Origin of the sequence: Methanobrevibacter sp., assembly GCF_045646205.1 — an archaeon.
Taxonomy (GTDB): Archaea; Methanobacteriota; Methanobacteria; order Methanobacteriales; family Methanobacteriaceae; genus Methanocatella.
In genome coordinates this window covers 57,672-109,706 of sequence record NZ_JAZRKF010000017.1, presented here as the reverse complement: position 1 = coordinate 109,706, position 52,035 = coordinate 57,672, and the positions used below count along the sequence as shown (strand labels likewise).

The window sequence follows — 52,035 nt, the reverse complement described above, 5'->3', positions numbered from 1 at the left end:
TCTTCGGAATTTTTCATGGTATTTCCTATTTTCATTGATAATGCATGTCTGATACTGCTTGAAGCAAAATAATATTTCCATGGTTTTTTAAGTCTTCTTGAAGATCCTCCAAATGGTTCACAATGAAATATCAATTCTGTCTTTTCAAGCAAATCCAATATATTATTGACATTGGATACTGATGTCTTTAAGTAATTGGACAATTTATGCTGGCTTACCTCACCCGGTTTTTGAAGAGCCAATTGCCTGATTATTCTTTTAGCTATTGCCTGATTATCAGAAGTTATAGTTTTAATCTGCATAATGTCTTCTGTAATAATCTTGTTGGTCATTGTAACTATCTCTTCACGAACATCGGTTAATGGCTTATCTTCATCGACAGTTGGAAATCCACCATATTTCAAATAATAATCCCATTCACTAGAGGTGTATTCCACAATATTTGTCAATGCTTTATTTGCTTCAAATTCGTATTTTATAGCATTTTCAGGATTACCCGTGAAAATTAACTCACATAGACTGTCAGACAGATTATTAAATGATTGATTGTATTTTAAGTTCAGATGTTGGTTATAGTTTAGCGGAGTCAATACCCTTCTTTTAAGTCTTCTTGCGGCATCGGCATTATATTGCAAGTGTATTGCAGATGAACCTGTTATTATCATGAATATGTTATCTGATTTGTCAAAGATTATTTTATTGGATACTGCCCAATTTTTATCGTATTGAGCTTCATCAATCAAAAGAAATACTTTTTCATTAAGTGTGCGTATATTTTTGTTGAATTTATTTTTTAGATAGATTTCGACTAATTCTATTATGCTGCATTCCGTTATGTCATTTAATTCATCACAAGATATGTATAATATGTTATTTAATGGAATGTTTTTCTCTTTGAATAGGTATTCGTATGTTTGATATAATATTGTTGTTTTTCCAACCCCTCGAAGGCCAGGTATGACAATAAATCTATTAGAATATTTATCCTCAATAAAATTATCGATCTGTTTTTTAATTTCATTTAATTCCAATCTGGAATTTAGTTTGATTCCGTGATTGGTCAATTTTGAATTTATAGTGCTTGGAACAGATTCCAGTTCATCATTAACATAATTTAATATTAATTCGTTTCTATCCAACATTTTTTAACCTTAATTTTTACATCCTTTGTGTTCTGATATTTGTATACAACTTTATAAATGACTGTTCACATATTTGTACACTACCATATAAAAATTTTACCCCCGCGATATCCTCAACTTTTAAAGAAATAATATTTTTACAACCATATTCCCCAAAAAGACGAACAAATCGTATAAAACGTATGATATAGTTCGCAACCTTATCATTTTCACATCATTAAAACTCCAGTAAAAGATTTGTTCTGCAGTTCAAATTAAATTTTTTGAAAGCGTTGTTTAACACTGCAATATTGCTTTGACTTCATAAAATTGCTTTTATTTCAAACAATACCTATATTTACTTTCTGATTTAATAGAAAATATATGATTAATTCTTATAGTATAAAAAAAGTAAATTTAGAATGTAAAATATATACTAAAATTTATAGTACATTCAATATGTACTATAATTTATAATACATGCTAAAATTTATATTATACTTTTTTAGATTTCATTTTAATTTTTTTATATTTGTCAAAAACAACCTCATATCCTTTATTATAAAATGGACATGCTTTTATACATTCAGTGCAGCCTTCACTACATCCAATACATACATCTTCAATAAAACTCACAGTTTTAGTTTTTTTATCCAAAACTAAAGCATCATTTGGACATGCTCTAACACAGGAGTTACAATAATTGCAATAATCAGGAATCCATTCATAAGGATTAATTTTGGTTTTAGGCAAGTTTTTAATATTGACTAATATGGCCGATATTTTTTGATTGGGGCCTTTATTAGGACTGATCAGCAAACCACTTTTTCCAATGCCCCCCATTCCTGCTTTTTGAGCCAAATGTGAAAAATCTATTGTTTCTTCACGAGGATGGGCAACTAATGTTTCAAATCCCCTTAGTCTCAGGTAATCTGAAATCTTATATGTTAAATTTCCAAAATCCCGATATAACTCATCATTATATTCTTGAGCTTTAATACCTGCGCCGGCATCATGAATGCATTGGCTAATCTCATAAGAAAATAGAATGGCTGAGTTGAAATCAAAATCTAAACCATGCAAGAAATAATCTTTGATGCCCTCAACATAAGCTATTTCCACAACACCCAACTGTTTCAAATACACTTCAAAATCCTCTAAAAATTCTTTTGTAACAGAATTTATTGGATTTATAGGATTTTCAATTTTTGATGTGTTTGGAAATGAAATATCCCCGCAACAAGAATTATTACTGGATTTAACCAATACGTTCTGAATCAAACCATCAAAGTTCCAATTATCTGCCATTTAACAACACCCACAGCTACAACCAGAGCCTATTTGAAAACCGAACTTCTTTAAAAAATTTCTATAATCAAATCTGTTCAATGTGGCCTCATCAACAAAGGATAAAATACCAATATCATCCGCTAAAGTAAGATTTTTAAATGTTTTAAATGTAGAATCATTCAAAACGCTTTCTATAGTATTTTCACCAAATTTAAAAGCTATTTGTGCAAATGGGAACTCAAATGTATTCCTATCATCAATAACAACAGAGATTGTACCCCCTTTTTTAAGAACTATAAGATTATCCGTATCCGGCAATAACATAGCTATTTTAGCACCATCTTTAAGGGATTTGAATTCATCATAATTATTATTCGCCCAATTTTCCCAAACTTTATAATCAAAATAATCCATATTCATTCCTCTAAATATTTTTTAACTCATAGTTGATCTTATTTTTAATAATCTCAACACATTTTTCTCCATTGTCGTCCAATCTGAAAGGGTCAGTGGAAAAAATTTTATGCTTTTTTAAAACATCTCCAACACCAACAGTTTTAGAAACGTTGATTCCCTTGTTATTAAGAATTTTATTCACACATCCGTTATCGCAACCGTTGATTGCAATGATTGGATATTTTTTTAGCATATCATCGTTTAATCCTTCAATGTCAGCGGATGTGGAACCCATGCAAATTGATATTATATTATCGTTTTCCTTTTTACAATCCCCAACTGCTACGCGAGATACCAATCCATTAGCACTCATTCCATTGCAGGAAGCTAAAGCAATCTTTTCGACCATGTTATCAGCCTCATAATAGTTTTTCAAGACTTTGTATAATTTCTTCATTGGCCAGTTTATAATAAATCCATTTTCCCTGTTTTCGTGCAGACAACACTCCTTCTTTTTTCATCATGTTCAAATGATGAGAAACCGTTGATTGGGATTTATCAATAACTTCCAATATCTGACAAACACACAATTCACCATTTTTCAATAAGTATATTATTTTTAATCTTGTCGGATCAGCCAAAGACTTTAATATTGCCGCATGGTTTTCTAAAGTTTCATCTGAAGGCAATGTTTTAATTAAATCTTCAACAGAATAGGTTATCTCACAACATTCATCACTATTTTCAACTGCCATGTATAATAATATTATATTGATATATTTAAATGTATCGATATATTATCTTTATAATTATTAGTCAATCAGATAACATTAACGACAGAATTCTATCAATATACATTCATTTTAACTAATACATACAATTAGTTGTAATCCTATTCATACCAAATGTTAGTGATTATTATAGGAAAAATAAAAGAAAAAAAATTGAGAAAAATCATTAATAAATTACGAAAATATTCTCAAATACAAAATTTAATTAATTAGGCAAATTATTTTGAAAAAAAATACGAAATGTTCGTATAAAACTAGTAAAATAGTTCTTGTACTTATCGATTTTTCACAGTAATCACAAAAAAAGAAAAATAAAAAAAATTTAATTAATTTTTAATATTTCATCTAAGTCCAGTCTTGGGGATTAATATTCGCTGATAGATTATCTGATTCATATCCAAGTGCAATTCCCATGAGGATGTCTTCATATCCCGGAATAGGCAAGTTATTTCTAAAATATATGGATATTTAACAAGTTCATAAGCAGGAATTGAATCCGCCCAAATCCGTTACTGCAAGCATCAATATAGCCAAAATAATGGGGATGTGATATCTAAGGTTCACTGTTAATGTGAAACCAACTGAAAAAAATCAAATATGTAATAATCTGAATATCATATATTAATTTTCAAGATTCTATTTTAAAATTTCATATTTTTAGGCATTATATTATATTTTATAACATTATTTATATAATATTAATTAAATATATTTTATTGAAAAACTACCGACATTTATGAAAAATGTTAGATGGTAAAATTGTTATCATTACTTATGTTTCTGCCGATATTGACACTAAAATAGCAGAAATATTTGCAAAACATAATGCTATTGTAAACTGTGCAGTGATTACTGCAGATGCTGACTGGAAATAAAAATAAAACATTATTTGGTATAAATCTACTACCAGAACCTTTAATTAAAACATAATCTCGGGTGATAACATAGGCATTAAAGTGGTAATTCTTGATGATGAAATAGATGAAGAGGACTATTTGGAACTTTATAAATTAAGGGCAGAGTGTGATTCAAAAATTGAATACCTGAATAATAGTAATAATCCTGAAACCATAAATAAGATTAATGAGTTTAAAAAAGAATTAGGATTAGAAGTTCCGGAAGTTAATCTTACACAAGAAAATGAAGATGAAAACAATAAAAAAAGATTTGTTACTTTAAGAAAATTCCTATCAGATTTCCAAACGGATATTGATATAAGTCCCAGCAGGCTTTTAGATTTGGTAGATGGGATTTATGGGATGGACATGACTTTGCTTATGGTCGAAATTCTTATTCCGCAGGTAGATTTTACACTTGAAGGTAGTCTTCTAGATCTTCTTTGGACGCTTCTTCCAACTGTCGGAACTGCAATGATTAGTTTCATCATCCTTGCTACATTCTGGATTTATCATCATCAATTCCTTGAAGTTACAAGGGTTAATTTAGTGTATGTATGGTTAAGCATGATGTTTTTAGCTTTAATTACCTTTCTGCCAATTGCAACATTTATACTTGGTTCAAATTCAGTAATTGGATTAGCTAACTTCGTATTTGGTTTTACACTATCATTAACATTATTAATATTTACTTTAATGTTTAAATATGCCGACAATAGAGAATTCCTCAAATCAGAAATATCTGAAGAAGAAAGAAAATATACTTACCGTACATTTATCATGCTATTCTTAATGACTGTTTCCATAACTACCCTTGATTGTTTATATTCTGGAAACCTCATTTATTATTATGTGACACTTCCTTTTATTTCAATCATTAGAGACAGATTATTTAACATAAAAAATAAATATTAATTAGTTTAGGTGTTGAACTTGAATATATTCGGGAAAGAAATGACCAAATATCAGTCAATAGCTATTTTGATTAATATTTTAATAGTAGTTGACATCATACTGATAACTGTTGCGATTTTTTTAAAATTGCCTGCTAATGTTGAATCATACATTTATAACTTTGATTTTTTTACCTGTTTGATTCTTTTAACTCAATGGATTATAGAGTTATATAATTCTAAACCAAGAAGTAAGTTTTTAAAACAAAAAAGAAATTGGGTTGATTTAATCGCTTCAATTCCTTTTGATGCAATCTTACCAATAATAATTCCACAAATAAGTATCATAAGATATCTTAAACTATTAAAATTACTACGCATAATGGCATTGTTCACCCGCTTTTTCAATATCTTAAAGACATTCATCAAAACCACACATTTGGATAAGATTATTGGAGTAATAATCTTTACAATACTAATTTTTACTGTAGTTTTATGGCTTTGGGGACCAACCTATGATTTATTTGACGATTTTTATCTCGTAATAGTGACTTTAGCAACAGTAGGGTATGGAGATGTTACACCTAAAACATTTGATGAAAAATTAATTGCAATAGTCATGATAATTGTAGGCGTTTTTGTATTTTCCACAATCACAGCTGCAATATCATCATATTTCACAAATCGACTGCTTAAAAATGAAAACAAAGATGATAAAATAAATGAATTGAAAACGGAATTAGAATCAATACACGATGAAAATGCTGAATTAAAACGTGAAATAGTGGAACTAAAAAAATTGATTAAAAATAAATAATATTAACTATTTTCTTTATTCCTCTAAAAATTCTCTAAACAGATTGTAAATATCGAATTGTCCTCATATAGACACCCTAAAATACGAACATTTCGTATAAAACGTATGATATAGTTCGCATGATTATCAAATTCCAGAACTAAAACTAGGATAGGGAATTTATTTTTCTGTAATTATTAAATTTTTGAAAGTTAACCTACACCATAAATCTATAGGTAATTTTCAGTTATTTTAGTTGCAGATTCAATCATTTTTGGACAAAACTCCTTGAATATATTATTATCCAATGCGTATTTAACACCTTCTTCGGTTCTAATGTCACAATTAAGTAACTCTCTACAGATATATGATCTGTTTTCCTTTTCAAATTCATCTAAAAATTTTTCACACACTTCATTGCTTTTGGTTTTACTATCACCATATTTAAGGCCTAATGCCATTAGTGCACCTGTGCAAGCACCGCAAACTTCACCTTTACGCATACCTCTGCCAAAGCATGCGCCGATTTTCAAGGCTTGTTCTTCTGAAAGACCTAAATTCTGTGAAAATGTTGCAAATACCGCTTGTGAACACACATATCCGTTTTCAAATAATTGAATAGCATTTTCTATATTTTTCATATATTATAATTTAATTATTTTGACTTATCAATGTATAGCATTAACTGGATGGCACTACGGGCATTACCTACTAGGCATGTTTCATATGTTTCAAGGATTTAGAAATTTTCAGACAGAACATATAAAATAATTCCGATACTTATCGATTTTGCCTCTTAAAACTCTTTAATTTATATGAAGAACCCCTATAAAAATACGAACATTTCGTTTAAACAAAGTTAATTCTCAAAACTTTCATTTGGTGAGCTGCTGACATTTAACGCCAGAGATATTGAAAATCAAACTTGATTCAACTCATATAGCAGGGTTTTTCAAAGCAATTTTCAAATCTCAAATGGCTGATGTTAATGTCAAAATCAACTGTTAAATGAAAAGAAAAAATAGCTATTAATTATATATAACTTGAAACTTAAAATATTAATTAAGTATTATTTGGAGAGGTTAAAATATGAAAGGCGATGTATATTATGGAAAAGGTATTCGTGAACTTGAAGATCAATATCCCGAATTATATGAACTTGTTTCTGATTTGAACGAAACTGTATGGGATGGTAAAATCCTTGATTACAAAACTCAAAAATTAATTGCTATTGGAATTACCGCTTCACGTGCAGATCCAAGAGCAACCAAAAAACAAATAAAAAGTGCAATTGAAGTGTTAGGTATCAGTAAAGATGAAATCGTCGATGTTTTAAGAGTTGTTTTATTGACTTCAGGTATGCCTGCATTTTCAAAATCATTACAAATCTTAAATAGTGTTTTAGAAACTATGGATTGAACTTCAAATTAATTTTGAAGTTTTATTTACTTTTTTTTAATTATATTAGATTTAAAGATTTTATTATCTTAAAAATATGGAATATGATAAAGCAGATCATTCCTATATTTATCATTACTGTTGAAAAGGGTTTTTCAAGAAATATTTCTCGGGCCGAATCATTCAACTCAATTTTATTGTAATTTGTCAGTATTGCGATTAATCCGACAATCCATGCAACTGCCAATATTAGTGCATATCCTCCTATTATTGCAATGTCTCCTGTGTTGGCCATTGACATGCCTTTTACCAGGTTTTGTGCTGATGAGGTGACAAATACACTCACTACTGATCCTAAAAAGTTAACAAATCCGTGCAGTACTATTGAATACTTAATATTTCCGGTTTTTATGTAGACATATGCGAAAAATCCTCCTATGAAGAATGCATAGAAAAATTGATTTAAATTTCCGTGGAATAATGCAAATAATAATGCGGATAAAAGTATTGACAGTTTTGCACCATATTTTATAGTTCTGTCAATCAGAAGCTTTCTAAAGAATAATTCTTCAAATATTGGTGCAAGAAGAACTACTATTATGGCATTGACATAAATGTTCGTGTTTTGAATCAGGTGTTCTATCGGATTTATTATCTCGATTGTGGTTGCATGTCCGATTAATGCAGTGATTCCAAGCCCTATAAGGTTTCCAGCCCACATTAGGGTTAATGCAACACAGAAATATTTGGCTATTGTTTGGATGGAAAGCTTTTTCTTATCAATGTCTGTTGAATCTATTTTTCTCATCAGATATATGAAAATTGGAAGCACTAGGATATAGTTGCATGCTGATGAGATTATTATCTGGTTATTGCCGTTATGCAGCTGATTGATATCCCAAAGTGCAATAGTATTTGCTATTATTATTTGAAAAAATATTGGAATCATGGCCAAAAGCAGATAGTTAAAACCAATTTTTGAAAATACTTTTTTATATTCGTTCATATATACACCATTTCGAATAATGTAAATTATATTTGACTTCATATTTATTAAATTTTTTGGTTTTACTAAATTTTTTTTTGATGCACGTAAATTTAAATTAAGTTTAACCTAATAATTATTCTTTGTTTTACCTAAAAATTTATTAAATTCGAATATTTTATATATCGCTTATTATTTAATATTATACTATCCAATGTATTATTTAAACAAGAGAAAAAATTTACGTGTGCTTAAAAATGCTTTTTTTAGGCATACCTAATAATTTATATATTGGGGTCAACAAAAATATATGTGTTATTGGATTTTTTAAATTCCAATATGATTTTTTGAAAAAAAATTCGTGGGAGATAATAATATGAAAAATAATGAATATGTAGAAAGAGTAATGAAACATAAACATGCATTAATTTTTGCTGGCGGAATCGCAACAGCTATTATCGGTAAAAAAATATTAGAATCCGATGCTTTTAAAGAAACCTGTACCAAAAGTATGGCTGCTGTAATGTCTGCTAAAAAAGATGCAGAAGAATGTTTCCAAGATATGAAAGAAGACGCAGAAGACATTGTTGTTGATGCTAACGCTGAAGTAAAAAAAGAAATCTACGTTGAAGATGATGAATAGTTTTTCCGGTAGTGTAGAAAAATGAAATATCGAGTAATGTATGATAAGGGAACCCGTTTAAGGGTTCGTTCGGGCCAATGGGCTTTCACTAAAGAGGAAGGCTATGGTCTTGCTTCATTACTTTTGGAAAACGATTTTATCCATGAGGTTTACACATCCCATAGAAATGGAAGTATCTTAATTTACTATGATGATGTGAAAAATAAAAGTAAAATCTTCAATATTTTGAATTCAATCACGATGGATGATTTGGTTGAAGCAGAACCTAGTCAGCTTCAGGTTTCAAAAGAAATCACTGAAGAATTCATTTTCAAATTATTTAAAATGATTGGAAACCGGATTTTTGGAAGAATATTTTTACCGATCAGGATTAAAAATATTTTAACTCTTATACGTGCTTCAAAATATATTTGGGCAGGTTTGGACAGTTTAACCAGTTTCCGTATTGATGTTGCACTTCTTGATGGGGCCGCTGTTGCCGGAGCCTTATATATGAGGGACCTTGCACCGGCCAGTTCAATGATGTTCCTATTGTCTATTTCAGATGAATTGGAGGAATACACTGTACAAAAAGCTAAAAGTACTTTAAAAGACAGTTTGGCTTTAAACATTGATACATTATGGGTAGTAACTGAAGATGGAAGTGAAGAACAACGTCCTGCTCTTGAAGTCAAAAAAGGAGATAAAATCAAAATCCACATGGGAGATGTAATTCCTGTGGACGGTAAGGTAATAGACGGCGAAGCTATGGTAAATGAGGCTTCAATGACTGGAGAACCATTGGCCGTACATAAAATGTCTGGTAAAACAGTACATGCAGGAACTGTAATCGAAGAGGGAAATCTCATTGTTGAAGTATTTTCAATCAACAAGGAGACAAGATTAAACAAGATTATTGATTTAATCGAAAACTCCGAAGATTTAAAGGCCGATGCACACAGCAAGGCTGAAAGATTGGCTGATTCAATTGTTCCTTACAGTTTACTTGCAACGGCATTAACCTATCTATTCACTGGAAATGCTACAAAGGCACTGTCCGTATTGATGGTTGACTTTTCTTGTGCTATCAAACTGACCACTCCTTTATCAATCATATCTGCAATGCGTGAAGCTTCAGATAATCGTATGATGGTAAAAGGAGGAAAATTCCTTGAAAAGTATGCAACTGCAGATACAATAGTCTTTGACAAAACCGGAACTTTAACGAATGCCTCTCCAAAGGTCGTTCATGTTTTCCCAATGACAAAAAGATACACTGCAGAAGAAATCCTGAGAATGGCCGCATGTATTGAGGAGCACTTTGCCCACAGTATTGCAACAGCTATTGTAAAGCATGCTGAAGAAGAGGGAATCAAGCATGAGGAAGACCACAGTGAAGTCGAATACATTGTAGCTCACGGTATTGCAACCACTTATGATGATAAGCGCGTTGTAATAGGTAGCAGACACTTCTTATTTGATGATGAAGGAATTAAAATCAATAAAAGACAGGAAAAGAAAATCAAAAAAGAAGTTGAAGACCATTCCGTAGTTTACATGGCTATTGACGGTAAACTTGAAGGTCTTATCTGTATAGATGATCCTGTTCGTGAAGAGGCAAAATATGTCATTGAAGAGCTTAAAAGTTTAGGCATTGAAAATGTCATAATGCTTACCGGAGACAGTGAGAGCGGTGCCAAATCCAGTGCTGAAGCTTTAGGAATCACTGAATACAAATCACAGGTTCTTCCTGAAGATAAATCCAGAATTGTTGAGGAACTGAAAGCTGAAGGCAAAACCGTTATAATGGTCGGTGACGGAATTAACGATTCACCTGCTCTTGCGGCTGCCGATGTATCAGTATCCATGAAGAACTCTTCTGATATAGCCCGTGAAGTTGCAGACATTTCACTTTTATCAGATGATTTGCATGATTTGGTAACCTTGAGAAAATTAAGTGTCGGTATGTTTGATAAAATCAATACAAATTACCACAGAATCATTGCAGTAAATGGTACCCTGCTTCTTTTAGGAGTATTCGGTGCAATTTCACCATCAACATCTTCAATGGTGCACAATTTATCTACAATGTTATTTGGTGCTTTAAGTACCAAATCCGTCCTTGATGATACTAAAAACGAAGATATTGAAGTTGAAGCTATAGAAGTGGCGGACGCAGTATAAATGTAGAATATTTTTCTACATTTTTTTCTATTTTTTCTTAACCTTTTAATATTATAAAATTCAAACTTATTTGTATAAAATTTTTAGTAAAGTGATGTGATGAATAAAAGAAAGATTTTACCATTTATTTTACCGATTGCAATTATAATTTTTTGGCACATTATTACTGATGGTCTTAATTTAGTTCAACCATATGTGTTGCCAAGTCCTCTTGATGTGTTAAACTCTGCAATTAATATTATAGAATCTGGAAAATTGGTTAAAAATACTATTGATACATTGTTTAAAGTATTTTCCGGTTTAATTTTAGCATCAGTTGTTGCTATTCCTTTAGGTATTCTTCTTGGATGGTATCAGACTTTGGAAGATTTGGCATCATTTGTAATCAGTGTTTTAAGGCCAATACCTCCTGTTGCATGGATTCCATTTTCAATTTTATGGTTTGGAATCGGAACCATTCCTGCAGTATTTATTATATTCATGGGTTGTGTATTCCCGATTCTGGTCTATACTCTTGACGGTGTGAAAAGAACGGATAAGGTACTGATTGAATCTGCTCAGACATTAGGTGCAAATGATTGGCATGTCCTTAGAAGAGTAATATTGCCTTCTGCTATCCCGTATGTTGTTTCTGGGCTTAAGGTAGGTGTTGGAATTGCTTTGATGTGTACAATTTCCGCAGAAATGATCGGTTCAAGCAGTGGTTTGGGATATATGATTTTGACCGCTACAAACTTGTTTGATACAGGTACAACTGTTGTGGGAATGTTAGTTATTGGATTAATAGGCTTAGTTCTTGATTATGTCTTTGGACTTGCACAAAAAAGGATTTTCTGGTAGGTGTTTTGAATGTCAATTGAAATTAAAAATATTAACAAATCCTTTGACGGAAGAGGAAAGAATTTATCTGTTTTGGAAGATATTAACTTAACGGTTAATGATGGCGAATTGGTATGTTTGCTCGGTCCCTCAGGTTGTGGAAAAACAACTCTTCTTCGTTTAATTGCAGGTCTTGACCACCCTACTTCCGGTGAAATCATCACTAATGGGGAGCTGGTTGAAAAGCCGTCTGGAGACAGGGCAGTTATTTTCCAGCAGTATTCATTATTCCCTTGGTTGACTGTTTTAAAAAATGTTACCTTTGGTCTTGAGATTTCAGGTGGTTCAAAAGAGGAAAATATTCAGGCTGCAGAAAGATATCTTCAAAGTGTAGGTTTACTTGAGTTTAAAGATAGCTATCCTCATGAACTTTCAGGAGGTATGAAACAAAGGGTCGCAATTATCAGATCTCTGTTAAACCATTCACCTATTTTGCTTATGGATGAGCCGTTTTCTGCATTGGATATGCAAAATAGACACAAGCTTCAGGAACAGCTGATAGGCGTCTGGAAAAGATTTGAAAATACAATCGTTTTTGTAACTCACGATGTCGATGAAGCGGTTTACCTTGCAGATAAAATAGTTTTGCTTGATAAGAATCCTGGAAAAATCGCTGAAGTTATTGAAGTTGGTCTTGAAAGGCCAAGAAAAAGAGATTCTCAGGAATTTTTAAAAATCCAGGAATCTATCGTCGAAAAACTTGATATGGAAGAATAGCTTTAAGCTATTTTTTTAACTTTTTTTACTATAATTTAGCTATTAGAGTACCGTAATCTCCATTTTCAATGCCTTCATAAACATAATCAAATGATTTAAGGCAGGATGTTTTTATATCAAAACCTTTTTCCAGGTTAGCAACAATTGCTGATGAGAGGTTACATCCTGTTCCGTGGAGATTATCACTTTTTAATAATTCCTGCTTTTCAATTGTGATTTTCCCGTCAATATTCATTGTGTTGATTCCGTCCAAATGCCCGCCGGTAATCAGGGAGTTGCAGGGAATCTTTTCCGTTGCTTTAATCGCATCTTCTTTAGAAGAAATTTTAAAATCAGTCAGCTTTTCAGCCTCTTCAACATTCGGTGTGGTTAAAATTGATTTTGGAAGCAGATACCTGTTCAATGCATCTGCCAAATCACTTTTGGTCAAGTCTCCGCCAGAGGTTGCAACCATAACCGGATCAACCACTGCTTTTAAGTCATATTCCGTTATCTTTTTAGCGATAAGCTTAATTATTTCCGGTGAGTATAACATGCCTGTTTTAATGTATGTAACGTCATATGCATCCAAAACGGCATCAATTTGTTCTTCCACATAACCGGCATCGATAGGTTTAACTGAAAACACTTTATAGGGATTCTGTGCAGTTAATGCAGTAACTACGCCGCATCCGTAAACGCCATGTGCCTGAAATGTTTTTAAATCAGCAAAAACTCCCGCTCCTGCTGAAGGGTCAACGCCCGCAATTGACATTACAACCATGATTCAGCCTCTTGTGACTTTTAAACGTTCGCTTCCACGGAAAGGCTCAACGTTAACTTTCAGTTCCTTCAGGTATTTTCTTGTATGGGTCTTTTCGCCATGAATCATTATTTCCCCTAAATCTTCGGCAGTGTTAACGTCCAGTGCCATAAAGAATGAATCATGAACCTGAGGATTCAGTTTTTTCCTCTCTGCAGCCTGTACATGCTCCTTATAGCTGAAACCCTCAAATCTTGTATGTATCGCCATAGGTTTCATGATTATCATGTTTGTTCCTCCTCCTTTTGAAGGAACAATAATAAAATCAAGACTTTTGGATGCATCAATCAGCATCTGAACATTGGTTTTGCCCATTAACGGCACGTCTGAAGGAACGATAATTATTTTTTTGGCTTTTCCTTTGCAGTATTTCATCGCCTGCTTTAGAGCCTTATTTAAATTTGAGTTTTCATCTTCAAGAATGGTGCCTAAATTTAACTTTTCAGCATATGCCAAAACGTCCTCGTCTCTGCTTATGATGTAAATCTTATCGACATATTTTTTCAATGTGTCTGTAACGTCATGAAGCATTGCCTTTAGAAGCCCTTCCCTTTCCTCTTCTGTTAAAAAAGGGGAAAGACGGGTTTTAGCATTTTTAAATTTACTGACAGGTATTATTGCGTAAATGTCATCCATTTTAATCCCTTAATAAGTTTTGGCAATTAATGCAAGATATTTGGCATCTTCACCGCTTAAGATACATTTTGCACCGTCTTCTGCATCATTATGGATTCCTAAAATGTCATAACCGGTTTCTTCTTCAATCTTTTTACCGCATTCCTCATCTCCACACCAGTTGAATGAAACAACGTTTCCTGCTTCAATCAATTCTTTAATTTCATCCACATTTTCTGCAAATTTAACATGTTCGGCCTGGAAATCCCATGCAGTTTTTGAGAGATTTTCACCGTATTTTTCAAGCAGGTCTTTAACATTGTCTACTAAATTGTCGTCAAGTGCAATTTCGACTTTTTCACCGTCGTCTCTTCTCATAGCTATTGTAATGTTGTTTTCCAAATCTCTAGGTCCGATTTCCAATTTTAGTGGAGTTCCTTTAAGTTCCCAATCGTAGAACTTTTTACCAGGTCTTATGTCTCTGTCATCGATATTAACGCGTAGGCCTGCTGATTCAAGGTCATTTTTAATCTCAACACATTTTGCCATTACTTCCTCTTTTCCTTTCTTGAATAGGATTGGAATTATGGTAACTTGGTTAGGTGAAACTATTGGTGGAAGGCGTAAACCCTTTTCATCACCATGAATTCCGATAATTGAAGCAACAACACGGTCAGATACACCTGCACAGGTCTGATAGACATATTTATGTTCACCATCCTTATCTTCAAAGGTAATGTCGAATGTTTTTGCAAAAGTCTGGCCTAAATTGTGGATTGTACCTACTTGCAATGTTTTTCCATCCGGCATGATTATATCAAAAGCCATGGTGTAGTCTGCTCCTGGGAAAGTGTCCCATATAGGCCTTTTTGAAATCAGATAAGGAAGTCCGAAACTGTCAAAAAACTCTTTATAAATTTCAATGAAGTCTTCAATTTGCTCATCGGATTCCTCTTTGGTTGCATGAGCAGTATGTGCTTCTTTAAATGTAGTGATTTCACGGACACGAATTAACGGTCTAGTGTGTTTTGTTTCGTATCTGAATGTATTAACTACCTGATAATATTTGATAGGTAAATCAATGTGTGACCTGATCCATAAAGCATACATCGGATAGATTGCAGTCTCACTTGTAGGTCTTAAGGCTAAATTTTCGTTCAAGTCGTTTTTTCCGCCTTTTGTAACCCAATAAACTTCTTCTTCAAACCCTTTTACATGTTCTCCTTCTTTAGCTAACTCTGCTTCAGGAACAAGTAGTGGGAATAAAACTTCGTCATGATCTTTATCGAGCAATTCCTTAATTTTTTCAAGCATGTATTTTCTTATTTTAAATCCGTATGGCATCCATATAGCCATTCCTTTAATAGGATATCTTGAATCTGTTATATTTGCTTCTTCTAAAATGTCATGAAACCATTCACTAAAATTTTCCACCATATCACCTATAAATTTTAATATGTTTTAATTTATGTTTGTGATTAGTATTAAATTATGCAGTTGATTTTTTCTGGATTCTTTCAAAAACTTTGTTGATTTTCAAAATTTTGTTTTCGATTTTCATTCCAACTTAAATCTTTGCGATATATTCATTTTAAAAGGCATTGTATAGTCTTGAATGTTCGTCTTCTGGATTTTGGCATTGTTTTTTGAAAAGCATTCAGGTTTATTACTAGTTTTTTCTATTTTCTTATCTTTTATGTGATAAATGAAGTTTTTATATCTTGGAAAGATTGATTTTCTTTTTATTTTATAAATTATAGGATGAAATTCATTTTCGAGGTAAATTAATGATTGTAATTCTTTATTTACTTCATCATAATTTTCTAGATCAAATAAATCTTTAATCATCTTGAGTTGTTGATGTATTTGTCATATTCTTCATCCGAAAAGCAAGTTTATCTTTAAAATCTTTTAATTGTTTTTTAAACTTTTTTTAGTATGAAAAATACACAATTTATATTTAAAACCTAGTTCTGGTATGATTAAGGAATAATTTTTATCCAAATAGGTGGTGATTGCAATTTTATTCTTATTTGCTGTTGATTCTTTTAAAAATTTAGTAATGGTCTTTTCATCTTAAGTATCAAAAATAGCATCAGCTATAATATAATTAGAAACTGTATCCATCAGTGTATACCTATATTTCCAATTTCCATTAATTTTTACTCATTGAACGTCAAAGACATAATAACCCGAGCAACGACCAAAATCAAACTTTAAATTATTTTCATTAACAAAAAGCCAATTTCAATTTTTTGATGAGAACACTAATTCCAAAAAACTTTTTAAAAGATTTACAAACATTTTTCAAGCTTCTAAGATAATCAGAAATTAAATGCTCTGATTCAATTTTCAATTTGTTAGTAAAATTACTGTTTTTATTACAATGTTTATAACTATAACGTTGAACTTTCACATCTGTCCTTCCAATTTCTTTAAATATTAATTTCCTATTGGTAAAACCATATTTAACAACATTTGAGAACTACAATAATGGCATCGAGCAAAATTCATTTTAAAATACAGAATATCCTTTTTAAAACTCAAATTAAAAGGTTTAAAAAGTTCTCTACAAGATTTGAATAATTTCACAAATTGTGGGCTTGAAAGTACAAATCCGTCATCAGAATCACAAAATATATATTGTTTAACGTCTAAAATACTTTTGGAGTAATTGTTTTTTGGTTTTGCATAATAAAAACTTTTAATTACCTTTTTATTAAATTTAACTATTTTTAAATAGAATTTAAAAATCAAAATTAAATGTCATCAAAGAATTTCAAATCAACCAAGTTTTTGAAAGAGGTATTGCTATTAAATATGTAAAGTTTATTATTAATGAAATATAAAATTTTAGTTTTATGAAATTCGAGGTAATTAAATGAAAAGAATATTAATTAGTGGATTATTATTGATAATATTTATTAATATTTCATTTGTTTGTGGAACAGATGATATGAATAATAATTTTACTGAAATTAATCAAAATAATAATCTAATGATTGTAAATGAAAACATTGAAAATATAAATGATAATAGATTTAATAAATCTTCTACTGTAATATTCGATAAAACTTATGAAATATGTGATATGATTCCCATTAAAGAAAATATGTCTTTTCTAAATAATACTAACTACCAAATTGAATATGAACAAAATTTTGAAAATAATCAAACATACTTAGTAATATCTCCGATTAATGTTAAAAGTGCATCAATTAAAACTATTTTAATCGGAAATGATGTTGAGAATTATTATAAAAATTGTATTTATTCTATTTATTTAAAAACGCAATCAAATAAACCTATTTCAAATAAACAAATTATATTTGCAGTAAATGGAGTTAGTTATACTAGATATACTGATAAAAATGGAAAAGCATCATTAAATATTAATTTAGATCCGAATGTTTATACAATAACAACATTATTTAGTGGAGATAATACATATAAATCCTGTACAAAAACAAATAAAATTACTATTATATCGACTTTGGATGGAAATAATCTCATAAAATCATATAAAAATTCAACACAATTTTATTGTAGGGCATTTACAAAAACTGGCGATTTTATGAAAAATAATATAATAACATTCAATGTAAATGGGATTTTATATAATAGAACTACTGATGAAGTTGGTTTAGCTAAATTAAATATCAATCTCGGTCCGGGAACATATATTATCACAGTTACTAATGTGGATGGGTTGAACAGAGCATATACGATAAATGTAATAAAAGAAAATGTATTAATTGGATGTGAAAATTTTAATATTAATAGAAAAGGTGAATATTATGTTGTAAAACTAACAAACAATCAAAATAATACTATTTCTAATCAACAATTATCAATTGTTGCTAATGGTATTTCTTATTCAAGAACAACAGATGCTGAAGGCTTTGCAAAATTAAAAATAAATTTTAATCCAGGCTCATATTCAGTTTACTGTGAATTAAATAATGCATATGGTTATAACAATTTTAGAACATTTACAAAAACGATTAAAGTCTATGAATCAACACATAAATTTAATGTAAATTTATATACTAATAATACATTTTATAAAGAAAATGGAAAATATTTTTATGCTATATTAAATGATAATAATAATTTTCCAATTTCTAATCAACAAATTAAATTTACAATAAATGGAAATACAAATACCCAACAAACTAATGATAAAGGAATAGCTAAATGTTTAATAAATGTAAATGGAGGTACATATACGATAAAAACAGAGTATTCTTGTTCATCATATTATAATTCGAAACAAAATATTAACACAATAAAAATGAATTTTACTCCAGATTTAAAATATTCTATTGAAATTCCAATGTATTTAAATATTACTGGATTATATGTATCTAAACATTATTCTAATTCAAAATATATAATTAAAGAAGGAAATAATGGTATAGTTAAAGTTCCAACATCTAGAAATTTCATTATTTCAATAAATGGAAAAACATTATCATTTAATGCAGGATATTCAAATCCTAGTTCATTTACTGCATTGAATAAAGGAACATATTTTATTAATAGTTCTGGAAATTCAATGAAAGTTTCAAATAGTTTTTCTCCTCAGACTAGTGGAATTTTAATCTCTGAGACAACAGATTTTGTTAAAATTACCTATTGTGGAGTATCTGACTCGAATATTGTCAATCAATTTAGTTGTCCATATATTGGACATAATCGTGGTGCTGATTTTGGAAGTGAGACTTTAAAAATAGTTCAAAATGGGAATGAAAAAGTTAGTGTAACATTTTCAGAACCATTACCGTGGTATGATGAAGAAGGGCTAAAATTACAATTAAATAAAGGAAATTATTATTCAAATAATATACATATAAGTAAATGTAGTTATTATAATTTGGCTCAAAAACCCATTAATCTTAAATTTTTAAATACTAATGTTAAACTAGAATATAGGATATCAAATGTAACAATATTCAATGCTCCTGAGAAAGATACAATAAAAACAACATTTGTTTTAAATAATATGGGTTTTGAAAAAAATGAAAAAATAACTTATAATTACCATAATTATATGGAAGATAATGGTTTTGATATAGTACAATCTTATGCATTTTCAAATAAAAAAATATCTGATGAAAACTTAGATTATTGGTTAAATAAAAAGAATAATTTTACTGTAGGTTATTTAAAAGCATCATATGGTACTTTTTTAAATGGTCTTGGAACATTATGGTTGAGTGATAAATTTGCAACAACTTTATCGGAATCATATTCAATTTCTTGGACAAGAAATGATTATTTTACCATAATGTCAGGTGTGGAAAATGGATATAAATCTTACATTAATTCTTTAGACCCTATGTTAGGAAGAATAATGGCCGGGAATTTAGAAAACAAATCCATATTTATGTTAATTAATTCTGCAATTCTTTCGGAAATAGAAAACATAATCTTAAAGGGGAGTGGAAATAATGTTGTATCCCCTTTGAGTAAGATTATTAGTGGGTATTTAAATGGAGAATCAATAGATATTATACCAATTAATGAAACAAATATGATAATAATTAAACTTACTAATGATAGTGAATCTTATATAATTTTAGATATTGAAAATAATTTAATACATGATTTATCTTTAATTAATGGAGAAATAATTAAAGGATCATATTCAAATGATTATTCTGGATGTTATCATGATGAATTAACCGATGAATTATTTAATTTATTAACAACATTTTGTGAAAAATTTGTTGGAAATTTTTTTGATCCGAATACTCTAATTGGAACAATTGGGGGCCTTGCAATAACTGTGGGACTAATTGCCTCAGGGCCCTTAGGTTGGGGTGTTGCACTAATATTAATAAGTGGTGGTGTACTGATGACTGCATACAGTGCAGGTTTATTTGATAATTTTGGACAATCAAATGCTGGATATTATGATTTCTATAATTGGTTGGAATTTGGTGGTAGTATGTTATTATCTGCCTATGGTGGTAAAGCAACATATACTGCTGGAAAAGCTACATTTAATACTGTAACGACAACAATTATGTCAAACACAGAAATGTATTCTATAGAAACTGGAATCAAAACAACAACTTTTGCTTTTTTTAAACAGACAACACAATCTAATATAGTCAAATACACTGTTAAACAAGAATTAAGGAATATCTGTAGAATAACTCTTGGAGAAACAAAATCAAAAGTTATAATAAAACTTTTAAAAGAAAATTTTAAAAGTACGGGTTTTGTATCTGCAATGCAATTCTTAGAATATTTTTCATCAAATAGTGGGGAATAATATGAAAATAAAAAAATATTTAAAGTTTATTCTAGATTTACGTGAAAAATTATATCAAAAACTTTCAAAACACCCCGCTGCATACAGTTGGTGTTTTTTAATTTGTGCAATAATTTGGCTATTTTTAGGAAGCTTTCTTGTTTTTGATTTTATAACAGGGATGATTTATCTGATAATTGAAATAAACCTTTTGGGCATTGCTAAAATTGCATGGACTATTGAAAGTATTTTGGATTTTATGCCCGAGGGTTATGATAAATTCTAAATAGGAATTATTTTGGAGGAATAATGATTTTAATTATTTTTGGGATTTTAATCCCATACATATTATATGCGATTTTGCAGTTTTATGCAAAACAGAATGTTCATCTAATATCTGAAAAGATAAATTTTAAAGTGTGGAGAGTCGAATGTTTATTCGCTATGATAGGTTTTCCATTATTATTTATTTCAGGAGGGTTTTTCGGTTTTTACATTAATGCAATCCCTCCTGTTGAAGGAATACTCTTTTCATTTTTCTATCCCTTAATAATCATATTTTTACGAGATAATGTATTTGATGTAATCAGTATAACTTGGAATGAAAGAATTTTTCCATTGGTTTTCATAATACTCTCATTTGCTTGTTGTATGGTATGGTTTTTAATTGGTTTTTCAGAGATATTTACAAATAACTATGCTATATTATACATCTTAATCGGATTTGTAATGGGATTAATTCCTTTAATTCCAGATTTCTATGATAAATTATTCCATTGTTTTGGTAGTGAGTATTCTCAGGATGATTTCTCATTAGGCGTTGCAATATTGTTATTAATTATCATAACATTTTTTGCAGAAGTCATAAATTATCTCTTATTATGCCCAATTTTTCATATTATTAGTTAGGATTTTAATAAGTTTTACATAAAAAACTATTTTATATTTTTTTAATAAAAAGTCTTTTATAGAAAACTATTTTAGTTATTTTAAATAAATAGTTTTTTACAGAAGACTTGTGTGGTGAATTTTGTATGGTTGAAAGAATGTTATATATGGATAAAATTACTTCATTGATGGATTTAAATTTAATTAAAATCATAACTGGCATTAGAAGATGCGGCAAATCTTATTTTTTCAGTCTGATTATTGATTATTTGAAAAATAATGGTGTTAATGAAGAGGATATTCTTTTAATAGATTTGGAACTTCCCCAATATAATCATATTGAAACTAGGGAAGAATTGGATGAAATTGTCTTGGATTTTCTTGAAAAGCATGAAAACAATGTATATCTCTTCTTTGATGAAATTCAAAATGTTTCCAAGTGGGAAATAAGCATTAACGGTTATTTTAAACTATCCAATACAAATATTTTCATTACAGGTTCAAACTCTAAACTGTTGTCAAAAGAATTGGCTACATTTTTAACGGGGCGTTATATATCAATTGAAATGTATCCATTTTCTTTTAATGAATTCCTTGATTATAAAAATGAATTGGGTGAAAAACCATTATTGGAAAATGAATTCAACACAGAAATTGAGAATTATTTTAATGAGTACCTTAGTTTTGGAGGTCTTCCTGTTACAATAGACTCAAAAAATCATAAGGAAATAACCTTAAATGATTTGTATAATTCAATACTCTTGCATGATATTGTGGAGCGATTCGAAATTCGAAATGTAGGTCTTTTTAATAGGATTACAAAATTTTTGGTTGAAAATATTGGAAATTTAACATCAGCCAATGCTGTATACACTTATTTAAAACATGATTTGAAAATTTCAAAATCAACAATTTACAATTATCTTGAATATCTTGAAAATGCATACCTTTTTTCTAAAGTTTCAAGAGAGGATTTAACTGGAAAAAAAGAAATCGTTGGTTCTGAGAAATATTATTTAATCGATCAGGGATTTTATAAATCTCAGCTTGAAGAAAAACAACATAATATTGGTAAACTTCTTGAAAATATTGTCTATCTGGAACTTATCCGAAATGGTTGTAAGGTAACTGTAGGATGCATAAATGATTATGAAATTGACTTTGTCTGTCGAAAAGACAATGAAAAATTCTATATTCAGGTATCATATCACTTAGAAACAGAAGAAACTAAAGAACGTGAATTTAAGCCGTTGATGTTAATAAAAGATAATTATCCTAAATATGTTTTAAGCATGGATAAGGAAAATCATTCCCGAGATGGAATTGTTCATATCCATATAATTAAATTCCTGAGGGAATTTTTCTATGAAAATTAAAAAGAAAGTTATTTAATATAATTCATATCATATATATAAATGTATATTTATTTTTATGGGAGATACTTATGAATCATAGGAAAATACAAATGCCTCGTGAAGTTTACATTGGTCCTGATGTAATTTATGAAACGGCAGAGATTTTTGAAAGCTTACACCTTTCAAAAAAGACTTTAATCATTACAGGCCATCATACTTTTGATGCAGGGGCCAAACATGTAATTGAAAACCTTGAGGATAATGATTATGAAGTTGATTTGAAGATTATTGATGATGCTTCATTTGATAGTGTTGAGGAAGTAGAAGAACATATTGACTCCAATACCCTTGTTGTAGGTGTAGGTGGAGGAAAAATAATTGATGTGGCAAAATACGCTTCATTTAATAAGGACGTTTATTTTGTTTCAATGCCGACTACGGCTTCACACGACGGTATTGTATCTCCTTTAGCTTCAATTAAAAATCCTAACCGATCCACGTCTGTCAAGGCCAATGCACCAATCGCTCTTATTGGTGACAGTAACATTATTGCTGATTCTCCATTCAGATTATTGTCTGCAGGCTGTGCTGATTTGATAGCTAATTTTACTGCAGTCAAGGATTGGCAATTGGCTCATCGTTTAAAGCATGTTGAATATAGTGAATCCGCAGCATCCCTTTCAATAATGTCTGCTAAACTGATTACAAACAACATTGATAACATCAAGCCGGGTCTTGAGGAAAGTGCAAGAATTGTCATGAAATCCCTGTTCAGCAGTGGTACGGCAATCAGCATTGCTGGTTCAAGCAGACCTGCAAGCGGATCTGAGCACATGTTTTCACATTCTCTTGATAAGATTCTTGATAAGCCTAAACTGCATGGTGAACAATGTGGTATAGGTTCCATATTGATGATGGCGCTCTATGGTGATGATTGGAAATTTATTCGCGATTGTCTAAAAGCCGTTGGGGCACCAACTAATGCTGAGCAATTGGGAATCGATGATGAAGATGTAATTGAAGCATTAATGATGGCTCATGAAATCAGGCCTGAAAGATACACTATTTTAGGAGACAATGGAATTTCAAAAGAAGCTGCTTATGAATTGGCACACAATACTGAGGTGATTTAAATGATTACACTAATAGGTAAGGATATAGCTAAAAAAGGATTTGAATTTGTCTTTTTGGGTCCGGCCAAAGAATGTGAGAATTGCAGATTTAAATCATCATGTATAGATAATTTGGAATTAAACAGGAAATATGTGGTCACTGATGTTAAGGATAATGAGCAGAAATGCGCTATTCATTCACAAAATATTGTAATTCCTGTAGAAATTGAAAGGGCTGAAATAGATGTTTTAACAACTTCCAAAAATATTTTTGAAGGTTCCACATTTACATATAATGCTCCTAAGTGTGATGAATATTGTGAATTCCATGATTTTTGTTTCCCTGAAGGTTTAATTGAAAATGACAAGTGTATTGTTTTAAAAAATCATGGAAAACATAAGGGAGAATGTAAAAAAGGTCTCAGACTTACTAAACTTACTTTAGGTTTTGTTATTTAATTATGGTGTTGATTATGAAAAGTGCTAGTAAAAACGATTCTAGTAAAAAGAATGCAGGATATAAGGCTGCAGAGTATGTTGAAGATGGCATGGTTTTAGGATTGGGAACTGGTTCTACAACCCATTATTTCATTGAAAAAGTTGGTATGAGAATGGCTGAAGAGGGAATTAGCGTTAAAGGAATTCCGACTTCATTTCAATCATTGTTGCTTGCTAAAAAATGGAATATTCCTATAACTACCTTGGAAGAAAATGACATCGATTTGTCTGTAGACGGTGCAGATGAAGTTGACGGTGATTTTAATCTCATTAAAGGTGGTGGAGCAGCACATACCAAAGAAAAAATCGTAGATTATGCTGCAAAAGAATTCATTGTCATCGTTGATGAATCTAAAGTGGTTGAAGAATTGGGAACATTTCCAGTGCCTGTTGAAGTAATTCCTGATGCATCACGTGTTGTAATCCAAGAATTGGAGGATATGGGTGCACAATGTGAAATCAGAATGGCTCAAAGAAAGGACGGTCCTGTAATCACTGACAACGGCAATTTTGTAATTGATGCTAAATTCGCAAAAATTGACAGCCCGCAGCATTTGGAAATAGATTTAAATACAATTCCTGGTGTTGTCGAAAACGGAATATTTTCCCAGATGGTTGACCGTGTAATTGTCGGAACATCTGACGGTACAAAAGAGTTATAGGGTGAATTAATGATAATTCCGGGCTTGGATGAATACACTATCCGTTCATACATCAACAAGTTTGCACTTTTAATTGGTATTATAATCATTATTTATGCTGTTTTGTGGATGTTGGCTGAGCTTAAGATAATTCCAATGATTTTCTTTGCGATTTTCCCGCAAATTGTATTATTGCTGATTGGAATATTCATTGTTTATATGGCATTGTCCAGAAGAAACAATTTTTAACTATTTTTTTTAATTTCTTCTTTTATTTCATCAATATATTCGTCGTTATATCTATCTAAAAATTTTAAACAGATTTCTTCTCCATTTAAATTAGAGTTTTGCCAGTAATAACTTTCAAATTTGGTATAATCAACAATATCCATGTGATATTTTTCATAGTAATGTAATGGATGATTATTTAAGAATTTTATTCCTTCTGATGTAATCTTTTCATTTTCAATAAAGTAATTTTCTTTTAGATATTTCTCCAGTGATTTGAAACGAATATTGAAATTATTTTCAGTCATGAATACGGCATATTCAAAGTCAATTTTTTCATATATCATTTTTAAAAACTTATATGCAATGTATCTGATATCTTCACTGTTGTTTTCATCGCTGAACTGGTTGATTGCGTTTCTTAAATTATTTTCAACTTCATCGGGATTGTAATCCAGGTTGATTCCGCAGTAATGGCAGTATCTGTCGTGGCTGTCTATAGGCATTTCACAATAGGGACAGGTTTCATCATGGGTGATTAACGTAGGCTCTTCGGGAACATGAAATAGATAGGCCAGCCTTATTAATAATGATTCATTCAGCACCATTCCGGCTTCATATTCCTCTTTAATCTGTTCTCTTATCTTTAAAGCTTCGGCATAAGTAACGTGTGCATCATCAATCAGTGTTTCAATATAAGGGGATAATTCATCTTCACTTCCAATAACCTCTTCCAGGCCATATTCCTTTAACGGCAGGTTTTCTTCAAGTTCCACCAAAGTTTTAAGAATTTCATCTTCTTTTTTAAGGAACAGTTCTCTGATTTCATTAAAGTATTCATCATTTATTTCAGATCTCTTTTCAATGCAGTCATAGCGGATTATATCATCATTTAATGGCAAACTATAAGCTACGATACATTCATTCATATCAAGCAGATGAATGCTTGATGAGATATTCAGGTCATAAAAGTGAGTTGAGAGTTCCTCTTCCTTTAGGATTTCCTTGTTTGTGATTACATGCTCTCCCGGAACAATAAGCTCAATTGCGCTTGCAACGATATTTTCATTAATCTTTTTGGCATATCCGTATTTTATCAATAGTTCTATTAAAAAGTGTGTCGGTTCAATAATGCTTGGTTTATTATGCTCTGCCATTGTCTTTTCAAGTTCCTGTATAAATAATCCTTTTCCTCTGAATTCCGGCAATACATAAATGTTATTGAGAGCAGCAGTCATGAACTCTCTTGAAAAGTCATATGAACAGAATCCAACCACCTTATTTTCATAAACCAATTCCTTAAACAGGTTGCATTCTTCGCTTTTCAGGATAAAATTTTCTTCTTTAATCGAATCCATTATGTATTGGTAGGTACTGTTTAAAAGTTCTGTTATGTCGATGATGCTTTCGGTTAAATAGACTTTTTGTGTGTTGTTTTCTCTTGGCAGATAATTAATTTTTTTCATGTAATCTCACTTATTCTTATTTTAATGATTGTTATATTTAAATTATTCTATTAATTATTTAGTTTTAACTAAAAATTGGCTTAAAATTTAGTTATTCCTAATTTGGTGTTTTTTTAGGTTAATAAAAAAAATAAAAAAGAAGTAAATGATAGTTAATCATTTACTTAAGCAGTTACTTTAATGGTGTTTGCAATGTTACATCCTTCATATGATGAAGTGATAATGTATTCTCCGGCCATTAAATTAATGTTTAATTTAGCCTGTCCGGTTGCATTGGTTGTACGTTCATACATTACTCCATGAATGTTGAATTTAACAGTTGCATTAGCTAATCCGTTTCCTTGTCCGTCTACTAAAGTAGCAACAAACTGATCCGGTGTGCCGTATACTTTTGTTAGATCTTCAGCATATAAGACAGGTAAAACGGTAATGTTGTTTGCAACGTTACATCCGCCGTATGATGCAGTAATGATGTAGTTTCCTTGTTCTAAGTTGATGTTTAATTTTGCATATCCGGATTCGTTGGTTTTTCTTTCATACATTACACCGTTAATGTTGAAAGTAACAGTTTCTCCGGCACCGACAGGATTACCTTCATCGTCCAATAGTTTTACAATGTACTGTGAACCGTTTCTATAGTATTTGGTCAAGTCTTTGTTTTCGGTTATTTTTGGAAGAACTGTAACTGTATTGGAATGCATTTCACCATTAACTGGGTGGGTTGCTGTAATGATGTATGTTCCCTGTTCTAAGTTGATGTTTAATTTAGCGGTACCGTTTTCGTTAATTTTACGTTCATACATTACACCATTGATGTTGAATATAGCAGTTCCGTTTTTTAATGGATTGCCTTCGCCATCGAGGAATGTTGCACAGTATTGTGTTCCGTTTCTGTATATTTTTGTAATATCTTCACCGTTAATTGTACTTAAAACAGTTATTTTGGAGTCTACTGTTGCAGGGTCGTAAGCAGAAGTGCCTTCATAGAAAACAGCAACATCATATTCTCCTTTATCTAAGTTAATAGCCATTCTTACAGTACCGTTTTCATTGGTTTTACGGGTATTGTTTACGCCGTTAATATTGATAATAACTGTTTCGTTTGCAATAGCCGTGCCGTTGAAAGTTAATGTAACGATGAATCTTGTACCGTTTTTATAATACATTTCAATTTCAGGTGCTTTTAAATCAACAGCTTTGGAACTGTTAACAATAATATTTGCCTGTTCAGTTTTTTTACCTAATTGGCTGTCTCCTTTAAAGCTTACTTTTGCAGCATATTCTCCATTAGGTAAAATTGTGCTGATTGTTGCAACACCTTTTGCATCGGTTACAGCAGTGTAAACTTCTCCGTTTATTTCAAATATTAAAGTTTTATTTGCAATTTCAGTTCCGTTTGTGTCTTTTAATATTGCACTGTAGTTAAATGCTGTACAGTTACTAATTAAATCTTCTGCAATGATTGTTGCAGGAGGTATGAATGAACCGTTTCCTCTTTCACCGTCACTGTAGGTTCCTTGCACATCATCAGCACTTTGGAATTGGCTGTCAGCAAATGCAATGTATGTTACAAATGTTGGTGGGAAAGGTAAGAAGTCTAAATCATATGAATTTGGACCGACGGTAACGTTATAGTATCCTCCACCAAGTAAAAGTCCAATTCTGCTTCCTTTCATGGTGTTGTTGAATATGTATTCGTTTCCAGAACCATATGCAGTTATTGAAGCTATTTTAGCGTTTAAAATTGTGTTGTTGTAAACCTTGTGGCCTCTTGAGTGCATGAGATATATTCCTTCTTTTGCACTGTCAATGGTGTTGTTGAATATGACTACATTTGGTCCGGTTCCGTGTCTTACGTCGATACCGTGGTTAACTACGTTTGTAATGGTGTTGTTTGCAATTATGTTTCTTGGAGATCCGAAGTTGATCATACCATTGGTGTACTGGTCGTGAATATTGTTGTTGGTAATTCTTGAATCACCTGAGTATTGTATGAATAAACCGAAGGAAGCGCCTTCAATGTCACATCCTGTAATTGTCAAGTTTGTACTTGCATCGGAGTAGATTCCTGCGGTTTTATATGCTTCTGTATTAGGTGTAACTTTGGTAGGATTATATCCTGGATATTTGCTTACGATGTTTAAATCGGATATAACTACTTGGGTATTGTTCAATGTGTATAATACTGCATAGTAAGCAACAGCGTATCCGCCATCAGCACTTTGATTTCTTACTTTTTCAGGTACGTCGCTAGCGTTTAATCTGTTGTATCCGATCAATGTTGCGTTGTTACCGAAAATTTTGATGTTTTTATCAGTGTAGATGCTGATGTCATTAAAGACTGCATCTTTAGGGAAGTTTAAACTGTCCCCATCTTCCATTGAATCAATTATTGCTTGAATTTGGCTTGAAGTTGAACCGCTTGGAACATTGTATATGGTTCCTGTTCGATTCAATATGCTGTCATAATCAATTATAATCTCTTTTGGAGTTGGTATATTGGTAATGTTTGAGTATGCTGGTTCGTAGGAACTAGGGTCACTGTAAACTCCTATATCGTCAGTTGGACTTTGATAATCTGAGTCTGCTGTTGCAACATAGTATACGAATGTTGGAGGGAATGGTAAGTTATCTAATTGGAAAGTGTTTTCTCCAATAGTGATGTTGGAATATCCTCCGCCTAACAATACACCAATTCTAGATTTGCGCATTGTGTTGCCGTATAAATCTACTTCGGATGAACCGTAACATGTGATTGAACTGATGGTACAGTTAATCAAAGTGTTCTGGGTTGCAGTGTGTCCTTTGGAGTGCATTAAGTAGATTCCTTCTTTTGAACCGATAACTGTGTTGTTAATTACTTGAACATTTGGTCCGGTTCCGTGTCTTACGTCAATACCGTGGTTTTTAGCGTTGATTACGGTGTTGTTTGTAATTAATGTTCTTGCAGATCCAAAGTTTAAAAATCCGGTAGTCTTCTGGTTTTTAATTATGTTGTTTGAAACAGTTCCGTCAGGAGAACTGGTCATGTAAATACCCCATGATGAACCGTCAATTGTATTGTTGTCAATAGTTACTCCTTTTGCTTGGCTTAGATATAAAGCCGCATTGGAGTATGTTGATGAATCAAGTCCGACAATTGTTAATCCGCTCATGGAAATGTTTGGAGCACTTAATAAGTATAATGTTGCAAAGTTAGTTATTGCATATCCTCCTTCGGCAGTAGTTGCTCTAACTTTTTCTGGAATGTTGGTTTTATTAACTCCAGGGGATGAATAACCGACTAAAGTTGCACCATTTCCGTTAATTGTAATACTTTTGTCTACATAAATACAGATATCTGTATATGTTCCAGTTTCGAAATTTAATGTGTCGCCGTCAGACATACCATTAATTGTATTTTGTATTGTGGTACTGTTTGATCCAGTACTTATGGTATATTCTGAAGCACTTTGAATGTCGTCATTATCAATTATGGCAAGGGTATTGTCCGGTGAAGAGATGTCTGATGACACATCTTCTGCAAATACCATGCTTGAGCTCATAAGGACAATGAGGACTAATAAAATTCCTAAAATTAATTTTTTATAAGTCATAATTTTCCTCGATTTATATATTATTAAATGTAGGGAACAATTAAGCGATATACATTTAATGTTATATTGTATATAAAAATGTACTTAAATAGATTTTCATAACTATGTTATATTTTCTTATTTTTTTAAAACAAGTATTATGTGTTCTTTTTTTAAATTTTTTTTTAAAAAGATTTATATTACATAACGATAAATAAAATAAAGTGTAAATCAGTCTTATTGTTATGATTTAAAATGCATATCGAGAGTAGATTTTATATGGCTATAAAAGAAGTTAATAAATTATTGAATGTTTTAATAATCTGTTTATTTGCTTTATGCTTGATTTCATCAGTATCTGCAAATGATGATTTTACTAATGGAACAACTTATTCAATAACTTCAGATTTATCTAATAGTGAAATTCAAACAATGCTTGACGGCGCCACAAATGGCGATATATTTGAATTCACATCGAAAAATTATGATAACATCTCTTTGGTTGTGGATAAGCAGCTTAAAATAATTTCCAGTAAAAACAGTACAATCAATGTGGCCACTTCATTAACTGATAAGGCTAAAGATATGAGATTAGGCAATACTTTCGGATTCTATTTTACTCAAAACAGTTCTGGCAGCATATTATCCGGATTGAAAATAATAGCTGCCAATGCTGATTATGCAGTTATCTTAGATAAGTCATCTAATACAATCGTTGAAAATAATGATATTTCACAGGCATTGAATAATGTTCTTGTAAAAAATGCAAGCAATGTTCAAATCAATGAAAACTACATTCACAATGCTGGCAATAACAGTCTTCAGCTTCGCGATATCAATAACATTTCAGTATTCAATAATACAATTGCATTCAATGGAAGATCTGGAATTGAAACTTCAAACATCTTTGTTTCATTAATTACATGGAATGAAATTTATCATAACGGATTTAACGGAATTTCCATGTATAACAAATCTTCTAAAAATCAATTCATGTATAATCATGTTTACGAAAATACCAATGGAATTTTCCTTAATGCCGAGTCATATGGAGATAAATTCCTATATAACACATTAGAATATAATCGTATGGATCCTAATTCTGAATTGGGCGGTTTTGAAACTGGAAACGGATTTTTATTTGGTGAAGGATTTGAAACTAGTAAAAAACAGCTTCCGGACATTTCATACAATGCATTAATGCACAATGAAAACTTCCAGGCAAAAAACAACCCTTCAAAAGAACAGTTTAAGTTAGGACCAAACTATTTCGATTCAAATGACGGTGAACACACATTCATCTGTCCGATGCTTCTTGCTAAAATATTGAAGATGGATTTCACATCAGTTTCTAATGGAATAGGTATTCAAATATATGAAGACGGTAAACCTGTTAATGATTTTGCATTTTTCGACCAAAAAATATCTGTTGACGGTAAAGAATACAGTGTAGAAATACAAAACGGAAAAGGATTTATCCAAACAGATTCAAGTCAGGACCACGAAGTTGAAATTAAGCATGGTGAAAAGGTACCTGATTATCGTAAGGAAACAGTAGAAAAATATACTCCTTCTTCCGATGATAATCAAGGTTCTTCTTCCGGAAGTTCCGGCAGTGAAAAAGGATCAGGTTCTACAAGCGGTTCATCATCCGGCTCCGGTTCCGGCAGCGGTTCATCAAATACCACAACAGATTCAAATGACGGCAATAAAGGAACCTCTTCAAACAGTAACGGAAATTCAAATACCAACAGCACTTCAAACAGTGTTGTATCAAACAATCAGGGTCGTGTAATTGCAAATTACGGTACTAACAGCTCTGATGTCCTCTCTGAGTCAACTTCTCAAACCGGTGAAGAGGAGCAGTCTCAAGGACAGGAAAATGCCGCTGAATCAGGAAGCGTTGATGCTGGTGAGTCATCTTCTCCTGGGGATTCTGATGCTGAAGGAAAAGCATATGAATTGGACTCCGTCAGTAAAAAATCCAATCCGTTACAGGACAATTCAATAATAATTGTTTTAGCTATTGTATTTTTAGTTGGAATATTTATCTACGGATACAGACGTAAAAACGAGTTCGAATAATATTTAAACTCTTTTTTATTTTATTTTTTATATTAGTTTTTACAAATATTAAATCAATGTCATCTAAAAAACTCATTTTGAATTCAAGCAGAAATTTTGAAATCATTGATATCACTGCAATGATTAATAATGAAATAGATATCGAATCGGGCATTGTCAATGTATTTTCAAAGCATTCCACATCAGCCATTGTTGTAAATGAAAATGAAAGCGGACTTTTAAAAGATTTGGAGTTAATGTTAAGTGATTTGGTCTCAGATAAATATTCCTGGCAGCATGATAGAATTGACAATAATGCAAAATCCCATCTGAAATCATTTATACTCTCTTCAAGTGAATCAATACCTGTTTTGGATGGAAAGCTTGATTTGGGAACATGGCAATCTGTATTTTTTGTTGAACTGGATGGGCCAAGAAATAATAGGACAGTTAACCTGACATTTCTAAGTGATTAAAATGAATAAACGTTTAATAATTTTGATACTTGTCATAGTAATTATTGTAATTGCGATACTTTTAAGCAATTTGCCGTTTGATGTTACTCAAAACAATAATGTTAGTTATGAACAGATGGATGTACAGATGAGAAAATTGTGGTATTGAATATTTCTAATTTAATTTGAATGAATTAGGTAGTCTCATTAATGCATGTAACAATAGCGAAAAAAATATTACTCGTCAGATGCTCTCGGATTAGATTTATATTATAATTAATATTAAAGTAATATTTAGGTGATTATATGATTAATGTGGCAAATACAAAAATATATGTTGAGTTCTTGGGTAATGATTGTTTTTTTTGATTTTTAATGTTTAGATATAATTATAAAAATTTACACTTGAAATAATACTTATTTTTATTGGTTATTCGTAAATAGTTTAATTTAACAGAATTAACTTATTTAAAAATTAATGGTGGTGTATATTAATTTTTTTCTACAATTCAATACTTTTATATACTATTAAAACATAATATAATTTAATTAATCATTCAACATTTAAGTAATATTTCAAGTATATTAAAAAACCTATTTATGATTTTTTTTAATATAATTCATAGGTAGATACCAATATTTTGATTTAAAAACTTTTTATCCATTTTAAGAGATAAATAAATATTTTTAATGTTGAAATTTGTAATGCTTCTATGATTGTATTCAATAGTATTATTAATATTCAAAAAGATATCTATTACTAATCAGGAGGTGTTGCAATGTCCGATAAAAAAATAATATTTGGTGATGAAATGATTGAAAATCAGTTGAAAGAAAATTCAGAAAAATTAAACATCTCTGTAGAAGAATTAGTTGATCGATATATTAGAAGAGGGTTATATACTGATGATTATTACAAACAGCCAAAACTCTCTAAAGAAAAGTTAAAAGAAATCTTTAAAATCGATGATGATGTTAATATGGAAGAAAACAATTCAAGAAAAAAAGGAAATATGGATTCTATTATTGGAATATATGATTATTCTAAAGAATAATCTGAAATAAGGGGGAATTTCATGATTTTCTTAGATAGTGGATATTTTAAGGGTTTAATGAATTATAAGGATGCACATCATAACGATTCATTAAAAATACAAGAATATTTAAATAATTCAAATGAAACTACTGTCATTAATACCACAGTACTTGTTGAAACATTAAATAACACTGTAAAAACAAATATATTAGCAAAGGATATGTTTAATGTTCTTTACTCTCAAAATCAAATTATTCAATTAACTTATGAAGATTATTTAAAATCATTAGAAGTAAATATGTGGTATGGAAATTCAATTAATTATGGTGATTGCACTATTATTAATACCATGATAAATATGAGTATTATTGATATAGTTACATTTGATAGTGATTTTGAAAAAGTTAATGGATTTAATATTATTTCTAGTATTTAAAGGAGATTTCAAAATGGAATTTCAATATGAAATTAAAAATAAAATACTCAAAAAAATGGTTGAAAAAAAGGCTAAAAAATTAAATATATCGGTTAATCAATTAATTTGGGGTTATGTTAATCGTGGATTAATGAGTGATGCTTTAAATGATGATGTATTTAATAAATTGCATTCTAAGAAATTTTTAAAAGAAATTAATGAATCATTGGGTGTTGATTAACATCCAACGATTATACTTATTTTAAAATGAAATGAGTTATTTGTTAATGAACTCAATTTCAAAAGCTATTACCGGATACTCTAAGGTAAAGTTTGTAATTACTTCAGGTGATATTTCACCAAAGAAACCTTCAATAGTACCGTTATCTGCCTCACCAACCAAATCAGCGGCTCTTCCATAAATGAATGTTGGATTTTCGCTGTCTGTAATTTCCATTGAATAACCTAAATTGGAAACAACGCTTGTTACAACGGATTTGATTTCAGTAAAGTTTGCAGTTGAATGGCATATCAATCCAGCTAGCTTTTTGGAAGGTCTGACTTTGTTTTCAGTGGTTTCATCGATGTATAAGACATCACCGATTTCAAATATCTTTTGAGGCAAGTCTTCATGTTTGTTGTCTTCTAAAAATTCCATTAGGCTGTTAATTAGGCTGGTACGAATCATGGTTCTGTCGATTGTAATAGGTCTTGCAACCTGAACGTGGTCTTTTTCTTCCTGCTTCATGAATTCGTAATGGGATTCTTCATTAGTTAACATCAAGCTCATTACTTCCTGGAAGCCTAAACCAACCATAACTTCACGAATACTGCTTTCTGCTTTAAACCAGTCATTTTCATATGCTACAGTATTGATGTCAGGTAATTCCGCTTCAATGGAGTTGATTCTGTATTGAACTGCAATATTTTCAACAACATCGACTTCGTGTAAAATGTCAACCCTGTATGCCGGAACATAGACTTTCAGTTCATTGTCGTTTAAGATTTCAGCATCAAAACGTGCTTTAAACAATAATTCCTTAATGTCTTCTGCAGTTAAGCTGATCCCACCAATCAATTCGTTTGCGGTATCAACATGAACATTGATTTCTTGAGGAGTTAAATCAGGACTTACAACGGTTTTATCTGAGTATTTGACTTCCATTGTTTTTATTTTACCTCCGACTTCGGCAAATGAACAGCAAATGATATTTAATGCCTGATTTACTGCACGTTCATCTGTACCTGTAACGTCAACAATAATGTTTTTGGTATCTTCCTTGATTTTGGTCAATTCTCCGTTAATGATTGGAGGCATTGATAATATATTGTCGTCACAATCCAGGATTAATGGATATTTATCGAAGTTTTCAATTAAATGAGCATAATCCTTACCTTTATCATGTTCAGTCAGGATTTCTTCCGGAGTCATTGGAGTATCTTTTTCAAGAGGAACGAATGCATTTTCCTGTTTTGGAGTTGCAATGTATTTGTAAGGAGCTTTTACAACATCTGCATTGTGAATACCTATAGCTACTTTTTTCCTGTCCCTTCCGATTACCCAATGGAGGTTTTCCTGGAAATCCATGATGTATTTGAGCTTGTCTCCTGTAAAGTCAACGTCATCGATTTTTGCAAAGGCAATGTATGGTCTGATTTCAGCTACATCGTCATCCACAGTAACGCTTTCACCGGAAGATGTTATTTCATACAGTGGAATGCCTATTTCCTGGCCAATAAATCCTTTAAAAGATCTAGCTACTCCTTCTACTGACAAATTGTCCGGACGGTTAGGGAAGAATTCAACTTTGATTTCCTCATCGTCAAAGTCTTCAATATCACTGGACATCATAGGCAATGTGTCTATTAATTCGTCTTTTTCCATATCTATTCCTAAATCTTTTAAATCTTGATATTTAAATGTTATAACTGGCATTCAAGTATACTCCATATATTTTTTTATAATCCATAAATTAAAATGAAAACAAATGATTCAATTATAAAATGCAATGCTCTGTGTTCTATTTCGCCCATATGGCCAATTAAAACGGTATGGCATACATCTATTATAAAATGAATTAGGGCTGCGATAATTCCTATTGTCGGTGAGAGGAATATTATGGACAATACGACAAAGTGAAATGCTGCTTCCATCAGTTCATGAACTACCCAGGTTTTCCATGGTGAAGAGTCTACGGAATGATAGATTAAACCGCCTAAAATAATATAAAAGTTATTTAAGACTTTCCACATTAATTGGGTATGCAGTATATCGCTTATAGCTAAAACAATTGCAACATAAAACCATATTAATTCCATTATTCAACAGTCCTTTAAATAATTTATAATATAATTATTTATGAATATTTTATATAATATATTTATCTATATCCAAATTTTTAAATAGATTGATAATGCATATTATTTTTTTGATGAAGAGTTTAGTCAGAGTTTTTAAAAATAAACTTCCGCAGGTTTTAATCATATTTCTGCTTTTAATAGTCCAGGCTTACTGTGATTTGGCACTACCTTCATACACTGCCAGCATTGTTGATATAGGTATTCAGAATACCGATATAAACTATATCATTGATGTGGGATTTTTAATGCTTGTCATGGTGGCCATATCCGTTTTTGCAACAATTGGTGTGTCCTATTTTTCAAGCAGGGTTTCATCAGGTTATGCAAAGGATTTAAGAAAAGTGGTTTATTCAAAGGTTTTGAAGTTTTCCAACCATGAACTCAATAAGATTTCCCGTTCATCACTTATTACGCGTTCCACAAACGATATCAATCAGCTGCAGAATGTTTTGATGATGATGCTTATGATGCTATTCTTTGCTCCGATATTGGGAATCGGAAGTATTATCAAGGCATTTGAAATCGGAGGAGACCTTTCATGGATTATTTTAGTTACGTTTCTGGTTGTTTTATCTCTGTTGGCCATTATAACTATAAGGGTTCTTCCTTATTTTAAATTAACTCAGGAAATCATTGACAAAATGAATAAAACCGCAAGAGAAATTCTAATAGGAATACCTGTCATTAAAGCTTTTGTAAGGCAGGACTATGAGAAAGAGAAGTTCGGTAAAATCAATAAGGAATTTCTCGACGTTAATCTCTATGTTTATAGAAAGATTTTCATTTTAATGCCTACAATGACCTTGTTTTTAAATCTGATGATTGTTTTAATATTGTATTTTGGTGCATATGATGCGATTGCCGGAAATATCCTAACCGGAGACATCATTGCATTCATCCAATATTCCACCCAGGTTGTATTTTCATTTATAATGCTTGGGGGTGTCATGATTATCCTTCCAAGATTTTTAGTCTCAGCCAGACGTGTGGCTGAAGTACTGAATATGGAATTGTCAATTACAGATGGTGAATTGACATCAATAAGCGATAATCCGACTATCGAATTTAAAAATGTATGTTATTCATATCCTGGAAGTGAAAAAGAAACTTTAAAAGACATTAACTTTAAATTAATTCCAGGTAAAACCACAGCAATTATCGGCGGAACAGGAAGCGGCAAATCCACTATTTTAAACCTGATTCCAAGGCTTCAGGATGTTACTTCCGGTGAAATTTTAATCGATAATGAAAACATTAAGAACTTTAATCTTAAAACTCTAAGGGATAAGATAAGTTTCACCCCCCAGGATGCCATTCTGTTTCAGGGAACTGTAAAATCAAACATGAAAACCGGTAAAAGCGATGCCGATGATGAGGAAATTAAAAACGCTTTAAAATTGGCTCAGGTTGATTTTGTAGATGATATTGACGATGAAGTTTCCCAAGGTGGATCCAATTTCTCGGGTGGTCAAAAACAGCGTCTCTCAATAGCAAGAGCAATTATCGGACCTCATGATTTTTATTTATTTGATGACTGTTTTTCAGCTTTGGACATGAATACTGAAGCGGTAATTAAAAGCAATCTGGATAAGATTGCCGAAAATTCATCAGTTTTATTCGTATCACAAAGGATTTCAACGATAAAGGATGCCGATGAGATAATCGTTCTGGATAATGGTGAAATAATCGACAAAGGATCTCATAATGAGTTAATCAATCGCTGTGAAGTTTATTCAGAAATTGCATCATCACAAATGGGGGATTCGTTATGCCTCCAATAAAAAGAAAACCTCCTGAAAAGGCTGTTGACAATAAAAAAGCCATTAAAAATATTCTATTCTTATTAAAAGATTACAAGCTCAAATTGATTATTACATTTATCTGTGCATTGATATCAACTGTATTCAGCATCATCGCTCCGTTTTTAATCGGAATGGCAACCACAACAATATTTGACGGTATTAATGCAATGAATGCTCATACGGGAACAATAGATTTCAATACATTGTTCTTCCTCCTTGGTGTTGTTGTGGTTTTGTATATTATCAGTGCAATATTTTCCTACCTTCAGTCATGGTTTTTAATTGATATTTCAACAGATATCAGCTTTAACTTGAGAAACAGGATAATGGATAAGATTACGCAGTTGTCCATGGAGAATGTCGATGAAAATAAACGTGGTGATATACTATCAAGAATCACCAATGATGTGGATTCACTTCAGACCGGAATTACACAATCCTTCATTCAATTGATGACGGCGGTAATCACTATTGTAGGTGTTGTGGTCATGATGCTCTACATTAACGTATGGATGACTCTTGCCGCATTGATACTGATTCCGATAGCATTTATTCTAATCACTCTTATCACAAAATACTCTCAGTCTTACTTCTTAAAGCAATTGGCCTATAAGGGATCTTTAAATGCTCAGATTGAAGAAACATTTGTAGGTCATGACATTATAAGAACATTCAACCAGGAAGAAATTGAGATGGAACACTTTGAATATGATAATGAAAATTGGTTCAAGCACGAATGGAAATCACAGTTCTTTTCAAGCTTCAACGGGCCTCTGATGAATTTCATTTCCAATTTGGCTTATGTTGCAATAGCCGTTTTGGGAGCAATCTTTGTAATTCAAAAGACAATAGCTGTCGGAGATATTTTGGCATTCTTCCAGTACATTAAAAACTTCACACAGCCTATTCAGCAGATTACGAGGGTAATGAATCTGGTTCAAACCGCAATGGCTGCAAGTGAACGTATATTTGAATTTTTGGAGATAGATAATGAGGAAAATCCTTCAGATGTTAAAATCTCAAGTTTAAAAGAGGAAATTACTTTTGAAAATGTTTGCTTTGATTATAATGAAGGAGAAAATGTAATCAGAAATCTATCATTTAAAGTTAAAAAAGGCGATAAGATAGCTATTATTGGTGAAACCGGTGCCGGGAAAACAACTATCGTTAAATTGCTCATGAGATTTTATGACGTTGATTCAGGTGAGATTAAAATCGATGGCATCAACATTAATGACTATGATAAGCATTCTGTCAGGTCTCTGATGGGTATGGTATTTCAGGATTCATGGCTTTTCAGTGATACTATTGCCAATAACATCAGATACGGTAATTTAAATGCAACGGATGATGAGGTTGTCGATGCAGCAAAGAGCGTTCATGCAGATGATTTCATAAGACAGCTTCCGGAAGGCTATGATACTGTACTCAATGAGGATTCAGACAATATTTCCCACGGACAGAAACAATTGCTCACAATAGCCAGAACAATTCTTACAGATAAGGAAATCCTTATTTTAGATGAGGCAACATCATCAGTTGATACAAGAACTGAAAAACTGATTAAGGAAGCTATGGATAAGTTAATGGAAAACAGAACCAGCTTTATCATTGCCCACAGATTGTCAACCATCAGGAATGCGGATAAAATCATCGTAATTGAAAAGGGTGAAATAATTGAGCAGGGAAATCATGAGGAACTCTTGAATCAGAAAGGCTATTATTATAGGACTTTGAACAGTCAGAACAAATCCGCTTAAAAATTAAATATTTTTATAAACCATAAAGAATATAATTTAATATATTATTTTTACTTAATTATTTTAGGAGAAAATATATGTCAAATGAAGAAATTCCTAAAGACTATGATTTTAAAAAAGAAAAAGTTTGGGAGAAGAAATGGGAAGATGAAGAAGTCTACAAATATATTGGAGACGGTTCTCGTCCTAGATACGTAATTGACACTCCCCCTCCATACCCAACAGGTTCTATTCATTTAGGCCATGTTTTAAATTGGGTTTACATTGATATGAACGCAAGATACAGAAGACAAAAAGGACAGGACGTTCTTTTTACCCAGGGATGGGATTGTCACGGTCTTCCAACTGAAGTGAAAGTTGAGGAAACTCATGGAATAAAGAAAAATGATGTTTCCCGTACTAAATTCAGAGAGTATTGTGTTGATTTAACTACAGATAATATTGCAAAAATGAAAGCTCAGATGCAGGCAATGGGTTATTCGCAGGACTGGTCCCGTGAGTTCGTTACGATGACTCCGGAATACATGAAAAAGACCCAGTACTCATTTTTGAAAATGTATGATGAAGGACTTATTTATCAGGGAATTCATCCTGTAAACTGGTGTCCTCGTTGTGAAACAGCTATTGCTTTTGCAGAAGTTGAATATTCAGACAACACTACATTTTTAAACTATGTCAACTTCCCTCCTGCAGTAGAAGACTCTTATGATGATATTGTATCTTCACAAGCATCAGGTAAACAGGCTGATCCTGCCGACGAAGGCATATTGATTGCAACAACTCGTCCGGAATTGATGTCTGCCTGTGTAGCGGTTGTAATTCACCCTGAAGATGAAAGATACACACATTTATTGGGCAAATATGTTGAAGTGCCTTTATCACACCAGAAAGTTAAGATTATCGCTGATGAAGAGGTTGACCCTGAATTCGGTACAGGTGCAGTAATGATTTGTACTTTTGGGGATAAAACTGACGTAAGTTGGGTTCAAAAGTATGATTTGGAAATCATCAATGCCATTGACGAAACAGGTACATTGACTGCTGCTTCCGGAAGATATGAAGGAATGGACTTGCAGAGTTGTAAAAAACAGACCATTGAAGACTTAAAAGCTGAAGGATATCTGTTAAAACAGGAAGAAGTCGATCAAAATGTAGGTCAGTGCTGGAGATGTAAAACTCCTATTGAAATTCTTGTTAAAAAACAATGGTTTGTAGCTGTAAGGGATTTAATCGAAAAAACCAAAGTAGCAGCAGATGAGATGAAATGGGTACCTGAGCATATGAAATCCCGTATGGTCAACTGGGCAGATTCCATGGAATGGGACTGGTGTATTTCAAGACAAAGAATATTTGCAACTCCAATTCCTGTATGGTACTGTAAAGACTGTGGAAAAGTAATATTGCCTGAAGTCGAAGATTTACCTATTGATCCAACAGTGGATAAACCAAAACATGCATGTGAATGTGGATGTGAAGAGTTCATCCCTGAAGAGGATGTTTTGGATACCTGGATGGATTCATCAATTTCACCTTTATCAATTGCCGGATGGCCTGATGAAGATTATGTTAATCATTTTCCATCAAATATCCGTCCTCAAGGACACGATATTATCCGTACATGGGCATTCTACACTACCCTTAGATGTATAGCCTTAACCGGCCAAAAACCGTTTGATGACATTGTAATTAATGGAATGGTATTTGGTGAAGACGGAAATAAAATGAGTAAATCAAGACCTGAGTTTGTTGTCGGACCTGAAGAGGTCATTGAAAAGTATGGTGCTGACTCTTTAAGATCATGGGCTGCAAACAGTGTTCCGGGTTCTGATGTGATATTCGACTGGAAAGACATCAAGCACGGATACAGATTCTTAAGAAAATTCTGGAACGCATTCAGATTCCTAAGCATGCAGATATTTGATGAAGAGGTTTCATATGAAGATGTTAAGGATAATTTAGGACCTCTTGATTCCTGGATTTTATCAAAACTGAACTCATTAAACATTAAGGTTGACAATGCATTTGCAGAGTATAACTTTGCTGATACCATAACCTCAATTGAAAGATTCTTCTGGCATGATTTCTGTGACGAGTACATTGAAGCCGTAAAGTACAGACTCTACACTGATGTAAGTGACGAGTCAAGACGCGCTGCAAAATACACTTTAAGAACAGTTGTTGAAACCTCTTTGAAGTTGCTTGCTCCAATAGCTCCTTTCTTTACCGAAGAGGTTTATCAGTACTTCGGTGACGAATCAATTCACAAAACATTATGGCCTGAAGTTAATGATGAGTTAATCAGTGAAGAATTTGAAGCCAAAGGTGACATGACAGTTGACTTGATTGATGAAGTAAGAAGATTCAAATCCGCTTCAAAAATACCTTTAAATGCAGAGCTTGCAGAAGTCAATGTCTACACTACTGATGATGAACTGATTGGCATTTTCGAAGACTTTGCAACTGATATTGAAGGTACTTTAAAAATTAAGGACCTGTCCATCAAATCCGGAAAACCTGAAGTTCATGAAAAAATCATTGAGGTTGAACCGGACATGTCTCAAATCGGACCTAAATTCAAAGGGGATGCCGGTAAAATCATCGGTTATTTAAAATCAACTCCATTGGATGAAATCGATTCCGTTTTAGCTGAAAATCATGAACTGGCTATTGGCGATTTGGTTGTCAGTGAAGACATGTTAAATATTAAAAAAGAGATTGTAGGAGCATCAGGTAAGAAAGTTGATATTTTACAATCCGAAAACTTAGACATGATTTTAGAAGTAATTAGATAATTACTTCTTTAAATTACTTTTTTTATACTATTTTTTAAAATTAAAAATGCTTTTTTGAATTAACGGATTATAAGGGTGAGATGAGACATACATTTTCATGTATGCGGTGATGTGTTAGTGAAAAGCAATGTTTGAACCTCTCACTTTATTTTGTTATTAATGATTCACATGAGCCTATTTTAATTATTGAAATCTCACCCTTCATCTAATGTTTTACCATCAGATTTAATGTTGAATTTTGGTATATAATCCGACATCAATAGAGATGTCATTTTGTCTTTTAAATAATGCTATATATAAAGCTTGTTGAGCTCACTCATAAAAATTGTTCTGAGTCATAAAAATTGTTCTCACTCATAACAAAAAGTATTTATATGGGTTTTTCAATCTCTTTAATTATCCTTGCAGGGACTCCTACGGCCATGGAGTTGTCTTCTATATCACGATTAACGACCGCTCCGGCGCCTATGATAACGTTGTTTCCGATGGTCACACCAGGTAAAATGCAAACATTTGCACCAATCCAGACGTCATTTCCGATTCTTACCTCACTTGCCTGAGCCAATCTTTTTCTTCTGCCGTTCGGATTGATTGGATGGCCCACCGTTGTTATGGTTGTATTTGGCCCAATCATTACATCATTACCAATGTAAACTTCTTTTACATCCAAAATGGTTAAATTATAGTTTCCAATGAAATTATCGCCGATGAAAATGTTTTTGCCGTTATCGCAGTTAAAGGTTTTTTCAATATCCACATTTTCCCCAACGCTTCCAAGCATTTCTTTTAAAAAATCTCTTTTCGCCTGTCTGTCTGTAACGTCCATATTGTTGTAGATTTCACAGTTTATTATGGCATTTTCTTTTAGTGCAGCCACTTCTTCATCGTCAAAGCAATATTCAAGTCCGGCTTTAAGTTTTTCAATTTCTTTCATATGCTATCTTATTTCTTTAGTAAAGTATATTTTTTGTGAATATTTCAAAAATTGATTTTATAGGTAACTTTATTATTTATTTAATTCATATTTATTTTTAGATATAAATGAATCTTAAAGTAAAAAATATTTCTGATATCGGTGGGGTCGTTAAAGCTCCCCCTTCCAAAAGTTATTCTCACAGAGCAGTCATTTTAGCATCACTGGCTTGCGGAACTTCTAAGTTATATGATATGCTATATTCCGAAGACACTTTAGCTTCAATTCGTGTATGTGAAGCATTGGGTGCTGAAATCACAAAACATGACGATTATCTGGAAGTTAAAGGTACTTCAGGTAAACTCCATAACTCCAGCAAGGATCCGATTGATTTGGCAAATTCCGGTACCACATTACGTTTAATGACAAGTGTCGCCAGTTTGTCCGATAATGATGTTGTATTGACCGGAGATGAATCCCTCAAGACTCGTCCTATGGATTTGCTTATCAATTCAATCAGGCATTTGGGAGTTGATGCCGAATCCATTAACGACAATGGGAAGGCTCCTATTTTAATTAAACCGGGTTATTTCGGTGGACATACTAACATTTCAGGTAGTGTCAGTTCACAGTATATTTCATCAATTCTGATTTCTTCCCCATTATCTGAAAACGGCGTTACATTATTCGTATTGCCTGAGTTTAAATCACGCCCTTATGTTGACATGACATTGGATATCATGAGAAAGTTCGGTGTGAAAGTCTTTAAAGGATTTTACCTTAAACATGAAAGCTGCGATAAGGAGCATCAAAGCTGCCGAATTGACGAGTTTAAAGTGAGAAAACAAAGTTACACTCCATGCGATTACACTGTTGAGGGGGACTATTCATCCGCTTCCTATTTGCTTGCTGCAATTGCAATTAATGGAGGTCATGCTAAGGTTTTAAATCTGTTTAAAGGTTCTAAACAGGGAGATAAAGTAATATTGGAAATATTGGAAAAAATGGGTGCTGAAATAGATGTCCATAATGATTATGTTGAAATCACTTCTGACGGCAACCTTAAAGGAATTGATATCAATTTATCCAACGCTCCTGATTTGCTGATTACTGTGGCGGTATTGGCGGCAATGGCTGAGGGAACAACCAACATCACTGGCGTCAAGCATGCAAGAGTAAAGGAAACTGATAGAATCGATACTACATGTAAACAGCTTAAAAAGCTCAATTGTGAACTTGAAGAGTTTGAAGACGGCATGAGCATTACTGGCGGGGTCACTGGAGGTATAGTTGATTCCTGCGGTGATCATAGGCTGGCAATGGCATTCAGCTTAATCGGTTTAAAGCATGATATTGAGATAATTAACGGCGAAGTATTTGACGTGTCTTTTCCAAACTTTATTGAGGCAATGGCAGAAATTGGTTTAGAACTGGAGTTGATTTAAATGAGTAAAGGAGATAGAATTCTTAAAATCGTTGAAGAGTTAGATAATGTTTTTGAAATTAGGGTTTTTCATGACCATGATCCATATAGGGTGTTAATCAGAACAATTTTATCTCAACGAACCCGTGATGAAAACACCGATCAGGCTACTGAAAATTTATTTTCAAAATATAAGGATATCTATGAGGTTGTTGATGCTCCAACAGAAGATGTTCAGGAATTAATCAAGCCTGCAGGATTCTATCGTGTAAAGGCTGGCCGTATTCAGGAAGTTTCACAGATTCTGATTGATGAATATGGTGGCGAAGTGCCGGATACTTTAGAGGAACTTGTCAAGCTTCCGGGTGTTGGCCGTAAAACCGCAAATTGCGTTTTGGTTTTTGCATTTGAACTTCCGGCAATTCCGGTTGATACTCACGTTCACAGAATTTCCAATAGGATGGGTCTTGTCGATACCAAAACTCCTGATGAAACTGAAATCGAATTGTCCAAAATCGCTCCTCGTGAGTCATGGATTAAATTAAATGACCTTATGGTCCAGTTCGGTCAGAATATCTGTAAACCTACATCTCCACAATGTGAAATGTGTCCTGTCAGCTATTTATGTGACTATGACGGGAACTGATTTTTTTAGAAATATTTATATATAAAAACAATGTTATATAACAATGGTTATAATAAAAATAACTATTGTTATACTAACCCTTAACTATGCCTTTGAAAACAATTATAAAAAATTAGGAGATAAAACTATGGTGAATGTACCTGAATTAAAAAGAGGAATATTGGATAGCGTTGTTGACGCTATTGGAAATACTCCAATCGTAAAATTAAATAATTTAACAAAAGATTTAGAAGCAGAAGTGGATGTAAAAATGGAATCTTTCAATCCAACAGGAAGTGTTAAAGACCGTGTTTCTGTTGCAATGATTGAAGATGCAGAAGAAAAAGGATTATTAAATGAAGATTCTGTAATCGTTGAACCTACCAGCGGTAATACTGGTATTGGTCTTGGTTTTGCTGCAGCTGCAAAAGGCTATAAGTTAATTTTAACCATGCCTGAAACAATGTCTGTTGAAAGAAGAAAATTGCTCGCTGTTTTCGGTGCTGAAATCGTTTTGACTCCAGGTTCTGAAGGAATGGGTGGAGCAATTGCAAAAGCAAATCAAATCAAAGAAGAAAATCCTAATGCAATTATCTTAGGTCAATTTGACAATCCTGCTAATGTAGAGATTCATGCAAAAACCACAGCTCAGGAAATTTTAAGAGACACTGAAGGAAATGTTGACATTGTCGTTGCCGGTGTCGGAACTGGAGGAACAGTTACTGGTATTGGTAAAGTCTTAAAAGAAGAAGTTCCTGATGTTAAAATTGTTGCAGTTGAACCACAAGATTCTCAAACATTAGGTAAAGGTGAAAAAGGACCTCACAAAATCCAGGGAATTGGTGCAGGATTTGTTCCTTCAATTTATGATGAAAATGTTGTAGATGAGATTTTCCCTGTAGCTAATGAGGATGCGGGCAATACTTTAGTTGCACTTGCTAAAAAAGAAGGTATCTTTGCAGGTATTTCCTCTGGTGCTGCAACTTTCGCTGCTTTAGAATTGGCTAAAAAACCAGAAAACAAAGGTAAAAGAATAATTGCGATTTTACCGGATAATGGTGAAAGATATTTATCCGTTGACTGGTTATTTGAATAAATCTCGTTTAATGTATAAACAACATTTAAATATAACATATGGTATAAATATTTTATACTGTATATAAATTTTATCCATTTCAAATTTTGAGGTTTATCGATGTTTGACGGGCTGAGAAGTGAAATTCAAGCTATAAAAGAAAAAGATCCTGCTGCAAGAAGCACTCTGGAGATATTTTTATGTTATCCTGGATTTTATGCATTACTTATGCATAGGGTTAGTCATTATCTCTGGAAACATTCTTTTAAGCTTCTTGCAAGGATGAATTCTAATTTGGCAAGATTTATCACAGGTATTGAGATTCATCCCGGTGCAACTTTCGGTAAACGTGTCTTCATTGATCATGGAATGGGTGTTGTTGTAGGTGAGACTACTGAAGTTGGTGATGATGTATTGATCTATCAGGGAGTAATCCTTGGTGGAACCACTACTCAAAAAACCAAACGTCACCCTACTATTGAACGTGGAGTAATTATTGGTGCCGGTGCTAAGGTAATGGGAAACATTACTGTTGGCGAATATTCCAAAATTGGTACTGGTGCTGTTGTTTTAAAGGATGTTCCTCCGGAATCCACCTGTGTCGGGGTTCCTGGAAGAATTGTCAAATGTAAAAATAATGCTCATATTGTCGATTTAGAACATAATAAATTACCTGACCCTGTTGCTGAAGCAATTAGGTCTTTAGAAAAGCAAATTGAAGAAAATGAGGAAATTATAAAAATTTTACTTGATAAACATGATCTCTGTTTGAATGATGGTGTCTTAGAGAATAAGAACTACGGAGACATATTTAAAAAAGATGGTGATTGAAAATGAAACCACCCTGCGAAATAGTTGTATGGTATGTAATACCTGCTATCAGATCAGAATTGGCTAAAGAACTATTGAATTTAGGAATGAAACAGAAAGATGTTTCTGAACTTATGGATATAACTCAACCTGCAGTATCACAGTATATCACAGATAAACGTGGTAGTGGAATTAAGTTGGAGGACGATGTTAGAGCAATGATTAAAGCTTTTGCATTTGAATTGTCAACCGGTGAATCAACTAAGGCAGATTTAATTCCAAGAACCTGTGCAATTTGCAGAAATGTCAGTCCTGCTGATGTTTTAAACCAACTTGATGTTGACAAATCTGACTTAAACGAAGATTGTCAATCCTGTATGGGTTCTGAAGCAAAATAGGAAAATATCGATATTTTTAGTAATATTTATATACTATTAATATCTAATATTTTATTAGACTGTTGATTTTTTGGGCAAGTTAACCGAGCGGCTTAGGTGCGTGGCTGCAGACCATGAAACGGGGGTTCAAATCCCTCACTTGCCTCTATTTATATAATTATTTTTTTGAGGAATTTTTTATGGATATTTACTCTACATTAACTCGTAGTAAAGAAAATTTAGAAACCATTAACAAAAATCGTATAAATTTATTTGTTTGTGGACCAACTGTTTATGATGATGCGCATATCGGTCATGGAAGAACCTATATCTCTTTTGATACAATTAAAAGGTATTTGGAATACTCAGGATACGCTGTTTTTTACATTCAAAATATCACTGACATTGATGATAAAATTATAAACAGGTCAAAAGAATCAGGAATTCCAGCACATGATATAGCTAGGAAATTTGAAAAAAGGTATATTGAAGACATGACCAAATTAAATGTCACAGGCGTTAATTTATTCGCAAGAGCAACTGATCATCTTGGTGAAATAATCGACCAAATTCAAAGATTAATAGATAAGGGATTTGCTTACGAAAGCGAAGATGGAGTTTACTTTGAAATTGAAAAATTTGAAGAGTTTGGAAAACTGTCAAACCGTAAGGTTGATGAGCTTGAATCACACCGTGAATTGGCCCAAACCACCAAAAGAAATGAACAGGATTTTGCGCTATGGAAAAAACGTGAAGGTGTAGACGAGCCGGTATGGCCTTCTCCATGGGGTGACGGAAGACCGGGATGGCATATTGAAGATACTGCAATAACAGAATATTACTTCGGTGAACAGTATGATGTTCACGGCGGAGGTCTTGATTTGATTTTCCCTCACCACGAAGCTGAAATCACACAGATGGAAGCTGTAAGCGGCAAATCTCCAATGGTAAGATACTGGTTACACACAGGATTTTTAAATGTTAACGGAGAAAAGATGTCCAAATCCCTCCACAATTTCATTACTATCCGTGAATTGCTTGAGGATTGGGATGCAGACACATTCAGATTCTTTGTTTTATCCACCCATTACAGAAGTCCTATTGACTTTTCAAAAGATTCACTTCATCAGTCTCAAAAAAGTTTGGAAAAAATTAAAAAATTCTATTCTGCATTGGATGTTGAAGCAGGTGACGCTGAATCAGATCTTGAAGCTTTAACTGCTGCTAAAGAAGAATTCTTTAACAGTATGGATGATGACTTTAACACTCCAAAAGCTATTGCTTCTATTTTCGTTTTAATCAGTGACTGCAAATCCATTGACTTATCAGATAATGATAAAATAGCTATTAAATCATTTTTAGATGATGTTTCTCAGATTTTAGGTATTGACTTTACCTTGGAAGAAGTATCTGCAGGCTCAGACGATTTATTGAATCTGATTACTGATGTCAGATCCCAGTTAAGAGCAGCAAAACAATATGATTTGTCAGATAAAATACGTGATGAGTTAATTAACTTAGGTTATGAAATAAATGATTAAGAAAGGAGATTTAAATCTCCAATTCTTCTATTTTTTTAAGCGCATCTTCGATGCCTTCGCCTTTTCCGGCAGCACCTTTTGCAATAATTGTGTCGATTACTTCCATTCCCATGTAAGCAAACGGCATTGTTTCTAATGATTTAATGTATCCGTCAAATGCATCTCCAGGATTTGCCTGGGTAAATATTTGGATAACTTTTTTACCTTCTAATGATTTATCAGGATTTTGTGAAATCATATAGAATCGGTCTACAATTGTTTTTGCCTGTGCTGACATTTGACCATAGTAAATTGGTGATGCGAATACAATAATGTCTGAATCCAACATTTCATCGATTATTTTTCTTCCGTCATCATCTTTAATACAGTCTCCTTTTTGACATGATTGACATGCATTACAGAACTGTAAATCTACATCGTTCAGGTAGAATTTTTTAGTATATCCTTCCATATTTTCAAATAGTTTTGAAACTAATTGGTCACAATTTCCTTCTTTACGTGGACTTCCGATTAAAGCAATAGTTTTCATATTAATCTCTCCTGATTATTATTTTAGTATATATTACAATTAAAATTTTCTAAAATATAACAATGTTTATATAGTATAATAACATATGTTATAATATAACAGTACTTATTTTTTTCCTAAAATTTAGGTTAATCAAAACATTTATATATAAAAAATAACTATTGTTATATTGTCATTATAACATATGACATATTTTTAAAAAATAATTTATAAGGTGATGATAAATGAGTAATAAAAATTATAGATTAGCAACTTTAGGTGTAAGAGCAGGTCAGGAACCAGATCCAGCAACTGGAGCACAGGCAGTTCCAATTTATCAGACTACTTCATATGTATTTAAGGATTCTGACGAAGCTGCAAGGCGTTTCGCCCTTCAAGAATTTGGTCAAATTTATTCAAGACTTACAAATCCAACTAATGATGTATTTGAAGCAAGAATTGCTGCTATAGAAGGTGGAAATTCTGGTATTTCAACATCAAGTGGTCTTGCAGCAATATCCTATGCAATATTGAATGTCACACAACCTGGAGACAATATAGTATCTGCAGATAACCTATATGGTGGAACTTACCAGCTCTTTGATTACACATTTAAAGATTTGGCAAGAGAAGTAAGATTTGTTGATTCACAGGATTTACAGGCATTTGAAGATGCTATTGATGAAAAAACAAAAGCAATCTATGCTGAATCAATAGGTAATCCAAAATTGGATGTTCCTGACTTTGAAGCTTTGGCTGAAATTGCTCACAGTCATGACATTCCATTAATAGTAGACAATACTGTTGGTGTAGGTTTAGTAAGGCCTTTGGAACATGGTGCTGATGTAATTGCAGCATCCGCAACAAAATATGTTGGCGGACATGGAACTGCTGTCGGAGGATATATAGTTGACTCAGGTAAATTCAACTGGGGTAACGGTAAATTCCCTAACTTCTCTGAACCGGATCCAAGTTATCATGGATTAGTGTTCTGGGATTCATTTGGAGATGTGCCTGAACTTGGAAACCTTGCATTTACCGTAAGAGTAAGAGCAAGATTATTAAGGGATTTAGGAGCAACTTTAGCACCTGTACACGCATTTCTTTTCCTACAAGGTTTGGAAAGTTTGGATGTACGTGTAAAAAGACATTCTGAAAATGCATTAAAAGTAGCGCAATTTTTAGAATCCCATCCTAAAGTAAAATGGGTAAACTATCCTGGTTTAGAATCCCATCCAACATATGAAAATAATAAAAAATACTTGAAAGATAATTTCGCAGGTATTTTAGGATTTGGAGTTGAAGGTGGAGAAGAAGCAGGCAGAAAAGTAATTGAACATTTAAACCTTTTCTCAATTCTTGCAAACATTGGGGACGCTAAAAGTTTAGCTATTCACCCGGCAAGTACCACTCATCAGCAATTGACTCCGGAAGAACAGGAATCAACTGGTGTAACTCCAGACTTCATTAGATTATCAATAGGTCTTGAAGACGTAAATGATTTGATTGATGATTTAAGTCAAGCTTTAGATAAAATTTAAAATTAATATACAATCGGGGAGATATGGATGTATTTAGATAATTCAGCAACAACAAAAATAAGTGATGAAGTATTGGAAGAAATGTTACCTTATTTAAAAGATGAATTCGGTAATCCTTCCACTTTAT

General features: G+C 32.2%; 49 protein-coding genes and 1 tRNA gene (1 of these 50 cut by a window edge). 34 read left to right on the top strand and 16 right to left on the bottom strand.

The annotated features are described in order from the left end of the window. The 5 genes from ACKI44_RS03490 to ACKI44_RS03470 form a co-directional block, all read right to left on the bottom strand. The coding region (locus tag ACKI44_RS03490) for an ATP-binding protein (protein WP_407421571.1) at positions 1-1,142 on the bottom strand (1,142 nt) is incomplete at its 3' end. Positions 1,143-1,616: 474 nt separating this feature from the next. Then, positions 1,617-2,429, bottom strand: a complete 813-nt coding sequence (locus ACKI44_RS03485; RefSeq protein ID WP_407421569.1) for a 4Fe-4S dicluster domain-containing protein — start codon at positions 2,427-2,429, stop codon at positions 1,617-1,619. Continuing rightward, the gene (locus ACKI44_RS03480) at positions 2,430-2,825 is read right to left on the bottom strand and encodes a hypothetical protein (protein WP_407421567.1); all 396 of its coding nucleotides are present in this window, start codon (positions 2,823-2,825) and stop codon (positions 2,430-2,432) included. 10 nt (positions 2,826-2,835) lie between these two features. Beyond that, a complete protein-coding gene (locus ACKI44_RS03475) occupies positions 2,836-3,216 on the bottom strand; it encodes a putative zinc-binding protein (RefSeq protein WP_407375292.1) in 381 nt (126 codons plus the stop codon). A 10-nt stretch (positions 3,217-3,226) separates the two neighbouring features. Continuing rightward, positions 3,227-3,562, bottom strand: a complete 336-nt coding sequence (locus ACKI44_RS03470) for an ArsR/SmtB family transcription factor (RefSeq protein WP_407421565.1) — start codon at positions 3,560-3,562, stop codon at positions 3,227-3,229. A gap of 779 nt (positions 3,563-4,341) precedes the next feature. Here ACKI44_RS03470 and ACKI44_RS03465 point away from each other — a divergent pair. The 3 genes from ACKI44_RS03465 to ACKI44_RS03455 all read left to right on the top strand — a co-directional run bounded on the left by ACKI44_RS03465 (position 4,342) and on the right by ACKI44_RS03455 (position 6,204). Next, positions 4,342-4,473: a hypothetical protein gene (locus tag ACKI44_RS03465; protein ID WP_407421563.1), complete on the top strand. Its 132-nt coding sequence runs from the start codon at positions 4,342-4,344 to the stop codon at positions 4,471-4,473. Between the two features lie 81 nt (positions 4,474-4,554). After that, the gene (locus ACKI44_RS03460) at positions 4,555-5,409 is read left to right on the top strand and encodes a TMEM175 family protein (RefSeq protein ID WP_407421561.1); all 855 of its coding nucleotides are present in this window, start codon (positions 4,555-4,557) and stop codon (positions 5,407-5,409) included. Positions 5,410-5,427: 18 nt separating this feature from the next. Then, positions 5,428-6,204 carry an ion transporter gene (locus tag ACKI44_RS03455; RefSeq protein WP_407421559.1) on the top strand — a complete coding sequence of 259 codons (777 nt, stop codon included), beginning with the start codon at positions 5,428-5,430 and terminating at the stop codon, positions 6,202-6,204. 209 nt (positions 6,205-6,413) lie between these two features. Here ACKI44_RS03455 and ACKI44_RS03450 read toward each other — a convergent pair whose 3' ends face one another. Further along, positions 6,414-6,824, bottom strand: a complete 411-nt coding sequence (locus ACKI44_RS03450; RefSeq protein WP_292819514.1) for a C-GCAxxG-C-C family protein — start codon at positions 6,822-6,824, stop codon at positions 6,414-6,416. Positions 6,825-7,272: 448 nt separating this feature from the next. Here ACKI44_RS03450 and ACKI44_RS03445 point away from each other — a divergent pair, with 448 nt between their 5' ends. Beyond that, positions 7,273-7,602 (top strand): carboxymuconolactone decarboxylase family protein, encoded by a 330-nt coding sequence (locus tag ACKI44_RS03445; protein WP_292798269.1) that lies wholly within the window; start codon positions 7,273-7,275, stop codon positions 7,600-7,602. Positions 7,603-7,642: 40 nt separating this feature from the next. Here ACKI44_RS03445 and ACKI44_RS03440 read toward each other — a convergent pair whose 3' ends face one another. After that, the gene (locus ACKI44_RS03440; RefSeq protein WP_407421557.1) at positions 7,643-8,587 is read right to left on the bottom strand and encodes a CPBP family intramembrane glutamic endopeptidase; all 945 of its coding nucleotides are present in this window, start codon (positions 8,585-8,587) and stop codon (positions 7,643-7,645) included. Positions 8,588-8,942: 355 nt separating this feature from the next. Between ACKI44_RS03440 and ACKI44_RS03435 the strand changes: the two genes are divergently transcribed. From ACKI44_RS03435 to ACKI44_RS03420, 4 genes are all read left to right on the top strand, one after another. Then, positions 8,943-9,209, top strand: a complete 267-nt coding sequence (locus ACKI44_RS03435) for a DUF6110 family protein (RefSeq protein WP_407421555.1) — start codon at positions 8,943-8,945, stop codon at positions 9,207-9,209. Between the two features lie 21 nt (positions 9,210-9,230). Beyond that, the gene (locus ACKI44_RS03430) at positions 9,231-11,372 is read left to right on the top strand and encodes a heavy metal translocating P-type ATPase (RefSeq protein WP_407421553.1); all 2,142 of its coding nucleotides are present in this window, start codon (positions 9,231-9,233) and stop codon (positions 11,370-11,372) included. A gap of 99 nt (positions 11,373-11,471) precedes the next feature. Then, complete coding sequence (locus tag ACKI44_RS03425) at positions 11,472-12,212, top strand: ABC transporter permease (protein WP_407421551.1); 741 nt, start codon at positions 11,472-11,474, stop codon at positions 12,210-12,212. Between the two features lie 9 nt (positions 12,213-12,221). Then, positions 12,222-12,968 carry an ABC transporter ATP-binding protein gene (locus ACKI44_RS03420; RefSeq protein ID WP_407421549.1) on the top strand — a complete coding sequence of 249 codons (747 nt, stop codon included), beginning with the start codon at positions 12,222-12,224 and terminating at the stop codon, positions 12,966-12,968. A 28-nt stretch (positions 12,969-12,996) separates the two neighbouring features. On the opposite strand, the gene thiD is transcribed toward ACKI44_RS03420, so the two are convergent. From thiD to proS, 3 genes are read right to left on the bottom strand one after another with little or no spacing between them, the layout of a single operon-like run. Next, positions 12,997-13,731, bottom strand: a complete 735-nt coding sequence (gene thiD, locus ACKI44_RS03415; RefSeq protein WP_407421547.1) for a bifunctional hydroxymethylpyrimidine kinase/phosphomethylpyrimidine kinase — start codon at positions 13,729-13,731, stop codon at positions 12,997-12,999. A 3-nt stretch (positions 13,732-13,734) separates the two neighbouring features. Continuing rightward, entirely contained in the window at positions 13,735-14,406 is a 672-nt protein-coding gene (cofC, locus tag ACKI44_RS03410; RefSeq protein WP_407421545.1) for a 2-phospho-L-lactate guanylyltransferase, read from the bottom strand. Between the two features lie 9 nt (positions 14,407-14,415). Further along, positions 14,416-15,822, bottom strand: a complete 1,407-nt coding sequence (proS, locus tag ACKI44_RS03405) for a proline--tRNA ligase (protein ID WP_407421543.1) — start codon at positions 15,820-15,822, stop codon at positions 14,416-14,418. Positions 15,823-17,266: 1,444 nt separating this feature from the next. Here proS and ACKI44_RS03400 point away from each other — a divergent pair. From ACKI44_RS03400 to ACKI44_RS03365, 8 genes are all read left to right on the top strand, one after another. Further along, positions 17,267-20,668: a hypothetical protein gene (locus ACKI44_RS03400; protein ID WP_407421541.1), complete on the top strand. Its 3,402-nt coding sequence runs from the start codon at positions 17,267-17,269 to the stop codon at positions 20,666-20,668. Position 20,669: 1 nt separating this feature from the next. Next, positions 20,670-20,933, top strand: a complete 264-nt coding sequence (locus ACKI44_RS03395; protein WP_407421539.1) for a hypothetical protein — start codon at positions 20,670-20,672, stop codon at positions 20,931-20,933. Positions 20,934-20,956: 23 nt separating this feature from the next. Continuing rightward, positions 20,957-21,556: a hypothetical protein gene (locus ACKI44_RS03390; protein ID WP_407421537.1), complete on the top strand. Its 600-nt coding sequence runs from the start codon at positions 20,957-20,959 to the stop codon at positions 21,554-21,556. Between the two features lie 125 nt (positions 21,557-21,681). After that, complete coding sequence (locus ACKI44_RS03385) at positions 21,682-22,911, top strand: ATP-binding protein (RefSeq protein ID WP_407421535.1); 1,230 nt, start codon at positions 21,682-21,684, stop codon at positions 22,909-22,911. A gap of 68 nt (positions 22,912-22,979) precedes the next feature. Further along, positions 22,980-24,023 carry an NAD(P)-dependent glycerol-1-phosphate dehydrogenase gene (locus tag ACKI44_RS03380; protein ID WP_407421533.1) on the top strand — a complete coding sequence of 348 codons (1,044 nt, stop codon included), beginning with the start codon at positions 22,980-22,982 and terminating at the stop codon, positions 24,021-24,023. Continuing rightward, positions 24,024-24,461 carry a UPF0179 family protein gene (locus ACKI44_RS03375; RefSeq protein WP_407421531.1) on the top strand — a complete coding sequence of 146 codons (438 nt, stop codon included), beginning with the start codon at positions 24,024-24,026 and terminating at the stop codon, positions 24,459-24,461. It abuts the gene before it with no gap. A 14-nt stretch (positions 24,462-24,475) separates the two neighbouring features. Continuing rightward, a complete protein-coding gene (rpiA, locus tag ACKI44_RS03370) occupies positions 24,476-25,162 on the top strand; it encodes a ribose-5-phosphate isomerase RpiA (protein WP_407421529.1) in 687 nt (228 codons plus the stop codon). 9 nt (positions 25,163-25,171) lie between these two features. Next, positions 25,172-25,390, top strand: a complete 219-nt coding sequence (locus ACKI44_RS03365) for a hypothetical protein (protein ID WP_407421527.1) — start codon at positions 25,172-25,174, stop codon at positions 25,388-25,390. Here the strand turns inward: ACKI44_RS03365 and ACKI44_RS03360 are convergent. Beyond that, positions 25,387-26,835 carry a GNAT family N-acetyltransferase gene (locus ACKI44_RS03360; RefSeq protein ID WP_407421525.1) on the bottom strand — a complete coding sequence of 483 codons (1,449 nt, stop codon included), beginning with the start codon at positions 26,833-26,835 and terminating at the stop codon, positions 25,387-25,389. The genes ACKI44_RS03365 and ACKI44_RS03360 overlap by 4 nt on opposite strands. Before the next feature lie 164 nt (positions 26,836-26,999). Further along, entirely contained in the window at positions 27,000-30,380 is a 3,381-nt protein-coding gene (locus tag ACKI44_RS03355) for a right-handed parallel beta-helix repeat-containing protein (protein WP_407421523.1), read from the bottom strand. Positions 30,381-30,689: 309 nt separating this feature from the next. Between ACKI44_RS03355 and ACKI44_RS03350 the strand changes: the two genes are divergently transcribed. The 6 genes from ACKI44_RS03350 (at position 30,690) to ACKI44_RS03325 (ending at position 34,621) form a co-directional block, all read left to right on the top strand. Further along, positions 30,690-32,495 (top strand): right-handed parallel beta-helix repeat-containing protein, encoded by a 1,806-nt coding sequence (locus tag ACKI44_RS03350; RefSeq protein WP_407421521.1) that lies wholly within the window; start codon positions 30,690-30,692, stop codon positions 32,493-32,495. 56 nt (positions 32,496-32,551) lie between these two features. Next, positions 32,552-32,950: a secondary thiamine-phosphate synthase enzyme YjbQ gene (locus ACKI44_RS03345; protein ID WP_407421519.1), complete on the top strand. Its 399-nt coding sequence runs from the start codon at positions 32,552-32,554 to the stop codon at positions 32,948-32,950. Between the two features lies 1 nt (position 32,951). After that, positions 32,952-33,098: a hypothetical protein gene (locus ACKI44_RS03340; RefSeq protein ID WP_407421517.1), complete on the top strand. Its 147-nt coding sequence runs from the start codon at positions 32,952-32,954 to the stop codon at positions 33,096-33,098. Between the two features lie 610 nt (positions 33,099-33,708). Then, positions 33,709-33,984 carry a hypothetical protein gene (locus ACKI44_RS03335; protein ID WP_407421515.1) on the top strand — a complete coding sequence of 92 codons (276 nt, stop codon included), beginning with the start codon at positions 33,709-33,711 and terminating at the stop codon, positions 33,982-33,984. Positions 33,985-34,005: 21 nt separating this feature from the next. Beyond that, positions 34,006-34,401: a PIN domain-containing protein gene (locus ACKI44_RS03330; RefSeq protein ID WP_407421513.1), complete on the top strand. Its 396-nt coding sequence runs from the start codon at positions 34,006-34,008 to the stop codon at positions 34,399-34,401. A gap of 13 nt (positions 34,402-34,414) precedes the next feature. Then, the gene (locus tag ACKI44_RS03325) at positions 34,415-34,621 is read left to right on the top strand and encodes a hypothetical protein (RefSeq protein ID WP_407421511.1); all 207 of its coding nucleotides are present in this window, start codon (positions 34,415-34,417) and stop codon (positions 34,619-34,621) included. A 36-nt stretch (positions 34,622-34,657) separates the two neighbouring features. Here the strand turns inward: ACKI44_RS03325 and pheT are convergent, their stop codons facing one another. Further along, complete coding sequence (pheT, locus tag ACKI44_RS03320; RefSeq protein WP_407421509.1) at positions 34,658-36,316, bottom strand: phenylalanine--tRNA ligase subunit beta; 1,659 nt, start codon at positions 36,314-36,316, stop codon at positions 34,658-34,660. Positions 36,317-36,339: 23 nt separating this feature from the next. Further along, positions 36,340-36,699: a hypothetical protein gene (locus ACKI44_RS03315; protein ID WP_407421507.1), complete on the bottom strand. Its 360-nt coding sequence runs from the start codon at positions 36,697-36,699 to the stop codon at positions 36,340-36,342. Positions 36,700-36,812: 113 nt separating this feature from the next. Between ACKI44_RS03315 and ACKI44_RS03310 the strand changes: the two genes are divergently transcribed. The 3 genes from ACKI44_RS03310 to ACKI44_RS03300 all read left to right on the top strand — a co-directional run bounded on the left by ACKI44_RS03310 (position 36,813) and on the right by ACKI44_RS03300 (position 43,095). Next, the gene (locus tag ACKI44_RS03310) at positions 36,813-38,522 is read left to right on the top strand and encodes an ABC transporter ATP-binding protein (protein WP_407421573.1); all 1,710 of its coding nucleotides are present in this window, start codon (positions 36,813-36,815) and stop codon (positions 38,520-38,522) included. After that, complete coding sequence (locus ACKI44_RS03305) at positions 38,510-40,303, top strand: ABC transporter ATP-binding protein (protein ID WP_407421505.1); 1,794 nt, start codon at positions 38,510-38,512, stop codon at positions 40,301-40,303. The genes ACKI44_RS03310 and ACKI44_RS03305 overlap by 13 nt, the downstream gene beginning before the upstream one ends. Before the next feature lie 77 nt (positions 40,304-40,380). Beyond that, positions 40,381-43,095, top strand: a complete 2,715-nt coding sequence (locus ACKI44_RS03300; protein ID WP_407421503.1) for a valine--tRNA ligase — start codon at positions 40,381-40,383, stop codon at positions 43,093-43,095. A 370-nt stretch (positions 43,096-43,465) separates the two neighbouring features. Here ACKI44_RS03300 and ACKI44_RS03295 read toward each other — a convergent pair whose 3' ends face one another. Then, the gene (locus ACKI44_RS03295) at positions 43,466-44,029 is read right to left on the bottom strand and encodes a sugar O-acetyltransferase (RefSeq protein ID WP_407421501.1); all 564 of its coding nucleotides are present in this window, start codon (positions 44,027-44,029) and stop codon (positions 43,466-43,468) included. A 107-nt stretch (positions 44,030-44,136) separates the two neighbouring features. On the opposite strand from ACKI44_RS03295, the gene aroA reads away from it, so the two are divergent. The 7 genes from aroA to cysS all read left to right on the top strand — a co-directional run bounded on the left by aroA (position 44,137) and on the right by cysS (position 49,859). Further along, complete coding sequence (gene aroA, locus ACKI44_RS03290; protein WP_407421499.1) at positions 44,137-45,453, top strand: 3-phosphoshikimate 1-carboxyvinyltransferase; 1,317 nt, start codon at positions 44,137-44,139, stop codon at positions 45,451-45,453. Next, positions 45,454-46,077, top strand: a complete 624-nt coding sequence (nth, locus tag ACKI44_RS03285) for an endonuclease III (protein WP_407421497.1) — start codon at positions 45,454-45,456, stop codon at positions 46,075-46,077. 127 nt (positions 46,078-46,204) lie between these two features. After that, positions 46,205-47,152 (top strand): cysteine synthase A, encoded by a 948-nt coding sequence (gene cysK / locus ACKI44_RS03280; RefSeq protein ID WP_407421495.1) that lies wholly within the window; start codon positions 46,205-46,207, stop codon positions 47,150-47,152. A gap of 99 nt (positions 47,153-47,251) precedes the next feature. Further along, positions 47,252-47,962, top strand: a complete 711-nt coding sequence (gene cysE, locus ACKI44_RS03275; RefSeq protein ID WP_407421493.1) for a serine O-acetyltransferase — start codon at positions 47,252-47,254, stop codon at positions 47,960-47,962. A 2-nt stretch (positions 47,963-47,964) separates the two neighbouring features. Further along, entirely contained in the window at positions 47,965-48,339 is a 375-nt protein-coding gene (locus ACKI44_RS03270) for a transcriptional regulator (protein ID WP_407421491.1), read from the top strand. Positions 48,340-48,412: 73 nt separating this feature from the next. Then, positions 48,413-48,484 (top strand) — tRNA-Cys (locus ACKI44_RS03265). Between the two features lie 34 nt (positions 48,485-48,518). Continuing rightward, positions 48,519-49,859 carry a cysteine--tRNA ligase gene (gene cysS / locus ACKI44_RS03260; RefSeq protein WP_407421489.1) on the top strand — a complete coding sequence of 447 codons (1,341 nt, stop codon included), beginning with the start codon at positions 48,519-48,521 and terminating at the stop codon, positions 49,857-49,859. Positions 49,860-49,869: 10 nt separating this feature from the next. Here the strand turns inward: cysS and ACKI44_RS03255 are convergent, their stop codons facing one another. Then, complete coding sequence (locus ACKI44_RS03255; protein WP_407421487.1) at positions 49,870-50,388, bottom strand: flavodoxin family protein; 519 nt, start codon at positions 50,386-50,388, stop codon at positions 49,870-49,872. Positions 50,389-50,612: 224 nt separating this feature from the next. Between ACKI44_RS03255 and ACKI44_RS03250 the strand changes: the two genes are divergently transcribed. Next, positions 50,613-51,908, top strand: coding sequence for an O-acetylhomoserine aminocarboxypropyltransferase/cysteine synthase family protein (locus ACKI44_RS03250; RefSeq protein WP_407421485.1), 1,296 nt, complete (start codon positions 50,613-50,615; stop codon positions 51,906-51,908). Positions 51,909-51,935: 27 nt separating this feature from the next. Further along, a protein-coding gene (gene nifS / locus ACKI44_RS03245) for a cysteine desulfurase NifS (protein WP_407421483.1) crosses the window boundary here: on the top strand, positions 51,936-52,035 show its start. The gene runs 1,106 nt beyond the window's last position; the window shows 100 of its 1,206 coding nt (coding positions 1-100); its start codon is at positions 51,936-51,938; its stop codon lies off the right edge, out of view.

What these genes read in the sequence shown, in the direction of transcription:
- ACKI44_RS03485 (WP_407421569.1), bottom strand. Translation starts at nt 2,429, where the DNA reads ATGGCAGATAATTGGAACTTTGATGGTTTGATTCAGAACGTATTGGTT.
- ACKI44_RS03480 (WP_407421567.1), bottom strand. Translation starts at nt 2,825, where the DNA reads ATGGATTATTTTGATTATAAAGTTTGGGAAAATTGGGCGAATAATAAT.
- ACKI44_RS03475 (WP_407375292.1), bottom strand. Translation starts at nt 3,216, where the DNA reads ATGGTCGAAAAGATTGCTTTAGCTTCCTGCAATGGAATGAGTGCTAAT.
- ACKI44_RS03470 (WP_407421565.1), bottom strand. Translation starts at nt 3,562, where the DNA reads ATGGCAGTTGAAAATAGTGATGAATGTTGTGAGATAACCTATTCTGTT.
- ACKI44_RS03465 (WP_407421563.1), top strand. Translation starts at nt 4,342, where the DNA reads ATGTTAGATGGTAAAATTGTTATCATTACTTATGTTTCTGCCGATATT.
- ACKI44_RS03450 (WP_292819514.1), bottom strand. Translation starts at nt 6,824, where the DNA reads ATGAAAAATATAGAAAATGCTATTCAATTATTTGAAAACGGATATGTG.
- ACKI44_RS03445 (WP_292798269.1), top strand. Translation starts at nt 7,273, where the DNA reads ATGAAAGGCGATGTATATTATGGAAAAGGTATTCGTGAACTTGAAGAT.
- ACKI44_RS03440 (WP_407421557.1), bottom strand. Translation starts at nt 8,587, where the DNA reads ATGAACGAATATAAAAAAGTATTTTCAAAAATTGGTTTTAACTATCTG.
- ACKI44_RS03435 (WP_407421555.1), top strand. Translation starts at nt 8,943, where the DNA reads ATGAAAAATAATGAATATGTAGAAAGAGTAATGAAACATAAACATGCA.
- ACKI44_RS03430 (WP_407421553.1), top strand. Translation starts at nt 9,231, where the DNA reads ATGAAATATCGAGTAATGTATGATAAGGGAACCCGTTTAAGGGTTCGT.
- ACKI44_RS03425 (WP_407421551.1), top strand. Translation starts at nt 11,472, where the DNA reads ATGAATAAAAGAAAGATTTTACCATTTATTTTACCGATTGCAATTATA.
- ACKI44_RS03420 (WP_407421549.1), top strand. Translation starts at nt 12,222, where the DNA reads ATGTCAATTGAAATTAAAAATATTAACAAATCCTTTGACGGAAGAGGA.
- thiD (WP_407421547.1), bottom strand. Translation starts at nt 13,731, where the DNA reads ATGGTTGTAATGTCAATTGCGGGCGTTGACCCTTCAGCAGGAGCGGGA.
- cofC (WP_407421545.1), bottom strand. Translation starts at nt 14,406, where the DNA reads ATGGATGACATTTACGCAATAATACCTGTCAGTAAATTTAAAAATGCT.
- proS (WP_407421543.1), bottom strand. Translation starts at nt 15,822, where the DNA reads ATGGTGGAAAATTTTAGTGAATGGTTTCATGACATTTTAGAAGAAGCA.
- ACKI44_RS03400 (WP_407421541.1), top strand. Translation starts at nt 17,267, where the DNA reads ATGAAAAGAATATTAATTAGTGGATTATTATTGATAATATTTATTAAT.
- ACKI44_RS03395 (WP_407421539.1), top strand. Translation starts at nt 20,670, where the DNA reads ATGAAAATAAAAAAATATTTAAAGTTTATTCTAGATTTACGTGAAAAA.
- ACKI44_RS03390 (WP_407421537.1), top strand. Translation starts at nt 20,957, where the DNA reads ATGATTTTAATTATTTTTGGGATTTTAATCCCATACATATTATATGCG.
- ACKI44_RS03385 (WP_407421535.1), top strand. Translation starts at nt 21,682, where the DNA reads ATGGTTGAAAGAATGTTATATATGGATAAAATTACTTCATTGATGGAT.
- ACKI44_RS03380 (WP_407421533.1), top strand. Translation starts at nt 22,980, where the DNA reads ATGAATCATAGGAAAATACAAATGCCTCGTGAAGTTTACATTGGTCCT.
- ACKI44_RS03375 (WP_407421531.1), top strand. Translation starts at nt 24,024, where the DNA reads ATGATTACACTAATAGGTAAGGATATAGCTAAAAAAGGATTTGAATTT.
- rpiA (WP_407421529.1), top strand. Translation starts at nt 24,476, where the DNA reads ATGAAAAGTGCTAGTAAAAACGATTCTAGTAAAAAGAATGCAGGATAT.
- ACKI44_RS03365 (WP_407421527.1), top strand. Translation starts at nt 25,172, where the DNA reads ATGATAATTCCGGGCTTGGATGAATACACTATCCGTTCATACATCAAC.
- ACKI44_RS03360 (WP_407421525.1), bottom strand. Translation starts at nt 26,835, where the DNA reads ATGAAAAAAATTAATTATCTGCCAAGAGAAAACAACACACAAAAAGTC.
- ACKI44_RS03355 (WP_407421523.1), bottom strand. Translation starts at nt 30,380, where the DNA reads ATGAGCTCAAGCATGGTATTTGCAGAAGATGTGTCATCAGACATCTCT.
- ACKI44_RS03350 (WP_407421521.1), top strand. Translation starts at nt 30,690, where the DNA reads ATGGCTATAAAAGAAGTTAATAAATTATTGAATGTTTTAATAATCTGT.
- ACKI44_RS03345 (WP_407421519.1), top strand. Translation starts at nt 32,552, where the DNA reads ATGTCATCTAAAAAACTCATTTTGAATTCAAGCAGAAATTTTGAAATC.
- ACKI44_RS03340 (WP_407421517.1), top strand. Translation starts at nt 32,952, where the DNA reads ATGAATAAACGTTTAATAATTTTGATACTTGTCATAGTAATTATTGTA.
- ACKI44_RS03335 (WP_407421515.1), top strand. Translation starts at nt 33,709, where the DNA reads ATGTCCGATAAAAAAATAATATTTGGTGATGAAATGATTGAAAATCAG.
- ACKI44_RS03330 (WP_407421513.1), top strand. Translation starts at nt 34,006, where the DNA reads ATGATTTTCTTAGATAGTGGATATTTTAAGGGTTTAATGAATTATAAG.
- ACKI44_RS03325 (WP_407421511.1), top strand. Translation starts at nt 34,415, where the DNA reads ATGGAATTTCAATATGAAATTAAAAATAAAATACTCAAAAAAATGGTT.
- pheT (WP_407421509.1), bottom strand. Translation starts at nt 36,316, where the DNA reads ATGCCAGTTATAACATTTAAATATCAAGATTTAAAAGATTTAGGAATA.
- ACKI44_RS03315 (WP_407421507.1), bottom strand. Translation starts at nt 36,699, where the DNA reads ATGGAATTAATATGGTTTTATGTTGCAATTGTTTTAGCTATAAGCGAT.
- ACKI44_RS03310 (WP_407421573.1), top strand. Translation starts at nt 36,813, where the DNA reads ATGAAGAGTTTAGTCAGAGTTTTTAAAAATAAACTTCCGCAGGTTTTA.
- ACKI44_RS03305 (WP_407421505.1), top strand. Translation starts at nt 38,510, where the DNA reads ATGCCTCCAATAAAAAGAAAACCTCCTGAAAAGGCTGTTGACAATAAA.
- ACKI44_RS03300 (WP_407421503.1), top strand. Translation starts at nt 40,381, where the DNA reads ATGTCAAATGAAGAAATTCCTAAAGACTATGATTTTAAAAAAGAAAAA.
- ACKI44_RS03295 (WP_407421501.1), bottom strand. Translation starts at nt 44,029, where the DNA reads ATGAAAGAAATTGAAAAACTTAAAGCCGGACTTGAATATTGCTTTGAC.
- aroA (WP_407421499.1), top strand. Translation starts at nt 44,137, where the DNA reads ATGAATCTTAAAGTAAAAAATATTTCTGATATCGGTGGGGTCGTTAAA.
- nth (WP_407421497.1), top strand. Translation starts at nt 45,454, where the DNA reads ATGAGTAAAGGAGATAGAATTCTTAAAATCGTTGAAGAGTTAGATAAT.
- cysK (WP_407421495.1), top strand. Translation starts at nt 46,205, where the DNA reads ATGGTGAATGTACCTGAATTAAAAAGAGGAATATTGGATAGCGTTGTT.
- cysE (WP_407421493.1), top strand. Translation starts at nt 47,252, where the DNA reads ATGTTTGACGGGCTGAGAAGTGAAATTCAAGCTATAAAAGAAAAAGAT.
- ACKI44_RS03270 (WP_407421491.1), top strand. Translation starts at nt 47,965, where the DNA reads ATGAAACCACCCTGCGAAATAGTTGTATGGTATGTAATACCTGCTATC.
- cysS (WP_407421489.1), top strand. Translation starts at nt 48,519, where the DNA reads ATGGATATTTACTCTACATTAACTCGTAGTAAAGAAAATTTAGAAACC.
- ACKI44_RS03255 (WP_407421487.1), bottom strand. Translation starts at nt 50,388, where the DNA reads ATGAAAACTATTGCTTTAATCGGAAGTCCACGTAAAGAAGGAAATTGT.
- ACKI44_RS03250 (WP_407421485.1), top strand. Translation starts at nt 50,613, where the DNA reads ATGAGTAATAAAAATTATAGATTAGCAACTTTAGGTGTAAGAGCAGGT.